The sequence below is a fragment of the Acinetobacter sp. A3 genome (genome assembly GCF_012371415.1).
Classification (GTDB): Bacteria; Pseudomonadota; Gammaproteobacteria; order Pseudomonadales; family Moraxellaceae; genus Acinetobacter.
The window spans coordinates 34,022-91,692 of the sequence record NZ_JAAZQW010000006.1; the positions used below are offsets into that span (position 1 = coordinate 34,022).

General features: G+C 40.7%; 50 protein-coding genes and 1 tRNA gene (1 of these 51 cut by a window edge). 30 read left to right on the top strand and 21 right to left on the bottom strand.

Annotation, left to right across the window (positions count from 1 at the left end; genetic code table 11):
* Nucleotide 1 precedes the first annotated feature (1 nt).
* A tRNA-Val gene (locus tag HHA42_RS03615) sits at nucleotides 2–77 on the top strand.
* Between the two features lie 94 nt (nucleotides 78–171).
* Nucleotides 172–633 (top strand): DUF2750 domain-containing protein, encoded by a 462-nt coding sequence (locus HHA42_RS03620; protein WP_168417854.1) that lies wholly within the window; start codon nucleotides 172–174, stop codon nucleotides 631–633.
* A gap of 21 nt (nucleotides 634–654) precedes the next feature.
* Here HHA42_RS03620 and HHA42_RS03625 read toward each other — a convergent pair whose 3' ends face one another.
* The 4 genes from HHA42_RS03625 to yccS all read right to left on the bottom strand — a co-directional run bounded on the left by HHA42_RS03625 (nucleotide 655) and on the right by yccS (nucleotide 7,251).
* On the bottom strand, nucleotides 655–1,473 hold the full coding sequence (locus tag HHA42_RS03625) for a YdcF family protein (RefSeq protein ID WP_168417853.1): 819 nt from the start codon (nucleotides 1,471–1,473) through the stop codon (nucleotides 655–657).
* 129 nt (nucleotides 1,474–1,602) lie between these two features.
* Entirely contained in the window at nucleotides 1,603–4,212 is a 2,610-nt protein-coding gene (locus HHA42_RS03630; RefSeq protein ID WP_168417852.1) for a sulfite reductase flavoprotein subunit alpha, read from the bottom strand.
* Between the two features lie 157 nt (nucleotides 4,213–4,369).
* The gene (locus tag HHA42_RS03635; protein ID WP_168417851.1) at nucleotides 4,370–4,930 is read right to left on the bottom strand and encodes a YcxB family protein; all 561 of its coding nucleotides are present in this window, start codon (nucleotides 4,928–4,930) and stop codon (nucleotides 4,370–4,372) included.
* 146 nt (nucleotides 4,931–5,076) lie between these two features.
* Nucleotides 5,077–7,251, bottom strand: coding sequence for a YccS family putative transporter (gene yccS, locus HHA42_RS03640; protein ID WP_168417850.1), 2,175 nt, complete (start codon nucleotides 7,249–7,251; stop codon nucleotides 5,077–5,079).
* Nucleotides 7,252–7,395: 144 nt separating this feature from the next.
* Here yccS and HHA42_RS03645 point away from each other — a divergent pair, with 144 nt between their 5' ends.
* The 3 genes from HHA42_RS03645 to gltS all read left to right on the top strand — a co-directional run bounded on the left by HHA42_RS03645 (nucleotide 7,396) and on the right by gltS (nucleotide 12,164).
* Nucleotides 7,396–8,628, top strand: a complete 1,233-nt coding sequence (locus HHA42_RS03645) for a multidrug effflux MFS transporter (protein ID WP_168417849.1) — start codon at nucleotides 7,396–7,398, stop codon at nucleotides 8,626–8,628.
* Nucleotides 8,629–9,041: 413 nt separating this feature from the next.
* Nucleotides 9,042–10,307: a DcaP family trimeric outer membrane transporter gene (locus HHA42_RS03650; RefSeq protein WP_168417848.1), complete on the top strand. Its 1,266-nt coding sequence runs from the start codon at nucleotides 9,042–9,044 to the stop codon at nucleotides 10,305–10,307.
* 615 nt (nucleotides 10,308–10,922) lie between these two features.
* Nucleotides 10,923–12,164 carry a sodium/glutamate symporter gene (gltS, locus tag HHA42_RS03655; protein WP_168417847.1) on the top strand — a complete coding sequence of 414 codons (1,242 nt, stop codon included), beginning with the start codon at nucleotides 10,923–10,925 and terminating at the stop codon, nucleotides 12,162–12,164.
* A gap of 143 nt (nucleotides 12,165–12,307) precedes the next feature.
* On the opposite strand, the gene chrA is transcribed toward gltS, so the two are convergent.
* Nucleotides 12,308–13,522, bottom strand: a complete 1,215-nt coding sequence (chrA, locus tag HHA42_RS03660; protein WP_168417846.1) for a chromate efflux transporter — start codon at nucleotides 13,520–13,522, stop codon at nucleotides 12,308–12,310.
* Between the two features lie 248 nt (nucleotides 13,523–13,770).
* Here chrA and HHA42_RS03665 point away from each other — a divergent pair, with 248 nt between their 5' ends.
* The 5 genes from HHA42_RS03665 (at nucleotide 13,771) to HHA42_RS03685 (ending at nucleotide 18,260) form a co-directional block, all read left to right on the top strand.
* Nucleotides 13,771–14,778: a patatin-like phospholipase family protein gene (locus HHA42_RS03665; protein WP_168417845.1), complete on the top strand. Its 1,008-nt coding sequence runs from the start codon at nucleotides 13,771–13,773 to the stop codon at nucleotides 14,776–14,778.
* Between the two features lie 366 nt (nucleotides 14,779–15,144).
* The gene (locus HHA42_RS03670; RefSeq protein ID WP_168417844.1) at nucleotides 15,145–15,321 is read left to right on the top strand and encodes a hypothetical protein; all 177 of its coding nucleotides are present in this window, start codon (nucleotides 15,145–15,147) and stop codon (nucleotides 15,319–15,321) included.
* Between the two features lie 354 nt (nucleotides 15,322–15,675).
* Nucleotides 15,676–16,197, top strand: coding sequence for an acyl-CoA thioesterase (locus HHA42_RS03675; protein ID WP_168417843.1), 522 nt, complete (start codon nucleotides 15,676–15,678; stop codon nucleotides 16,195–16,197).
* A gap of 237 nt (nucleotides 16,198–16,434) precedes the next feature.
* On the top strand, nucleotides 16,435–17,013 hold the full coding sequence (locus tag HHA42_RS03680) for a TetR/AcrR family transcriptional regulator (RefSeq protein ID WP_168417842.1): 579 nt from the start codon (nucleotides 16,435–16,437) through the stop codon (nucleotides 17,011–17,013).
* A gap of 29 nt (nucleotides 17,014–17,042) precedes the next feature.
* On the top strand, nucleotides 17,043–18,260 hold the full coding sequence (locus HHA42_RS03685) for an MFS transporter (protein ID WP_171525567.1): 1,218 nt from the start codon (nucleotides 17,043–17,045) through the stop codon (nucleotides 18,258–18,260).
* 225 nt (nucleotides 18,261–18,485) lie between these two features.
* Here HHA42_RS03685 and HHA42_RS03690 read toward each other — a convergent pair whose 3' ends face one another.
* Nucleotides 18,486–18,698: a hypothetical protein gene (locus tag HHA42_RS03690; RefSeq protein ID WP_168417840.1), complete on the bottom strand. Its 213-nt coding sequence runs from the start codon at nucleotides 18,696–18,698 to the stop codon at nucleotides 18,486–18,488.
* Nucleotides 18,699–19,188: 490 nt separating this feature from the next.
* Between HHA42_RS03690 and HHA42_RS03695 the strand changes: the two genes are divergently transcribed.
* The 4 genes from HHA42_RS03695 to HHA42_RS03710 all read left to right on the top strand — a co-directional run bounded on the left by HHA42_RS03695 (nucleotide 19,189) and on the right by HHA42_RS03710 (nucleotide 23,295).
* The gene (locus HHA42_RS03695) at nucleotides 19,189–20,211 is read left to right on the top strand and encodes a cobalamin biosynthesis protein CobW (RefSeq protein WP_168417839.1); all 1,023 of its coding nucleotides are present in this window, start codon (nucleotides 19,189–19,191) and stop codon (nucleotides 20,209–20,211) included.
* Between the two features lie 94 nt (nucleotides 20,212–20,305).
* Nucleotides 20,306–20,836, top strand: coding sequence for a YaeQ family protein (locus tag HHA42_RS03700; RefSeq protein ID WP_168417838.1), 531 nt, complete (start codon nucleotides 20,306–20,308; stop codon nucleotides 20,834–20,836).
* 114 nt (nucleotides 20,837–20,950) lie between these two features.
* The gene (locus HHA42_RS03705) at nucleotides 20,951–21,292 is read left to right on the top strand and encodes an FKBP-type peptidyl-prolyl cis-trans isomerase (RefSeq protein WP_168417837.1); all 342 of its coding nucleotides are present in this window, start codon (nucleotides 20,951–20,953) and stop codon (nucleotides 21,290–21,292) included.
* 161 nt (nucleotides 21,293–21,453) lie between these two features.
* Nucleotides 21,454–23,295, top strand: a complete 1,842-nt coding sequence (locus tag HHA42_RS03710; RefSeq protein WP_168417879.1) for a GGDEF domain-containing protein — start codon at nucleotides 21,454–21,456, stop codon at nucleotides 23,293–23,295.
* 41 nt (nucleotides 23,296–23,336) lie between these two features.
* Here HHA42_RS03710 and HHA42_RS03715 read toward each other — a convergent pair whose 3' ends face one another.
* A complete protein-coding gene (locus HHA42_RS03715) occupies nucleotides 23,337–23,663 on the bottom strand; it encodes a thioredoxin family protein (RefSeq protein ID WP_168417878.1) in 327 nt (108 codons plus the stop codon).
* A 135-nt stretch (nucleotides 23,664–23,798) separates the two neighbouring features.
* Between HHA42_RS03715 and HHA42_RS03720 the strand changes: the two genes are divergently transcribed.
* From HHA42_RS03720 to HHA42_RS03735, 4 genes are all read left to right on the top strand, one after another.
* A complete protein-coding gene (locus HHA42_RS03720; RefSeq protein ID WP_168417836.1) occupies nucleotides 23,799–24,791 on the top strand; it encodes an NAD(P)H-quinone oxidoreductase in 993 nt (330 codons plus the stop codon).
* A gap of 258 nt (nucleotides 24,792–25,049) precedes the next feature.
* Nucleotides 25,050–25,232 (top strand): hypothetical protein, encoded by a 183-nt coding sequence (locus HHA42_RS03725; RefSeq protein ID WP_168417835.1) that lies wholly within the window; start codon nucleotides 25,050–25,052, stop codon nucleotides 25,230–25,232.
* Nucleotides 25,233–25,398: 166 nt separating this feature from the next.
* Nucleotides 25,399–26,295, top strand: coding sequence for a WYL domain-containing protein (locus HHA42_RS03730; protein WP_168417834.1), 897 nt, complete (start codon nucleotides 25,399–25,401; stop codon nucleotides 26,293–26,295).
* A 171-nt stretch (nucleotides 26,296–26,466) separates the two neighbouring features.
* Nucleotides 26,467–26,973 (top strand): hypothetical protein, encoded by a 507-nt coding sequence (locus HHA42_RS03735; protein WP_168417833.1) that lies wholly within the window; start codon nucleotides 26,467–26,469, stop codon nucleotides 26,971–26,973.
* Between the two features lie 78 nt (nucleotides 26,974–27,051).
* Here the strand turns inward: HHA42_RS03735 and HHA42_RS03740 are convergent, their stop codons facing one another.
* Nucleotides 27,052–28,380 (bottom strand): hemolysin family protein, encoded by a 1,329-nt coding sequence (locus HHA42_RS03740; protein ID WP_168417832.1) that lies wholly within the window; start codon nucleotides 28,378–28,380, stop codon nucleotides 27,052–27,054.
* A 128-nt stretch (nucleotides 28,381–28,508) separates the two neighbouring features.
* The gene (locus HHA42_RS03745; protein ID WP_168417831.1) at nucleotides 28,509–29,498 is read right to left on the bottom strand and encodes a LysR family transcriptional regulator; all 990 of its coding nucleotides are present in this window, start codon (nucleotides 29,496–29,498) and stop codon (nucleotides 28,509–28,511) included.
* Nucleotides 29,499–30,146: 648 nt separating this feature from the next.
* On the opposite strand from HHA42_RS03745, the gene HHA42_RS03750 reads away from it, so the two are divergent.
* Nucleotides 30,147–31,748, top strand: a complete 1,602-nt coding sequence (locus tag HHA42_RS03750) for an isocitrate lyase (protein ID WP_168417830.1) — start codon at nucleotides 30,147–30,149, stop codon at nucleotides 31,746–31,748.
* A 107-nt stretch (nucleotides 31,749–31,855) separates the two neighbouring features.
* Here the strand turns inward: HHA42_RS03750 and HHA42_RS03755 are convergent, their stop codons facing one another.
* Nucleotides 31,856–32,683, bottom strand: coding sequence for a copper resistance protein NlpE N-terminal domain-containing protein (locus HHA42_RS03755; RefSeq protein WP_168417829.1), 828 nt, complete (start codon nucleotides 32,681–32,683; stop codon nucleotides 31,856–31,858).
* A 384-nt stretch (nucleotides 32,684–33,067) separates the two neighbouring features.
* Between HHA42_RS03755 and HHA42_RS03760 the strand changes: the two genes are divergently transcribed.
* Nucleotides 33,068–33,652: a 1-acyl-sn-glycerol-3-phosphate acyltransferase gene (locus HHA42_RS03760; RefSeq protein WP_171525564.1), complete on the top strand. Its 585-nt coding sequence runs from the start codon at nucleotides 33,068–33,070 to the stop codon at nucleotides 33,650–33,652.
* A 50-nt stretch (nucleotides 33,653–33,702) separates the two neighbouring features.
* Here HHA42_RS03760 and ykgO read toward each other — a convergent pair whose 3' ends face one another.
* The 4 genes from ykgO to mrdA all read right to left on the bottom strand — a co-directional run bounded on the left by ykgO (nucleotide 33,703) and on the right by mrdA (nucleotide 37,407).
* Nucleotides 33,703–33,825: a type B 50S ribosomal protein L36 gene (gene ykgO / locus HHA42_RS03765; protein WP_084792804.1), complete on the bottom strand. Its 123-nt coding sequence runs from the start codon at nucleotides 33,823–33,825 to the stop codon at nucleotides 33,703–33,705.
* Nucleotides 33,826–33,917: 92 nt separating this feature from the next.
* Nucleotides 33,918–34,646: a sulfite exporter TauE/SafE family protein gene (locus HHA42_RS03770; protein WP_168417827.1), complete on the bottom strand. Its 729-nt coding sequence runs from the start codon at nucleotides 34,644–34,646 to the stop codon at nucleotides 33,918–33,920.
* Nucleotides 34,647–34,755: 109 nt separating this feature from the next.
* A complete protein-coding gene (rsmD, locus tag HHA42_RS03775; protein WP_168417826.1) occupies nucleotides 34,756–35,313 on the bottom strand; it encodes a 16S rRNA (guanine(966)-N(2))-methyltransferase RsmD in 558 nt (185 codons plus the stop codon).
* A 3-nt stretch (nucleotides 35,314–35,316) separates the two neighbouring features.
* On the bottom strand, nucleotides 35,317–37,407 hold the full coding sequence (gene mrdA, locus HHA42_RS03780; RefSeq protein WP_168525437.1) for a penicillin-binding protein 2: 2,091 nt from the start codon (nucleotides 37,405–37,407) through the stop codon (nucleotides 35,317–35,319).
* A gap of 256 nt (nucleotides 37,408–37,663) precedes the next feature.
* Here mrdA and HHA42_RS03785 point away from each other — a divergent pair, with 256 nt between their 5' ends.
* From HHA42_RS03785 to HHA42_RS03800, 4 genes are all read left to right on the top strand, one after another.
* Nucleotides 37,664–38,182 (top strand): hypothetical protein, encoded by a 519-nt coding sequence (locus tag HHA42_RS03785; protein WP_168525438.1) that lies wholly within the window; start codon nucleotides 37,664–37,666, stop codon nucleotides 38,180–38,182.
* A gap of 63 nt (nucleotides 38,183–38,245) precedes the next feature.
* The gene (locus tag HHA42_RS03790) at nucleotides 38,246–39,562 is read left to right on the top strand and encodes a hypothetical protein (RefSeq protein ID WP_168525439.1); all 1,317 of its coding nucleotides are present in this window, start codon (nucleotides 38,246–38,248) and stop codon (nucleotides 39,560–39,562) included.
* Nucleotides 39,563–39,642: 80 nt separating this feature from the next.
* Nucleotides 39,643–40,302, top strand: a complete 660-nt coding sequence (gene adk / locus HHA42_RS03795; RefSeq protein ID WP_168525440.1) for an adenylate kinase — start codon at nucleotides 39,643–39,645, stop codon at nucleotides 40,300–40,302.
* A 93-nt stretch (nucleotides 40,303–40,395) separates the two neighbouring features.
* The gene (locus HHA42_RS03800) at nucleotides 40,396–40,623 is read left to right on the top strand and encodes a hypothetical protein (protein ID WP_354667083.1); all 228 of its coding nucleotides are present in this window, start codon (nucleotides 40,396–40,398) and stop codon (nucleotides 40,621–40,623) included.
* 104 nt (nucleotides 40,624–40,727) lie between these two features.
* Here HHA42_RS03800 and nth read toward each other — a convergent pair whose 3' ends face one another.
* Together nth and HHA42_RS03810 are read right to left on the bottom strand one after the other, a co-directional pair.
* The gene (gene nth / locus HHA42_RS03805) at nucleotides 40,728–41,396 is read right to left on the bottom strand and encodes an endonuclease III (protein WP_168525458.1); all 669 of its coding nucleotides are present in this window, start codon (nucleotides 41,394–41,396) and stop codon (nucleotides 40,728–40,730) included.
* A 92-nt stretch (nucleotides 41,397–41,488) separates the two neighbouring features.
* Nucleotides 41,489–42,283 (bottom strand): RnfABCDGE type electron transport complex subunit B, encoded by a 795-nt coding sequence (locus HHA42_RS03810; RefSeq protein ID WP_168525442.1) that lies wholly within the window; start codon nucleotides 42,281–42,283, stop codon nucleotides 41,489–41,491.
* Nucleotides 42,284–42,639: 356 nt separating this feature from the next.
* Here HHA42_RS03810 and gdhA point away from each other — a divergent pair, with 356 nt between their 5' ends.
* The gene (gene gdhA, locus HHA42_RS03815; protein ID WP_168417822.1) at nucleotides 42,640–43,983 is read left to right on the top strand and encodes an NADP-specific glutamate dehydrogenase; all 1,344 of its coding nucleotides are present in this window, start codon (nucleotides 42,640–42,642) and stop codon (nucleotides 43,981–43,983) included.
* A 160-nt stretch (nucleotides 43,984–44,143) separates the two neighbouring features.
* Here gdhA and HHA42_RS03820 read toward each other — a convergent pair whose 3' ends face one another.
* Complete coding sequence (locus HHA42_RS03820; protein WP_168417821.1) at nucleotides 44,144–44,920, bottom strand: class III extradiol ring-cleavage dioxygenase; 777 nt, start codon at nucleotides 44,918–44,920, stop codon at nucleotides 44,144–44,146.
* A gap of 149 nt (nucleotides 44,921–45,069) precedes the next feature.
* Complete coding sequence (gene rlmH / locus HHA42_RS03825) at nucleotides 45,070–45,552, bottom strand: 23S rRNA (pseudouridine(1915)-N(3))-methyltransferase RlmH (protein ID WP_168417820.1); 483 nt, start codon at nucleotides 45,550–45,552, stop codon at nucleotides 45,070–45,072.
* A gap of 158 nt (nucleotides 45,553–45,710) precedes the next feature.
* Between rlmH and HHA42_RS03830 the strand changes: the two genes are divergently transcribed.
* Nucleotides 45,711–46,676, top strand: a complete 966-nt coding sequence (locus HHA42_RS03830; protein ID WP_168525444.1) for a M28 family peptidase — start codon at nucleotides 45,711–45,713, stop codon at nucleotides 46,674–46,676.
* A 357-nt stretch (nucleotides 46,677–47,033) separates the two neighbouring features.
* Here HHA42_RS03830 and lon read toward each other — a convergent pair whose 3' ends face one another.
* The 3 genes from lon to HHA42_RS03845 form a co-directional block, all read right to left on the bottom strand.
* Nucleotides 47,034–49,460, bottom strand: coding sequence for an endopeptidase La (gene lon / locus HHA42_RS03835; RefSeq protein WP_168417818.1), 2,427 nt, complete (start codon nucleotides 49,458–49,460; stop codon nucleotides 47,034–47,036).
* A gap of 213 nt (nucleotides 49,461–49,673) precedes the next feature.
* Entirely contained in the window at nucleotides 49,674–50,264 is a 591-nt protein-coding gene (locus HHA42_RS03840; protein ID WP_168417817.1) for a 5-formyltetrahydrofolate cyclo-ligase, read from the bottom strand.
* A gap of 68 nt (nucleotides 50,265–50,332) precedes the next feature.
* On the bottom strand, nucleotides 50,333–50,713 hold the full coding sequence (locus HHA42_RS03845) for a MerR family transcriptional regulator (RefSeq protein WP_168417816.1): 381 nt from the start codon (nucleotides 50,711–50,713) through the stop codon (nucleotides 50,333–50,335).
* 84 nt (nucleotides 50,714–50,797) lie between these two features.
* Between HHA42_RS03845 and HHA42_RS03850 the strand changes: the two genes are divergently transcribed.
* From HHA42_RS03850 to lldP, 4 genes are all read left to right on the top strand, one after another.
* The gene (locus HHA42_RS03850) at nucleotides 50,798–53,785 is read left to right on the top strand and encodes a heavy metal translocating P-type ATPase (protein WP_168525446.1); all 2,988 of its coding nucleotides are present in this window, start codon (nucleotides 50,798–50,800) and stop codon (nucleotides 53,783–53,785) included.
* A gap of 449 nt (nucleotides 53,786–54,234) precedes the next feature.
* Nucleotides 54,235–55,485, top strand: coding sequence for a YncE family protein (locus HHA42_RS03855; protein ID WP_168525448.1), 1,251 nt, complete (start codon nucleotides 54,235–54,237; stop codon nucleotides 55,483–55,485).
* Nucleotides 55,486–55,630: 145 nt separating this feature from the next.
* Complete coding sequence (locus tag HHA42_RS03860; RefSeq protein WP_168525450.1) at nucleotides 55,631–56,119, top strand: hypothetical protein; 489 nt, start codon at nucleotides 55,631–55,633, stop codon at nucleotides 56,117–56,119.
* A gap of 578 nt (nucleotides 56,120–56,697) precedes the next feature.
* Nucleotides 56,698–57,671, top strand: partial view of an L-lactate permease gene (lldP, locus tag HHA42_RS03865; protein ID WP_171293315.1) — the 5' portion only. 697 nt of this gene lie beyond the right edge of the window; the window shows 974 of its 1,671 coding nt (coding positions 1–974); it begins with the start codon at nucleotides 56,698–56,700; its stop codon lies off the right edge, out of view.

Consider the following 57,671-nt stretch of genomic DNA (forward strand, 5'->3'; position numbering starts at 1 on the left):
AGGGCGCTTAGCTCAGTTGGTAGAGCGTCTGCCTTACAAGCAGAATGTCGGCGGTTCGATCCCGTCAGCGCCCACCATATATTCTTCTCCTTCTTTATCTTATATTTCTTGCGTATTGCTATAAATTCGCCTAGAATTTTTTATCTATAATAATATTAATATCCGTGACTTATGCGAAATCCTTATCAACGTAAAGCGGCGTCTAAGCAAGTAACGCAAACTTATAACGCGCAAGATATTTATAAGCAATTTATTGAGACGATGGTGTCTCAGGGGCATGTGTTTGCTTTATATGAAGATGGTTGGGCATTGTGTGCAACACCCACAGGCCAGCGTGCTTTTGCAATTTGGCAAAATAAAAGTTTGGCTAAATTGCTAATCAAAGACAATTGGGCCAACTATCAAGTACAAGAAATTTCACTAAAAGATTTTATTGAAAAAGTGATTCCTTTTTTACGTCAAGAAAGCACCAATATTTCTATGAATTTAAGTCCAGAAGGGCAGAATGTATTGGTTGCCCCTGAGAAATTATTACTGGATTTGAAAAATTATTTGTATCAGGTTTATATGCAAAAACCGGAATTTTTTAAAGATATGCAAATTCCATTACCACGTTCGATTCGTATCAATTAAGCAAGCTGTATTGCTTGAATTTTAATATTCATTGAGCAACCAACCACTGATATATGCAAAATATTCGCGTAACCATGCGTTATAGCGCGTATAGAGTGGTGTAGGTGCACTGAGCATGCTGAATTGAGTATAACCCTGCCGTTGAGCAATTGCAGCTGCACGCAGGGTGTGAAAATCACTGGTGACCACTATAATCGGTTGAGTTTTATCTGTACCTAAGTGGTGAAGTAGTGGTTGGCTATTCTGTAAATTCAGTGCCGTACTGGTACTTTTGGTTTCTAAAATAATTCTGGATGCAGTAATGGCATAATGCTGTTGTAAATAATTTGACATGACTTGTGCTTCGGTCAGTTGCTCTGTAAAGGCGGGCCCTCCACTCACGATCAAATAACTTTGTGGATGCTGAAGTGCGTAAGATGCTGCAGTGTCTAGCCGTTTGGCTAATGTTGGTGAGGGAAGTCCATTTTCAATCCCGCTACCCAATACGATGACCACTTTGGCATTGGGTTGAGCAGATGTTTGAGATTGTGTGCCCAAATGAATATAAGCAAAAAAACAGAATAAGCTGATGCACCACAACCAAAATACGCCCCAGCCTAATCTCCAGTATATTTTTAGATTTGAGTGCTGTGTGAGCTTGCGTTGAATCCATCTGTAAAATAAGGCATAACCCAATAAAATTATACCAATGACCACGGGCAGTACTGTGCCAAAATGAATTTTCTTTAAACTGATTAAATACAGACCATCGAACACTAAAATCAGTGCAACCATGCTACTCAGCACACGTTTAAACCAATTCAGTTGAGTGTGGGTTTGGCTTGATAGAGCGGGTGGCATAAGCTTCAATTCAATACATTGGTGCAAATCAGTATATCTAAATCTTATTCCAATTGGTCACTCAGCCAAATCATGTTTGGCTGAGTGTTTTTGATCTCAGTAGAATGACATTAAGGTTCTCATACCGAGTTAATATACATCGCGACGATAACGACCTTGTAGGCGTAATTGTTCGAGTTGGTCATCGCCTAAAATATCTTGTAAGGCGTGATCGACATCACTGGCCATGCCCTGAATACTGCCACATACATAAATTACAGCACCGTTTGTAATCCACTGTTTTAGTTCAGCAGCGTGTTCACGTAATTTATGATGAACATAAATTTTTTCATCTTGATCACGCGAGAAGGCTAAATCAAGTCGTTGCAACATGCCTGTATTAACCCAAGCTTCAATGGTACGTTGATAGAAGAAATCATGTGCTTGTTGGCGCTCACCAAAAATTAACCAATTTTGGCTGTAATTAAGACGCGTACGTGCGTGTAATAGGCTCATCAAACCTGCAAGTCCAGTACCGTTACCAATACAAATAATTGGGCGATTATCTGCAATTAAATGGAAGCTAGGATTATTCCGAATGCGAAGGGCAATGTTTTGTCCCAATTCTGCATGTTGAGTCAGCCACCCCGAGCCTAAGCCAAGTTTTCCTTGCGCATCAGCTTGTTGGCGTACCACCAAGCGCAAAACTTGTTGAGTTGGGATGCTGGCAATTGAATATTCACGGCTTGGTAGTACAGGCAGTTGTACCAATAAATCTTCAAGGCTTTGAAACGGCTGAATGTGAACAGTTAAGTCTTTATCCCAAAGCCATTGTTGCAGCGTTTGCTGCTGTTTCGGCACAAGTGTTTGTGCATCTAGTTGATGTTGCGCTAAAAAGGATTGAATACGTGCCGTGCTATTGCCAGGTTGAATTTCGGCAATATCACCTGCAGCCCAATGCGCTTCGTGCTGCGGTACAAGTTCAATATTAAATGCAGGTGCACCTAAACTATCTGGATTGAGTAAATCACGTTGTTGCAAACGCCATGTATCAAAGGTTTTATCAATTTGCATACTTTGCAATTCAAGCTGTGTCACCTGTGCTAACGCTTGATTCCAGCGTTGTACATCGGCAGGATTGGCATTGTCTACCTCTATGGTGTCAAATAAAGCTTGAGCCTGATTGCGTTGCAGCCATGCAGCAAGACGATGACCAAAATCGCAATAACTGTCAGGATATTCTTTAGAGCCTAGAGCTAAAACTGCATAACGTAAATGAGAGAGGTTTAAGCTTTGTGACATGATTTTTTTCACAAAGTTAGAGGCTAAATCGGGTGCATCTCCTGTGCCGTAGGTGCTGGCAACAAACAATATTTGGGTATTGTCTTTGAGGTCAGCTGTCTGCAATTCTTGAATAGCTTTGACAGTGACAGGTTGATGCGCTTCTTGCAAACTCGTTGCTGTGCGCCATGCCAATTGCTCTGCTACACCTGTTTGCGTGGCATAAACAATTAACCATTGCTCAGCATTTGGGTCAATACTGAATTGCTGCTGCGATTGACGTGCTGCTACAGTTAAGCGTTTTTGTTTACGACGTTTCAGATATAGCATCCAGCCTGTAATGAAGAATAATGGCATCATTAATGAAGCCAGCATGACCATAAACTGATAAATCGGGCCGAAGAAACTACCACGATGCACAGGCAACATGCTGCTCATGATTTTTTCATTAAGTTTTTTGTCTGCATAGAGCTGTAATGTAGTGATCTTGGTATTTTGATAATTAAAGGTCGCCGTGTTGCGTGCACGTTCATGCTGAGGAATGGCATCCACAAAATTGATGTCAATTTCCGCATTGGCTTGTTTGGGCACATTGAAGGTAATGTTGGAATAATCACGTCCTAATTGTTGCGGGAAGTGATGCCACGCCTGATTTAAGGCAAGTTGGATTTGAGCAGCATCTATATTATTTTTCGGTTTTTTATTTTCTGATGATTTCTGCTCTATAGAAGGAGTACTCGATGCTGCATTAAGCTGAGTTGGATTCGAGGCATTCGCTCGAGGTTGAGCTTGTTGCTGAGGCTGTGGTCGTTCCACCCCCAGTACTTTGTACATGCCACCACGCCACCAATCATAAGACCAAAACAGTCCAGTACAGGCTAAAATCAGATAAAAAATGATGACCCATGTGCCTACAACAGCATGTAAGTCCCAAATAAAATTGCGCCCTTTAAGTTGGGGTTTAATTGCGAACCATTGTTTGAATGAATGACGTTTTGGCCAGCGCAAATAAATACCACTTAACACAAAGAAAATCAGAATAAGCGTACATGCGCCTGTGATTTGTTTGCCGACTGGCCCAACGGTTAAATTGCGGTGTAATTGCTGAATAAACTGAAAAAACTCGCGTCCTTTAACTTTTGGAAGTTCTTCTGCTGAATAGGGATTAATGAGAATGTTTTGCCCACGTTTTGAACCTTCTTTGGCAATATTAATGCTTGAGGAGGCCGCAGGGTCTTTGGCAATGCTAATGCTATTGATTTTATAATCGGGTTGTACTTGCTGAAAATGCGCATAAATTTCAGCAGGTGTCAATTTGGCCGTTTGCCCAACTTGTACCTGATAACTTTCAGGATTCATCCATTTTAGAATTTCTTGTTCATAAGAATAAATTGCACCTGTCACGCCCATGAGTGACAAAATAAGCCCAGCGGTAATACCAAGGAACCAGTGAATTTGGAAGAATGTTTTTTTCAACATAAGGCGTGGGTGTTGAGAATGAATTGTGATGAAGAATAATACAGGTGTAATGCGTATTGCAAATAATATTTATTCTCATTATCGTTTATTGTTTTAATTTTAATCAAAAAAAACCTCCATCACGGGGGACAGAGGCTTGCTATTCAGTAGAGGATATTTAGATTTGCTTTGCTTCGCCAGCAGATTCAGTTAAGTGCTTACGAATAGTATTAAAGGAGAAGTTTCGGCTATCCATACGCTTTGGTAAAATATAAGCACCTTGCTGACCTTTTACTTTAAAGTTCATTAAAATAAATTCAGGGGTGTTGTACCATTCGTACACATCTTTCCAGCCAATAGCACCTACACCTTCTTGAGCGCCCATTTGCTGACGCATGACGATGCCATGCGGTTGTACGCCTAAACGAATGCCCTTAATTTCTTGTACAGGAAATTCATTCATTTTACGTTTGACGTACCATTCCAAGCCGTATTTGCGTACTAATAAGTAAAGCACCACACAGACAATGGCAACCCAACAGAAAATAGTAGAATAATTTTTTAACAGCAGAATGCCTAAAACAGATAGGGCAACAATGACGCCCATAATGATCCATGCTTTCATGCCAATTTTATTGGTGCTGCGCCAAATGACCAATTGCGCATGACGCTGTTCTTCTTCAGAAACTTCATAGGTCACAGGCTGTAAGGTATAGGCGTATAAATTTTTCGCGGTCATAGTGAAACTAACAAATTTAAAACTGCAAAAAGTTTAGCATTAATTACAGCAATTCAGTGAGTATATTGTCGCAAAATCATGCTAAGGTCGGTGAATAATCATTTATGCGGCAAAAGTTATGTCGCACACTCTACTTGCAACAAGCTTTACAAAGAGGCTAGCTCTGTTGCGTCCTGATCGTGTTCATGGCTCAAACTTTGTTTTAAGCGGCTCATTTGCTGCAAAATACTCATCATCAAGGATAATTGCTGCAAAATAATCAAGGATTTTTGATCTTCTTCCTTGTTTTGGCTTAAACGCTGACGAATGGTTTGTATCATGTTGTGCGCACTTAAATCTGGCATTTCATCGTTGAGTAATGCACCCCGAATATTATCAAGTGCTTGGTCGAGCAATTGCAGGACTTCCTGATCTTCAACTTTGTCACGATGTGCCCCTAAGGCAGCAATATAGCTAATAAAGGTATGATTTAGACACAGAAATTCAAAGGCTTGCGCTTTTTGTGTGGGGTCAAAGTCAGGCTCGGTGGCTAAGGTGGAAATAAGTGATGCAACTTCGGCATCGGTGTTGTGCGCTGCACGACGCACCACACGATAATTTAACCCGTTGTTACGTCCATGTTTGTATTGTTCAATGACTTCTGCCAAATAGTCACATTGAGCTGTCAGTGAGCGACGAATGGTACGGGGCAGGCGGCGGAATTTCCAGTCAGGGAAAATAAAGCTCACGCCAAACCATGCCAATGCACAGCCAATTAAAGTATCTAGCATACGTGGAATGGCGGCAGCATAACCCAAACCTTCCAAGTTAAAATTCATGAGTGCCAAAATGGTCATAAAGGCTGTGGCTTGTGCATATTGTTTACTGCGTAGTTCAAAGAACAGCATGCCGCTAATGATCAGAATCAATAATTGACCTTCTACAGAAGGCACAAAATATAAAATCGCATAGCCGACCACAATGCCTGCCAATGTTCCAATAATACGCAAACGTAAACGCCGTTTAGTGGTGTTAAAGTTTGGCTGCATCACGAATAGAGCAGTCAGTAAAATCCAATAGCCATATTCAATATTGGTCACTTGCACAAATACATAGCCAATTAATAAGACAATGGATAAACGAATAGCATGACGAAACAGCACCGATTCAGGCGTTAAATGCTGTTTGATGCGGATGACTATATCATCCCAGTTTTTCAAATCATCATCTTTGAGTTGCTGTTCGATATATTTGGCTTTATCCAGTTTGATATTACGTTCGGTTTCAAGGTTGCGTAACTGTGCATCAATTGATTTTAGGTTCTGATACAAGGCAAACAGGGCATTGATCCAGACTTGATCGTATTGCTGTTCACTTCGCAGTTTTTCCAAAGACTGTTTTAAGTTTTCAAAAGCATGTTTAAAGCGTGTGTTATGCAGATACGGCTGACGATGCAAAATACTTTCGCTTAAGTCTTTACAGGCTTTGCCTTGAATAGACAAAATGCGTTGGAAACGGAACAGAATGTCGCTGTGCTGAAAGATTTTAGCCAGTTTTTGATAGTCAATATGCGCAGAGTCGGCACGTTCGTGAATATCCTGTGCAACAAAATAATATTGCAAACTGCGACGGGTATCTTTTTGCCCACGGTCTCCCTTTAAGCGGGTTAGCAATGCGGTTTTTAAGTCGTTAAAAATTCCAATTAATTTACCATTTTCGAGCGATAGGTCGATGATGCTTTGCTGATAACTTGCTGCTGTCATATCGACATCAAATAAATTGGATTTGGCAAATAAAAAGTCACCTAAAGATGCATAGCTATGCGACAGCTTGTCTTGTACTGCACGCACAGGGAACAGTAAAAAGCTAATGGTTGAAATTAAACCATACCAAATAGCACCTGCAACCAAGAGCAGTGGTTGCATATACCATTCTTCAAATAAATCTACCCCAAGCATGGAATAGACCGACACCACTAAACAGCCATAAGAAATAGTGGCGTAGCGTCGACCGAGTGAACCCAGCAGAATTAAAACAATGCAGGAAAGAATTAAACCTGTGGCAAATAAAACCGGATGTGGAAATAAAAACTGAATAGAGGTGGCGGTAATAAAAAAGCCGATATAGGTATATAGCTGATTGACAATCCGCACTGAAAAGCGGTCATCAATATCACTTAAGCCTGCTGCCACAACACCTAGCGTGAGAGGAATTGTGGCTAGTTGCATGCCCATAAAATAGGGGACAAATGCCGTTCCCGCAAATGCAATGAGCATGCGGATGTTATACATAAACGTGGTGTTATAAGTCGCTTGTTTCAGCCGTGTCAGCCAAGATTTCAACTGTATTCCTTTAAGCAAATGCTCTGTTTAGACTGAGGTTTTATGGGAGTCAGGTAAATTATGTGAAAATTCATCTTTGATGCCAACAAATCATACTATGGAGCGTGTAAGCTTGTCTGCAAGTATGCCATTTCATCATAAAATATGACCATAGCAAAAACGATACCAAGTTCTAACGGTACGCCACAACCATCTTCACAGCAATATTCAACAGCATGGATCTTGTTGTTGGCGTTATTGACCTCGCTTGGGCCATTGTCGATTGATATGTATTTGCCCGCTTTGCCTGTCATGGCAAATGCGTTTGGTGTACCTACCCAAATGGTGGCTAATAGTTTGCCTGCCTATTTTTTAGGTTTGGCATTGGGGCAATTAATTTATGGCCCACTCAGTGACCGTATAGGACGTAAACCACCATTGTATTTTGGCTTGGCGTTGTTTTCTGTTGCTAGTGTATTGTGCGTTTTTGCTCAAAATGAATGGAGTTTAATTGCGTCACGTATTTTACAGGCACTTGGCGGTTGTGTGGGGGTGGTGATCGCCCGGGCTGCAATTCGTGATCGTTTGGATTTACAAACTTCAGCACAGGCCTTTTCAAGCATGATGATTGTGATGACCATTGCCCCGATTATTGCGCCAACTTTAGGGGCGTGGGTTTTGCAATGGATGAATTGGCAAGCCATTTTTGCGGTGCTGGCCTGTGTTGGCATGGTTTGTTTGATATGCGTGCATTTCTTTTTTCAGGAAACTTTAGCTAAGCAACACCGTTTAAACCTGAATTTTCAGCAGGTGCTGACTTTGTATGGTTCTATTCTAAAAGATTCAAATTTCCGCATGCCGATGTTAGCAGGTTGCTTAACTGGTGGTGCTTTATTTTGTTATATCAGCGGTTCGAGTGCAGTCATGATGGATCAATACGGACTGAGTGAAACTGCATTTGCCTACTTGTTCGGTGCAAATGCCGTTGGCATTATGCTGTTTTCAACCATCAATAAAAAAATCATTGGAAAATTGGGTGTATTACAACGCTTAAAGCTGGGCAGCACCATTCAACTAACAGGCGCATTATTGTTGGTAATTGCGGGGAGTTTGCCACAAGCTGATTTAATATGGGTCATGCTTGGGTTGTTTTTAGCAGTGTCAGGTATTGGTTTTACAGGCCCGAATGCGATGGCACTGGCCATGGCGGGTCAAGGTGCACGAGCAGGAACTGCCAGCGCGGTAATGGGCAGTGTACAATTCTTTTGTGGTCTGATTGGTGGAGTATTACTGAATTTTATGTTCTGGAGTGCCTTGCTGAATATGGCGCTGTTGATGCTGCTGTTTATAGGAGCAGGTATGTTAGCCACGTTTAAAATTAAGCCTGACCTAGATTAAGAATTGAACAAAAAATTATATTTTTTGTTCTGTAACGCTGATTTTTTAGCTGGAATATTACACTTTTAACTACACCTAAATATATACAATAGTCTAATGAATGATCAATTAGTTGAATAATCCACCTGTTTAACTAATTGAAAAATATGTTTATTTTGTTTTTTGATCTGAAATTTTGATCGTTTATTTATATTTGTGCGGGAAAACTGATTTTAATAAAGACAATAACTTGATAGATTGATGGCTGTAATATATGACACAAATTGTAATATTTTTAATATTGATGTGTCTTTGTCTATTGGGGCAAAAGTGTGGTGATTTTTAAGCCATTTTTATAATTCGATGTGAAATCGATAGATGACTCAAAAAATCATCATGCACGGATGCAGCGTTGTTTTATTTTGGAGAAATGAATGAGTCAATTATTCAACGGTCAGTTTATGATCAAAGGTTTGGCGATTGCCGTTACAACATTAATGGTGGGTACTGCTCACGCAGCAAAAACTGAGCAACAACAAATTCAAGAACTTCGTCAAGAAGTTGAAGCGTTGAAATCGTTAATTCAGCAACAACAGCAAGTACAACAACAGCAGCAAACTCAAATTGCCCAAGTACAACAGGCGAAACCTGCTGCACCTGCAAGTGCATTAAGCAGCTTAAAGTCTAAATCTGGTGCAGACGTATCTATTTATGGTTCGATCCGTGGGGACGCAAACTATATTATTGATGGTGCGGATAATGATTTTAACGTTACTCACAAAACAGGTGAAAATAACGTAAAAGATAAATTACGCGCTACACCAAAAGTTACGCGTTTAGGTTTAGATTTTAGTACGCCAATGGGTGACAACAAACTTGGTGGTAAAATCGAAGTTGATTTTGCAAGTGCTGATAATGACAAATCAGAAAACTTACGTATCCGTCATGCTTATTTGACTTTAAATAACTGGTTATTCGGTCAAACTACATCGAATTTCTTGTCTAATCATGCACCAGAAATGATTGACTTTGCCACGAATATTGGTGGTGGTACAGCACGTGTGCCGCAAGTACGCTACAACTATAAATTAGCGCCTGCGACACAATTATTCGTTTCTGCTGAAGAGGGTAATAGTTCTGGTACTGATATTACTTATCGTGTACCAAATTTAACGGCAAAAGTGACTCAAGCTTATGCAGAAGGTAAAGGTTCTGCTTCTGCACGTGCATTGGTAGAACATTATAAAGCTACTTCTGGTGATGATAAAACAGGTTGGGGTGTGGCTGCAGGTACCAACTACCAAGTTTCAGAACCATTAAAAGTGTCTGCTGATGTATCTTATGTACAAGGTAACAGCAACTACTTATATGGCAATAACTCGGCGTATGAACTTGATGCTAATAAGAACATTGAGCAGAATGAAACGATTGGTGTACAAGTGGGTGCTACTTATAAGTTCTCACCACAACTGCGTTCAACTTTAGCTTATGGTGCTTTATTTGCAGATGATGGTACAGACTATGCGCGTTTAAATGATGGTGCTAACGAGAAAGTACAACAAGCGTGGATTAACTTTATCTATTCACCTGTAAAACCAGTTGATTTAGGTATCGAATACATTAATGGTGAACGTAAAACATTTGCTGGTGAAAAATTCAGTGATGACCGCGTAGGCTTTATGGCGCGTTATAGCTTCTAAGTCGCTACTTTTGAGCAAAATCCAAAACAGAGCTTAATTTTAAGCTCTGTTTTTTATGTCTGAAATTTATGATATTAATTCAGTAACTTAAATTTTATTCACTTTTATAAAATGCTGTAACTTGCACTTATAGTTGAAAACAATCAATAAAATTTATAGAAATAACGCAGAAAATAGCAGCTTTTTGTCAAAAAAAATGCATAATGTTCGACCTTTAATCTTGCTGTTTTTTATCAAGTGATTGAATATCTTTATCGCAAGGTATTTATCCACCTCAGATATCTTGGAGCTTATATGAGATTACCTCTCAGTCTTAAGCCGATTCAGTTGTTTGCACTCGAAGTCACCCCGAAAGTGAAATTGCTGTCTTTTGTCTTTCTTTTCTTCTGTTCTAGGCAAACGCAGATCATAATGCTTGAGTGAAACCTAAGGATTGGGTTGGCTCAGTGAAACGCATACATCTTAAACATCGGTCAAATACGATACTGCTTACATACTTTATATTGCGGCATTTTTTAGTTGATTTAGAGTTATGCTGATGCAAATGCTTTGGTTTGCATAGACAGCTCTTCATCATATTAAAAAATAATCTGCAATCACTATATGGATATTGCCATGGAATTTACTTTTAATGCGTTTTATACGCTGATTGCTGCGGTCATCGTCCTGCTCTTAGGACGGTTTTTGGTTAATAAAATTGATTTTTTAAAACGCTATAACATTCCTGAACCTGTTGCAGGTGGTTTGGTTGCCGCAATTGTTTCATTGTTGGTGCATCAATTTTGGGGTTATAGCATTACCATCAGTAGCGCATTACAAACTAGTTTTATGCTGATTTTCTTCGCCTCGATTGGTTTAAGCGCGAACTTTACAAAATTGCGTCAGGGCGGAATTGGTTTAATTATTTTCTTGATTGCAATTTCCACATTTATTGTGCTGCAAAACTTTGTCGGCATTAGTCTTGCAACATTATTAGGTATTGATCCACTAATTGGTTTAATTGCAGGTTCAGTTACCTTAACGGGTGGTCATGGTACTGCGGGTGCGTGGGGCGAAATTTTTGAAACCCAGTATGGTATTCAAGGGGCGTTGGCATTAGGTATGGCCAGTGCAACCTTTGGTTTGATCATTGGTGGTTTGATTGGTGGCCCTTTAGCCAAAACCTTAATCAACCGTCATCAATTGGCCGTACCACGTACTGAAGAACAAATTGAAAAACGTGACAATACGCCTGCAGATCAAGACTCTAATGAGTTTATTCCATTTGAATATCCGCATCAGGTGCGTTTAATCACAGCAGATAATGCCATTACCACTTTGGGTTTATTTGCAGCGTGTTTGGCATTTGCCGAGTTTATGACGGGCGCTGCCAAAGGTACTATGTTTGAATTGCCAACTTTCGTTTGGGCATTGGCGGGCGGTGTGATTCTGCGTAATGTCTTGGAAAGTATTTTTAAAGTCAATATTTTTGACCGTGCGATTGATGTGTTTGGAAATGCGTCGTTGTCTTTATATTTGGCGATGGCTTTGTTGTCGCTTAAATTGTGGCAATTGGCAGATTTAGCAGGTCCGTTGATGGTGATTTTAGGTGCGCAAACCATCACCATGGCGTTATATGCGGCTTTTATCACGTTCCGCATTATGGGTAAAAACTACGATGCAGCGGTATTGGCCGCAGGGCACTGTGGTTTTGGGATGGGAGCAACACCTACCGCGGTTGCTAATATGCAAGCCATTACCAATATGTATGGCCCCTCTTATAAAGCATTCTTGATTGTGCCGTTGTGTGGCGCTTTCTTTGTCGACTTGATTAACGTCGCTGTGATTCAGTCTATTTTGAAATTCTTTGCAGGTTAAGCTGTTCAGTTGTAGATAGATTGCAAAATAAAATGCCAGTTCACATGAGCTGGCATTTTTTATGGCGATATATAACGGTGAGAGTGCCTTTACACTCGAACGCTATGCTACAGGCATTGGTTTAAGTGAATCTTAAAAATAGCCTAAGCAATAAAATTCAATAACACAGTATAGAGCAGGAAGCTTCCCATCAGACTCAGCCAAACGGGTAATTTTGACTTTAACAGCACAATCACGAGGGCAACAAAAATAAGGTCATAGAAATTCAGTACATAGCGTTGTGCCATTTCCACCACCATGTAGAGCAATAGCCCAACCACCGCGGCATTAATACCTGTAACGGCATGACGAATATAAACTTGCTGCATTAACCAAGACCAATACGGCAAGGTAGCAAAAACCAAAAAGAAAGAAGGCAGGAAAATGGCCAAAGTCGCTAAAACAGCATTGAGCCACATCATGTCCGTCATGGGAACTAAACTGCCCAAATAAGTAGCAAAACTAAATAATGGGCCTGGAACTAATTGTGCCATGGCATAACCCAAATCAAATTGTTCTGCGCTTACTAAACCAGTACTGACAAAATCTTGATGTAACAAGGGTAAAATAACGTGGCCACCACCAAACACCAAAGAGGCTGCTTGATAGAAACTTAAGTTGGCGGCATAAAGCAAATTTGGCGTGAACCAGTTGAGTCCTGTTAATATGATAAACGGTGCAACAAACAGCCCACCCCAAAATATGGCGTATTTACGATGCTGAATGATGTGATTTGCAGTAAAGCTCGTTTGAGTTGCATCTGTATTTTGAACATTCGTTGGCGTCTGTTTTGCCATCCATATACCCAAAACTGCTGCAAGCAAAATCACCAAGACTTGATTCAAACTAAAAGGCACAAAATAAATAAAAACAGCTGCAGCCAGCATTAAGGCGTATTGCCAAATAGTTTTACAAAAACTGCCTAACATTTGCCAAAATGCCCAAGCCACGACGGCTAAAACAATCAGTTGAATCGTGTGGAAACTATCTGAAGAAAGCACTTCTAAATATTGATGTCCGAGTACTGCAACTAAAGCCATGAACACAGCAGAAGGTAAAGTAAAACCAAGCCATGCAAGTACTGCCCCCCAATAGCCTTTTTGTAAATAACCAATCGCTAAACCCACCTGACTACTGGTTGGGCCTGGTAAAAGTTGAGCCAGTGCCACAACTTGGGCATATTGTGCTTCATCTAACCATTTGAGCTGTTGCACAAAGCGTTGATGGAAAAATACCAAGTGTGCTGCAGGCCCCCCAAAAGACAAGCAGCCCAATTGTAGAAAGACCCAAAATAGCGAAGAAGAAGTGAGCGTGTGCATATATGTGTAGACAGATTCAACTTGTGCGCCAATGTAGTGGCTAGACGTGACAGTTTAACGAATTACTACAAGGATCAGTTAAAATAATAGATAGACTATGTGCACTTATATGAGTGATTTGCTGAAGTGCCCATGGCCTGTGCATACTGAAATAGTCACTATGTTTCAAATGTAATGGAAGCATGAGCCTGCTATTTTTAAATTGCAAACAAGTATCGACTGAAAGCTATGGATTCAAGAAGGTCTATATGAAAATTTGGTGTGTATCGCTAACCGCATTATGGATGTTGGGTTGTCAAACTGTCCCACAACAGCCGCAAAATTTGACACAAAATCTTGTGGCTACGCAGCCTGCTGTGGCTGAAGCTGAGTCACGCCTGAATCAAATTGACTTTCAGCAACTTAAGCAAAAAAACAAGCGACCTGTGGTGGCTTTGGTATTAGGCAGCGGTGGTGCACGTGGCTATGCACACATTGGAGTAATTGAAGTATTAGAGCAATACGGTATTCAGCCTGATTTGATTGTGGGCAGTAGTGCGGGCAGCATTGTTGGCTCAATTTATGCCAGTGGAAAAAATGCGCAACAATTACGTGACATTGCCTTAAACATGAAAGCCAATGATGTGCGCGATGTTACTTTCGATTTAAAAGGCTTTTTTGATGGTAAAAAAGTTGAAAATTATGTCAATACACAAGTCGATCAACTGCGTTTAGAACAATTTAAAATACCTATGTATGTAGTGGCGACCGAATTGAAAGAAGGTAAAAAAGTCGTCTTTAATTATGGAAATACGGGGCAGGCAGTACGCGCTTCGGTGTCTATTCCAAGTATGTTTGTCCCTACAAAAATTGCTGAGCATGAATATGTAGATGGCGGTTTGGTTAGCCCTGTACCCGTAAAAGTCGCGCGTGAATTAGGTGCAGATATTGTGATTGCCGTGAATATTTTAGCTCAGCCAATCCATACCGAAACCAGTAATGTTTGGGGGCTGTTTAACCAGAACATTAATATCATGCAAAAGCACTTGGCCAATGAAGAGTTGAAGCAGGCGGATGTCGTGATTGAACCTGATTTACGTGAAAAGGCGCATATTTTTGATGTGAAAGGCCGTGAAACGACCATGCAGGCAGGCGCAGATGCGACTACACAACAATTATATAAAATTGATCAGGTTTATCGCCGTCATCATTTTAGTCATGGGCATCGGATTGTCGGGTACAACGCCAGTAACACACAGGCTTTCTATGGGCAGTGAATAAAACTGCCTATAAACTTTATATGACTCAAATAAGATGATTTAAAGGGTGAGTCTAATTGAACTTATGTATGAGTGCGAGCGAATAAAAATGATTATTCATGGAAAAATTCACTTTTAATTATTGTAATTCATTTATATCTATAATTAAAAAATAGAATACTTAAAAAGTATCTCATCAAGATGACTTGGATATTTAGATTTAAAACAGATTAAAAATAAATTCTCATTTGATATATTTCAATTTATGCTATGTAGCAAATTACTTTTTTGTTTTGATGATGCTTGTCAGAAAAAATAAAGAAAATTCATTCACTTTAAGATAAATACTTTAGAACACAGCACAAAATTGAAGGGGGCAGCATTATGTTGCATTTTCAAGTGGGACAGCAGGTAAAACTGGCGACCATGGCAGAAGTTGTTTTTACCATTACCATGATTAATCCAGATGGGACTTATGTTATTGAAGCTGTATTAAGCCAAGATCAGACTTTAACTTATAGCAATGTGTCGCAGGAAATGCTGCGTCTGGCTGCTAATTAGTGTATCTGTAAGTCAATTTTTAAGCCTTTTTTTTGTCATCTAGCGTTAAAATTGGGTGGTAAATCACTTGAATTATCTATAAAAAATAAAAAATATGATGGTTTTTTGAACACTTGAATCAATGAGATTAACCGAATATCAAATTTGAACAAGTGTTTTAAAAAAACAGAAATGGATTAAAAAATAACAGCTTGGGAGCATTGGCCTTTAGTCTTATAATTTTAAATAAATGTTGTCATAAACAATATAAATAATAATGATGCAGTTGTTGCCGAAATGAACATTCAAACTTTTCTAAACACGATATAATAATGGTTCTTATCTTACTGTCTTGAAAAGAGTCTAGAGAACGCGATGTCACCATTAGATCAAATTGCCCCAGTGTTAGATGACCAGTCAGAATTAACCATGACCGTGTTAATGACACCCGATATGGCAAATTTCTCGGGGAATGTACATGGTGGAACAATTTTAAAACTATTAGACCAAGTGGCGTATGCGTGTGCGAGTCGCTACTCGGGTAGTTATGTCGTGACCCTTTCGGTAGATAAAGTGAATTTTAAAGAGCCAATTCATGTAGGTGAATTGGTGACGTTCCTTGCCAGTGTCAACCATGTTGGCCGTACTTCAATGGAAATTGGGATTCGTGTAGAAGCACAAAACATTCAAAAACGTACTGTACGCCATACCAACAGCTGTTATTTCACGATGGTGGCTGTAGATGAACACGGTAAACCAAAACAAATTCCAGCACTGAAGTTAGATAATGACTGGAAACGTTGTCGTTTTGAAGCTGCAGAACAGCGTAAAGTGGCGCGTTTGCAGGAAAATCATCATCCATCTTGCAGCATTTACAAGAAAACTGAACACAGCTAAGTTGATGTTGACTCGCTGATCGGAACCTGCTTTTAAAATAAGCAGGTTTTTTTTATGCCTGCATTTTATTCCGTAAAAATTAATGATTGCTCAGGTACTTCGCTTGTAAAGCCAGATGGATCATCAATTGAAACGTCTTAGCACTAGTATCTACTGTAATCTTACTTTATTATATTAAAACGAAACGTATCGTATCGTTTTGTGGAGCAAATCACATCCACAAATTTGGGATAGCACATGACAGAGCATACACCAGAAAAAAGTTCCAAGCGTAAACAGTGCATTTTAAATGCAGTGGTGGCTGCGCTTGCAGAGCAGGACTATCGTCAATTGACCATTGAAGATATTGCTGCACGTGCAGGGGTAGGGAAGTCCACAATTTACCGTTGGTGGAAGCATAAGTCTGATTTGGTATTTGAGGCGTTTAAACAACAAACTGAGTCAGTGTTTGAGTTGGATTTTGAACAGTCCTTACAATTCAATTTGATGCAGCAACTTTCAAGACTGAGTCTGGCTTTAAATCATGGCGTGGGGCGGGCTTTATTGGTGGTTATGGCAGAGCAGCGTGAAACTGCGGGGCAGTTTTTTAAAGATTATTTATTGCCGCGTCGTGAGCAAACACGAAAGCTAATACAAGTCGCAATTCAGCGTGGTGAAATTCGTGAGGATTATCCTTTTGAGATGATGCTCGACACGTTATATGGGCCTATTCATTATCAAATTATTTTTTTCAACCGTATGCCTGATGCACAGTATATCCACGATTTAGTGCAGTTGGTGATTCAACCTGCATTGATGCCTACAGCACAATCGTAAAGTAAAATTTTATGTCTTCTTCATCTTCTATTGCAGACGGTTCACAACGATTATGGAATCGTTCCTTTATTTTGTGCGTATGCAATAACCTGTTTTTATTTATTTATTATTTTGCTTTGCTGACGATTTTACCCATATACATTATGAAAGATTTGGATGGTACGGTAAAAGAAGCAGGTTTGGCACTGACATTATTTTTAATTTCTTCCATCGCTATTCGACCATTTTCAGGTTTGATTGTAGAAAGACTGGGCAAGAAATTCTCTTTTCGTGGTTCAGAATTATTTTTTGTACTGTTTGCTTTTAGCTATTTGTGGATAGACAGCATGTGGAGTTTGCTGTTGGTGCGCTTTTTACATGGTATTTGGTTCAGTATTTTGACTACGGTTGCAGTACCTGTGGCCAATGATTTTATTCCAGAACAGCGTAAAGGTGAGGGCATGGGCTACTTTGTCATGTCCACCAATTTGGGTGTGGTATTCGGGCCATTGTTAGCTTTAACTGTAGTGCAATTCAGTAGCTTTCAGGTGTTATTCGGCATTTTATGCATCATTATGTGCATAGGCTTTGTCTTTTGTTGGCTGTTAGATGTGAAAGATAGCACAGCAACAGAACAACCACTTGCATCGATAGAGCAAGCGAATCGAAGTACATCCAAAAGTTTAGGCTTAAGTTGGCATGACCTGATTGAAACAAAAGTTATTCCTGTCAGTTTAGTGGCATTACTCACGGCACTGGCTTATTCAAGCATCATGAGTTTTATCACGGCGTATAGCGAATCCAAAAACTTACTGGCTTATACCAGTGTGTTTTTTGTGGTGTTTGCAGTGTCGATGATTGCGGTACGTCCGTGGGTTGGACGCTTATATGATCGGCGTGGGCCAAGTTCTGTGATTTATCCCTCACTGTTATTTTTTGCGATTGGCTTGGCCATCGTCAGCTTTTTATCTAATCAATGGGTCTTATGGCTCTCTGCTGTGTTCATTGGTATTGGTTATGGTTCTGTGTTCCCATGTTTACAAACCGTAGCGATTCAGTCTGTGTCTAAACAGCGGATGGGGCATGCAATTTCTACTTTTTTCACTTTGTTTGATTTAGGCATGGCAATTGGTTCAGTGTTGATGGGTGTTCTCATTGCATGGTATGGCTACTCGCTGACTTATATGTTGTGTGCGCTGATCACCTTGTTGACTTTAGTGCTCTATAAATTGATGGTGGTACCTACATTGGTGAAGAAAAAAGCGTAATTTTATAATGCAGTTGAGTAGTGTGGAGAAAGGGATAGTGCTGTTGATTACGCTATTAGGATTGGCTGCGATCTAAAGAGATTGTTTCCGAGTTAATCATCATTATTTTCTATGGTGGATTTAGGCTTTGAGTTACAAGACAACCGCTGTGTTCGCCCAGAGAGTGGAGTCAAACGCAACGGTTGTGGTATTTACAACTTAGCGTTGTGTCACTGTGTGAAGGACTTAAGGTTGTGGCGTTGCAGCAGCAGGTTGCTCAGTTGCAGTTTCAGAAGCTGGTTGTGCAGCAGTTTGTTCTGAAGCATGTTCAGCCACAGCTTCCTGAGTTGAAACAATCACTTTTTCTCGTTCGGTATTGCTGGTCTCAGCCTTGGCAGCAAAGCTGTTGGCTGTAGCAAATGCGAAGGCAGAAGCGAATAGAATATGAGTTAATTTCATAGTTTGGCATCCTTATTTAAAATTTATAAACCTAAATATTCAGCAGAAGCGAATCTTGCTTCTCAAATATTCAAATTAGTCATCACCTGACTTGAACATGCTGAACAGGGACTCATGCTAAGCAGTGCAGAATGTAGGATCAATGCTTGCAACAAAGCAAAACAGATGCGGTTACTTGAACATCACAATGATGATGAGCAGGTAAGAATTTGGTAAATTTTGTTTTAAAATTGCAGCTAAATTTCGTCAAAGTAAGCGTCTTTTCCCAAAGGAAATTGCTGGTGCAGCAATAAAACATTACATCGATCAGTGGAAAGCTGGAAATTTCGTGCAATTTATTGCGTAATTCAGGCTGGCTAAATGTAAGAGAATCTTTCAATAAACTTATTTTATAGCCCAAATTTTCACGTATTCAGATTCAGATTGAACTTAAAACTAAACTTGCTTAGCATGCTTGCTGTTGTTTGTACTTTAATACAGTGAGTTTGTTTTGAAATTAATTGCACCACAAAAAGCAGTTCCGACCCATATTATTTCTGGATTTTTGGGTGCAGGCAAAACCACCTTATTAAAACAATTGCTCAGTCAAAAGCCAGAACATGAGGTCTGGGCTGTGCTGATGAATGAATTTGGTCAAATTGGAGTAGATCAGCAATTGTTGCCGCAACAGCAAGGCTATCAAGTGAAAGAATTACTGGGTGGTTGTTTATGTTGTAGCAGTCAACTACCTATGCAAATTGCTTTATCGCGTTTATTGTCTGAAACCCAACCTGACCGTTTATTTATAGAGCCAACAGGCTTGGGCCATCCTGCACAATTGTTGGAGCAACTAACTGAACCGCATTGGCATACACATTTATCTATGCGTGCTTTGGTGACTGTGGTCGATGGATCACGTTTGCACGATCATGCATGGTCACAGCAAAACCTATATGCAGATCAACTGAAAGCTGCGCAAATTATAGTGGTGTCACATGCAGATCAAATGCAGGCTGTAGACGAACAGGCGCTGGTGCAATTGCAACACGAGTATCAAGCCTATGCTCAAAGGTGGCTGAAAGCAGCACAAGGCAATATTACTTTGGCAGAAATTGATCAACTGTATGTAGGCACACAACGCAAAATTCAGCCCTTATTAAAATTACAAAAAACGCTGATCCCAGCTGCAAATACATCTGAAGCAGAAATTAAACAGTTGCCATATCATTATGTAGAAAGTGCTCAGGGCTATTCGGTGGCGGGCTGGAAATTTCCAAAACGTTGGCAATTCGACTTTTATCCACTGTTAGATTTGCTGTGTGAGCAACAAGACTGGTTACGCATTAAAGGAATTTTTAACACCAATCAAGGTTGGCAAAGTTTTAACTTCAATCCTGAGCAATTCAACTATCAATCTACCGAAGAGGGAATTGATAACCGCATCGAAATTATTTATCAAACAGCACGTGACTGGCAGGCATTTGAAGCAGAATTATTGGCCTGTCAGCTTGCAAATGACACATTAAATGAATGATTAAGGTGCAGATTGAACTGCAATCAATGCAGCAAAAAAAACTAAAATCTATTATGCTTAGCGGCAAATTTGACTTGGTTTTGGGAACAGCACAATGGCGCTAAAAGCGACAATTTATAAAGCAGATTTGAACATTGCCAATATGGATGTGCATCAATATGGTGACTATCAACTAACAATGGCATTGCATCCTTCTGAAACCATTGAACGCCTGATGGTGCGCATTTTGGCTTTTGCCCGTTATGCAGACGAAGTTTTGGAATTTACCAAAGATTTGTTTGAAACCGATGAGCCTGCCTTGTGGGAAAAAGACTTAACAGGTCAATTGATAAAATGGATTGAAGTAGGCTGCCCAGACGAAGACAAAGTCAAAAAAGCCAGTGCACGTTGTAAGCAGGTGGCTATTATTGCTTATGGCTCATCGGTAGATGAGTGGTACAAACGCAACAGTAAAATCAAAAGTTTAAATAATGTAGAAGTTTGGCAATTGTCTGCAGCGAGCACTGAAGCCATTCAAGCGCTGTGCGAACGCACCATGCAATTACAGCTGAATGTAATGGATGGTGAATGGACGTTGATAGGTGATCAGGCGCAGGCTCAGATTGAGTGGACACAGTTGCAATAATCTTTTGCAATAGTCTGCTGTAATTTGGTTGGAAATCAGTCAGACATTTGATTTTAAAATTTAATCCTTTGTGGTCTATGTTAATTACATGACCATTTATATTTGGAGATCCGCATGAGTGCAGAATTAGAAATTATTGATTTAGTGGTGGGTGAAGGTAAAGAAGCGGTTAAAGGTGCTTTAATTACCACACATTATACGGGTTGGTTGGAAGACGGAACCAAGTTTGACTCATCACTTGACCGTGGAAATTTTTTTGAAACGGTGATTGGCACAGGTCGTGTCATCAAAGGCTGGGATCAAGGCATTATGGGCATGAAAGTTGGCGGTAAACGTAAGTTAATCGTACCTGCACATTTGGCTTATGGTGAGCGCAAAATGGGCAATATTATTCCAGCTAACTCGAATTTAATTTTTGAAATTGAACTTTACGATGTGAAAACACGCGATCAATAATTTTATTTGATCTTGGTTGAACATCGTTGGTCATAAGTCATTCATCTGATGCATGTAAAGTATTGTATGAATGACTTATTTTTTACTTCAAATTTAGCTCAAGACCGATTAGATTAAAAAACAGGTATATTTAGGATCTATATTTTTTGGCCTTAATTCAGATGTGGCGCACTTGTGCGTTTATATGTTTGCTGTTGCTATGTAGTACGCTTACAACACATCATGTTTGGGCGCAGTATGAATCCGCACCTGAATCTTACTATTTACATCAAAAACTACTCAATCATATTCAGTTCACAGAAGACCATCCCAGCTTTTTAGAAGGTAAATGGCTGTTCTATCCACAACAACTCCTTCAAGAACCTAGCGCAGTCTTGTCTGCACAGACGGTGGAATTGCCAGCATCATTTGAAGATTTGACGGGCAATAGCAATACCTATGGCACTTTCATTGGGCATTTTCAAATTCCTAAAGAATTTTTAGGTAAACGGATTGCAATTTGGATTCCTAACCAATATGGCGCGTATCGAGTATTTTTAAATGGTGATGGTTTGGTGCGGGTTGGCACGGTGGGGGCAGATGCTGCCACCCACCAAACAGAAAATGCACCACGAATTGCTTATTTTGTGCCTGAAAGTGAATATTTTACGTTAACCATCCAAGCCTCCAGTTTTCAGGGCTTACAAGGTGGCTTAAAAAACCCAATGAAAATTGGTGTTAGTCGTGTCATCAACCAGCAATTTCAGCGTTTGATGATGAGTATTGCCATGATTTGTGGCGCAGTACTTGGTATCGGTGTGTTTACTTTAATGTTCTCAGCCTTTAGCCAAGCACAGGGAGGAAAGAACAAACATATCTTTATTCTTGGTCTGTTTATCGTTTTTCTGGCACTCCATAACTTATTTTCTGCCCCTTATGCTTATACCACTTTCCTGAATTTAAGCTGGTCATGGGGGCTAAGACTCGAATACTTATTTAGCTTTTTTGCGATTTTATTCTTTCTGAGTTATATGTTTTTACTCAGCACGCATTATTTAAACCGCTGGATTTATAGTGCGGCAATGTTGCTGCTCAGTTTTAATATTGGTGTGACGGTATGGGCTGAGCCTAGCATTTTTCAGCAACTTGCGTTTTATAGCGCCTTTTTCTTTATCGTCGTCTTGGCCAATTTTGCGTATGGGTTTTATCAAACTATTCGTTTGGGAGAGAGCTATTCTGCAATCAACTTTTGGGCGGTCATTATACTGTGTGCCACGTTTATTCATGACTTTTTATTGGTATTGAATCTTGTCGATTCCATACACTTATCTTTTATTTCCACCAGTGTGTATGCGTTGTTGATTATGTTTCAGCAGGCACGTAACTATGCCTATCACAATTTACATATTGAGCGACTTAACCAGAAGTTGATTAATCTCAACAGTTCTTTGGATTCTAAAGTGCAGGAACGTACCCAGCAATTAAGCAACTTAAATGAAAAGCTAGAGATGCAGGTTAAAATTGATGCACTTACAGGCGCTTATAACCGCCGTGCATTAAATGAAGAAATCCAGCGTTTGTATGTAGAAACGCTACAGGGCAAACGGCATATTTTGGTGTTTGCCATGTTGGATGTCGATTATTTTAAAAAATACAATGACCATTATGGGCACTTAAAAGGTGATCAAATTTTGCAAAATTTGGTCAAGGTGTTACATGCGACCTTACCTAAAAGCGCTTATGTCGCCCGTTATGGTGGCGAGGAATTTGCCATTTTGCTGCATGATATTCCGCAGCATGTGATTGGGCAGTTGATGCAAAACGTGTTGCAGGCGGTAAGAGATGCACAGTTTGAGCATGTCGCAAGAGAAGATCACAAACAATACGTGACTTTAAGTATAGGCGTTGCATGGATGACGCGTGAGTATAGCTACAGTCATGTGGATGATTTAATGAAAACTGCAGATGTGCATTTGTATCAGGCCAAACATGCAGGGCGTGATCAAGTGGTGGTTCAATCTTAATTTAAGCGTGACCTTAACGGATGTTGTCGCTGGTCACTTTTTTAGGCAGATAGATAAGCCTGAATTTTTTGTTGTAATTGTGCATTGGAAATATTGCCAGACAATCGCTCTACAATTTGACCATCTTGAAATATAAGCGTAGTAGGCAAACCAAGGACTTGATAGCGTAAGGTCAGAATGGAAGATAAATCTACATTCACTTTGCCAAATTTTACTGAGGCATCGAACTGCTGAGCAAGCTGTATAAAAAACGGTGCATTCTGCACGCAGGGCGTACACCAAGGTGCATAAAAACGAATCACCGCTAAGCCAATTTCGTATTCAAATTCACGGTAATTATTTTCGTTATATTCTACAATTTCTGACATTGCATACCCTTTATTCATGAGTGAAAACACCATGTGATTTGAATTATACCTAAGTTGATCTGGGTTTTAATGCATTACTGTTTTATGTTCAAATAGTCAGAATTCATTTAACAATTAATCAAGCAGGGATTTGTCATGACCGCAAGCACAATGCAGCAAATTATTATTACAGAACCAGGTGGGCCAGAAAAACTGGCCTATGAAACCGTGGCAATTCCAGCAGCGCAAGCCAATGAAGTTTTAGTGAAAGTTCATGCTTTTGGTTTGAATCGACCAGATATTTTACAGCGTCAGGGGTTGTACCCAATGCCGAAAGGAGTAACTCCTGTTCCAGGTTTGGAAGTTGCAGGTGAAGTAGTTGCTGTAGGGGCAGAGGTCAGCCAGTTTAAAGTGGGTGATCGTGTTTGTGGCTTAACCAATGGTGGCGGCTATGCAGAATATTGTGTAGTACCAGAAAGCCAAACTTTGACTATTCCTGCAGGCGTGAGTTTTGTGCAGGCTGCAGCGATTCCTGAAACATTTTTTACTGTGTGGGCAAATGTATTCCAAATGGGCAAAGCCAAAGCTGGCGAAACAGCACTTATTCATGGTGGCACCAGTGGCATTGGTACAACAGCATTAATGCTGTGTAATGCTCTCGGTTTGAAAACCTTTGCGACAGTGGGTTCAGATGAAAAAGTACAGGCAATTTCACACCTCACTACAGCAATTAACTATAAAACTCAGGACTTTGAGCAAGAAATTCAGGCTGCTACAGACAATGCTGGGGTTGATATTATTTTAGATATTGTCGGTGCGCCGTATTTAGAGCGTAATTTAAACTTATTACGTCGTGATGGCCGCTTGGTCTATATCGCATTTTTAGGTGGTGCAAAAGCCAAAGAGGTTAAGCTGGGTCAAATTATGATGAAACGTTTGACCATTACAGGCTCAACCATGCGTGCGCGCAACACGGCAGAAAAAGCAGAAATCACCAAAGGCTTACAAGAGACGGTATGGCCTTTATTGGAAAAAGGTGAATGCTTACCAATGATCTACAAAACATTTAAGTTTGATCAAATTCAGCAAGCCCATGCAGAAATGGACACAGGTGACCATGTGGGTAAGGTTGTTGTAGAAGTACTTTAAGGCTTTTCGTACATCATTCAAAAAAACTGACCATGGGTCAGTTTTTTTATGCGTACAAATTTAGATACGATTTTTCAATAAAAATTACATTATGATTCTTCTAAATTTAATACTATTTTTCTAAGATTTACCAAAAAGTAAAATAATGGTGAACCATCCGACACAACCTGTCGAAAATGCGATGTATATTAATTCCAACCAAACAAATAAAGATTAAAAACATACCATCCTAACATTGCACAACAGAGGGCCAACATCATGAAAATTCTACCTTCTTTTTACAGTACTCAGCATAGTTTTGCTGCTTTGAAACGGTTGCACAAAAGCATTATTCGCAAGAAAATCAATTTAGGAGATTTACATCGCGTGTATAGTGCAATGCTACATTTAGAGCGTTATAACGCACGTTTAGATGCTGATAAGCGTGATAATTCATATTAAATTTTCACAGAAATTGGCAGTCTTTATTCATTGGTGCTAAAAATACGAGGTCGTTTTAATCTATATATTTAGTTGAATTTTCATTTTAAATTAAAGTCTTTATTATTTTTAATACGGTTATAGTGATAAAAAACAGTGCTATAGAAAAAAGCACAAAGAGGGTGTTATGAAATGTGTGAGTTCAACACATGAGCGTTTGGCAGATCGACTTGCCAATATTTTAACCAAATTAAATGTAGGACATCAATTAAGTGTCAAGGAGTTGGCAGAAGAGTTTCAGGTCAGTACCCGAACCATCGAGCGTGATTTTGACCGTTTGAATGCATATTTGCCTCTGCTGCAAGACCAGCGCAGCAAGCGTTATTATTTAGATTCATCTTATTTAGGCCGTTTTAAATTACAGGATATTCAGAACTTTGCTCAGTTGTCGGGCATCAGTGATTTATATCCTTCTTTGGACATCTCGTTTTTAAGGGAGTTAATGGATCATCGGGCAAACTTGGTGTTTTCAGCCAAAGGTTATCATTATGAAGACACCACTCAATACGCAGAACATTTTAAGGTTTTGACGCAAGCTATCCAGCAAAAGAAATCGGTTGCATTTGCCTATAAAGGTAGCTTAAGAGAAGTGTTGCCATATCGTTTAATCCATCATCACGGCAATTGGTATTTGGCTGCAGTTGATCAAGACACTTTAAGGGTCTACCGTTTAAGCCGTATTGAACAGGTTGATCATACGCATATCGCCCAAGACTTTGAGCATCAGACTGAAATTTTGCAGCAGTTGGAAGATGAAGAGGGCATTTGGTTTGGGCATGACAAACAGGAAATCCGTTTATCGGTAGATGCAGAAGTTGCTTTGTATTTTAAACAGCGGCGACTGTTTCCAGAACAACAAATTCTTCAAGAGAAACCGTGTGGTGAGCTGCTCATTTCATGCCAAATCCGCCATGAAATGCAGCTATATCCTTTGGTGAGGTATTGGATTCCACATCTAAAAATTGTTGAACCGGCACATTTACAAGAGAATTTGCTCAAAGGCTTGAGTCATTATATTTGTTGATCTCAGGTTTTTTAGATGAGCAATGACTGTAAGGCGTTAAGATTACTGCTGATCTGTTCGATGTACTTTTACTTTACTGTTATCGCAGTAAAATTATTACAGCGGAATCTGTCGAGCTTTCGCTGAAATTGTGCGAAAATAGCGTTTTGCTCTTTTGTCTAAGGACAGTACATGATTGACCAATCTCCTGAATCATTAAGTGATATCGAAATACTCGACATTTTACAATCCATGAAAAGTGATGAATTGGATACAGAGGCAAAAGAGATTATCCGTAATGGTGGGAAAGCAGGTCGTCAGGAAGCGCATAAAGCTGCGTTGGTGGCACTGAATCAGTCTTTCGAAAGCAAGTTTGTTGAAGCGGTTAGTTTGGCTTTACAACTGAACGATGCACAAGCCAAAAAAATTCGTTATAAAAAAGACCGTGTACGTATTTTGAAAGTACGTGGCATAGATTATTTAGCCATTGATGGTGCTGAAACAGCACAAGTCTTGGCACAGATCGCACAGGCAATTGTGCGTGAAGATGCAACGGTTACCCATGATTTGCACAATATTTTCCCATTCTGGAAAGAAGGCTGGCCGATGGTGCAATTTGATAATGTTTATAAAATCTTAGCTGAAGATATTGCAATTCATTATCATGCGGTATTGGATGAATTGATTAAGCAATACTAATATTTAGATCGTTCCCAATAAAAAAGCACTATATCATTTACGATGTGGTGCTTTTTTATTGTCGTGTTTAGCACATAGTTATTCTTCTGTTGCTACAGCATTTGCGTTGTCCAAAGGTTCTACAATGCGCGTTACCAAGAGTTGGTCAATTTTAAAATGATCGACATCGACCACTTCAAATTTATAACCATCAAATAATACAGAATCTGCAGGTCGTGGAATTTTTCGCAATTTATACATCATAAAACCTGCAATAGTTTCATAATTTTCATCATCGGGCATTTCATCAATTTGCAGCGCATGTTTAATGTCTTCAATTGGGGTGCTGCCATCAATCAACCATGAGTTATTGTCACGTTTAATAATTTGCTGGTCTTCTTCAATGGGTGTCACCCAATCGCCCATTACGGTAATCATAATATCCGACAGGGTAATCACACCGACAACCAAGGCATACTCGTTAATCACCACCGCAAATTTTTCTTTGGTAGAGCGGAAACGATCGAGTAATTCAGAAAGCGTGAGGGTATCTGGAATGGTCAAAACATTACGGATGGTGCTTTCATTCAGTTGTAGTAAAGATTGATTGTTTAGAATTCTGACTAAAATGTCTTTGGCATCCACATAACCAATCACGTCATCAATATTTTCACTGCACACCAAAAATTTGGAATAGGGGTACTCTGCAAGTTTTTGTCGAATACTGGCTTCCGATTCCTTTAAGGTAAAAAACACCACATTTTCACGTGTGGTCATACTTGAAGGCACGTTACGCTCTTCTAGTTCAAACACGTTTTCAATAAAGTGATGCTCTTGCTTCTGCAAAACACCAGCCTGCGCACCTGCATCCATCACCGCAGAAATATCATCAAAAGTAATGTTATCTTCACGGGTGGTGTTGACTTTAAATAAACGGAACAGCACATTGGCAATGGCATTGATCATCCATGCCAAAGGTTTACAGACCCGAATAAAAATCTGAATGGGGTTAATAACCGCCACTGCAATTTTTTCAGGGGCAATCATGGCCAAGCGTTTAGGCATCAGGTCGGCAAATAAAATAAACAGTGACGTGACCAAGGTAAAAGAAAGTGCAAAACTGATGGTTTCTGCCCAAGGCCCTTGATAAAAGCGCATGACTAGGTTGTAGAAATAAGGACGAAATGCACCTTCACCTAAAATACCACCTAAAATTGCAACAGCATTTAAGCCAATTTGAGAGGCCGCAAAAAAGTCAGCCGAGTTTTCTTGTAGGTCTAATACTTTTTGGGCACGTTCATCGCCAGATTCGGCTAAAATTTTTAATTTAACTTTACGCGCACCTGCCAGTGCAATTTCGGTCAGGGATAAAAAACCAGCTCCGACAATGAGTATTAAGATAATAACGATATTCTGGAAGAGGCTCACGAATCCACCTGTGGATTATATTATTGTATCTATTACAAATTTGAATCTTTTTAAAATGCTGAGGAATACCGAAATATTCCTCATTTGAGTATAAGCTTTTACAAATAATAAGTTCAGTGAATTTTTAATTAATAGGCTGAAAATTGAGAGTTATTCATTAAAAACTCACGATTTTCTTCCTCAATCATCTGACGTGCCACATATAAAATCAGTTGACGTAACCAGCGGTGCGCAGGGTGATGATGTAGCAATGGACACCATGCCATCTTCAATTCAAATTCTGGAATATAAAATGGTGGGTCTTTAATGAGTAAATTTTGGCTTTTGGCTTGTAAGCGTGCGATTCGGGTTGGCAGGGTAGCAACTAAATCGACATTAGAGGCAAGTAAAGCAGGCATTTGATAATGACGGGTAAATACCGAAATTTTACGTTTTTGGCCAATACGCTCTAATGCTTGGTCAATCCAACCTAAACCAGCCTGTTTTTCAGGATTTACGCCAAAGCCAACGCCCATACCAGTTTTAGAGACCCAAATATGCTGAGCATCTAAATAACTTTTTAAATTGAGATTATTGGCAGCAGGGTGTTTGTGATTGAGTAAGCAAGAGAAGCTGTCACGCCAGACTAAAACCTGATGAAAACTTTGCGGAATTTCATTAAAACGGTTAATCGCCAAATCAACTTTGCCTTGTTCCATGTCACGGTATGACACATCACTAGGCGTTAGAAAGTCGAGTACAACATTGGGTGCTTCAGAACGTAACGCTTTAACCAAACGCGGTACTAGTGTTGCTTCGGCATAGTCGGATGTCATAATCCGAAAAACACGATTAGAGGTATAAGGGCGGAATTCGGTACGGGGTTCCAGAATCATGGAAAGGTCAGACAAGGCATCACGAATACGCGGTTGTAGTTCTAGCGCGCGTTCGGTAGGGGTCATACCTTCAGAAGAACGAATTAGCAGGGGATCATTAAATAAATTGCGTAAACGACGTAAAATATTACTCATGGCAGGTTGGGTGACCCCTAATTGTTCTGCAGCACGTGTTACATTTTTTTCACGAAGTAAGACATCAAGATAAATTAATAGATTAAGATCAACCCGCTCCAGATTCATAAAATAAATACCGAAAATAAAATCAATAAATTATAGGGATTATGCCATAAGCTGTATGGCTTGTGTAGAAATTATGATGAAAAAAACGACGAGATAAACAGCAAAAAATGGCAATAAAAACAGCCAAAGTCCTGACTATTTCTGAATGAAATATGTGTACAAGCGCATTACTTTTCTAATTGCAGTATTTTAAAAGCGTGTATGCCAATAAGCATTGGCAAAACTGATAATAAAACAAAGCTTTTGAGTGAAATCTATGCAGTTGTATTGAATTGAATATCATCAAATTTTATCTAAAAAATGGCAGAAATGGCCAATGCAAGTATTTTTTTAGAAACGCAAGACTTAAGTCTAATGAATAAATTATCTTCAAAAAGATGAATTTGTAAGCAAAGATATTTATGGTTTTTTAAAATTAATACAATTTAAAACAATGGTTTAGTTTTTTGTGAGCTTGTCAGAGTAAGACTTTGATCTATACATTTTTTTAAAAAATACCGAGAATTACACGAGAATATTGGATTAATTCATTCAGTCAATCTACTCTGTATTCATCGTAACGAAGTGCTCTAAATCTGAGCAATCAAGCATAAGCGCGATTTAGCCTTCGATTGATAAATCCTAAATAATATTACAGGGTAAAATATCATGTCTACATACCAAACAGCGATTGATGCAATCCGCGAATTAAAAGCAAAATTCGGCAACACTTGGGCAGACATCAGTCCTGAAGATGCTGCGCGTATGCAAATGCAAAACCGTTTCAAAACTGGTTTAGACATTGCTAAATATACAGCTGCGATTATGCGTCGTGATATGGCTGCTTATGATGCTGATTCAAGCAAATACACTCAATCTTTAGGTTGCTGGCACGGTTTTGTTGCGCAACAAAAAATGATTGCGAACAAAAAATACTTCGGTACTACTGAGCGCCGTTATATCTACCTTTCTGGTTGGATGGTTGCTGCACTTCGTTCAGAATTCGGTCCTCTTCCTGACCAATCTATGCACGAAAAAACTTCTGTTCCTGCATTGATCGAAGAAATCTACACTTTCTTACGTCAAGCTGACGCAAAAGAATTAAACGATTTGTTCCGTGCACTTAAAAAAGCACAAGACGCTGGTGACACTGCTAAAGCTGCTGAAATCACTGCACAAATCGACAACTTTGAAACTCACGTTGTGCCAATCATTGCGGACATCGACGCTGGTTTCGGTAACGAAGAAGCAACTTACTTACTTGCTAAGAAAATGATCGAAGCGGGTGCTTGTGCACTACAAATCGAAAACCAAGTTTCTGACGCTAAACAATGTGGTCACCAAGCTGGTAAAGTAACTGTTCCACACGAAGACTTCATCGCTAAAATCCACGCTTTACGTTATGCGTTCTTAGAAATGGGTCTTGACGACGGTATCATCGTTGCACGTACTGACTCTGAAGGCGCTGACTTGACTCAAAAAATCCCAGTGGTTAAAGAGCCAGGCGACATCGCTTCTCAATACATCAGCTACTTAGACACTCAAGAAATTGACATCTCTGAAGCGAAAGAAGACGAAATTCTTATCAAGCGTGATGGTAAATTACACCGTCCTAAGCGTTTAGCTTCTGGCTTGTACCAATTCCGTGAAGGCACTCAAATTGACCGCGTTGTACTTGACTGTGTAACTAGCTTACAAAACGGTGCTGACCTTCTTTGGATCGAAACTGCGACTCCAAACGTAGAAGAAATTGCACACATGGTTAACCGTGTGAAAGAAGTTGTTCCAAATGCCAAGCTTGTTTATAACAACTCTCCATCGTTCAACTGGACTTTAAACTTCCGTCAACAAGCTTACGACCGTTGGGTTGCTGAAGGTAAAGACGTTTCTGCTTACGACCGTGCTAAATTAATGAGCGCTGAGTACGACAACACTGAATTAGCTGCTGATGCTGATGAAAAAGTTCGTACATTCCAAGCAGATGCTTCTCGTGAAGCAGGTGTGTTCCACCACTTGATCACACTTCCGACTTACCACACTGCTGCGCTTTCTACTCATGAGCTTGCAGAAGGTTACTTCGGTTCTGAAGGTATGTTGGCTTATGTTGCTGGCGTACAACGTAAAGAAATCCGTGGTGGTATCTCTTGCGTTAAACACCAAGCAATGGCTGGTTCTGACATCGGTGACGATCACAAAGAAATCTTCTCTGGTGACAACGCACTTAAAGCTGCGGACGAAGCTAAAAACACTATGAACCAATTCAACGCGTAATCGCTGAATGGTTTAAAAGAAAACCCTGCGTAAGCAGGGTTTTTTTATGGCTGTTAAAAAGTGATGAAGCTATTTTTGAATAAAATTTTAATGAATCAAAGTTTTGCTTATTTAATTTTGATCACATCTGCCTGTACAGAAGCAGGGTAATGAAAAGATACTTTAATCCACTGTTTTTGCTGTGCTGGAATAGGCGATAAAAACTCAGGTTCAATCACTGCTGCGTATTCATGGTACTGTTGATCTACTAAAATCAAATCACTGGCATTGAGTTTAAGTGTCTGATCGGACTGGTTATGAATTGCTAAAAAATAATCGTGCGCAATCACAGGATCATTCAATTCTTTGATGGCAACACTTTGCACCTGTTCAGCTTGAATATTTACATGCTTTAGAGCATTGCTAACTTGCATATTTTCTACAGGGTGTAGAAGAACTTTTTTTGCAGCGTGTTGTGACTGTTGTTGCTGTAAGTGCAGTTCCAAACCATAAGTAGTCAATTGTATGGTCGCATAAGTGCGACCATTCTGCGTTTGCAGTAACCATTGATCTGCTGTACTAGTGGATGCTTCTTGATTTGATGAAGTCTTGGCAATGACTGCCTGAATATGTCCTGTCACATTATTTTCACGGCTTCGTTGCTTAAAACGTTGTACTTCATTGAGTTCAAAGCTTTGATCTTCATTCAAGCGTAAATGAATCACATGTTGCTCGCAGCGCTCACAAGGTAGCAGGGCTTTAAAATCCCCCGTCCATTGCCCAATCGTTTCTGTGCTAGACGCAGCAGTTTCAGTTTTAGCTAGGACTTGAGCTTTAGGCAAAATTTGGTTTTCAGGTGCAAATGCCGCCTGATTTTCCTGATGTTTTTCTGTTTGACCACAGGCAGATAGCAGCAAGGTGAGGGTGGTCAATGTGAGATGATAACGATTTAGCATACAAGCTAGAGATTCAGAGCTGTCTTGCTGTCACCTTAAACGTTCATGTCTAGTCTGAAAAGCAGATTCACGACATTTTTGCAGCAGATTTGTTGCAACTTATAACAAGTTAGATGCCACAGTGACTTCACGAACCTTGTTATATCTTTCAAAGTGTCTAGGTTTTTCGTGCTGATGATCATGCCTTGATATTTTGACATGGTATTTAATTTTGCAAGGAACAAGTCAATAAATTGAATAACTTTGCGAAGAACTGGTTGTTCATCTCAAATTCATCATTTTTTTGTACATTTATATAGTAATTGTCTATTTATTATTCAAATGCTACTTTTATCTTGGTCAGCAGTTGCTAAAATTCGTCCACTTTATTTGGGGTATGTGGTTGTGTTTGAAAAATTAGCTGAGCGTAGCTTAAATTTAATGGGTTGGGAAATTGATAATCATTGTCCGTTGGAATTAGACCAATATGTCATGATTGCCGCACCGCATACCAGTAATTGGGATGCCCTGTATGCACGTTTGGGGCTTAAGGCTTTAGGTGTTAATGTTCGTCTGACCATTAAAGACAGCTATATGAAATTACCCTTTGGCCCTTTTGTTCGTGCTATGGGTGGAATTGGTATAGATCGTCGTCCTAAAGCGCCTGGTGAAGCGCGTCCAAGTATGGTGCAGCTAATGACGGATTTATTTAAGACCCATCCGAAATTGGTCATGTTGGTCACGCCAGAGGCAACACGTGCGCGTCAGGAACAATGGAAAACAGGGTTTTATCACGTGGCTGTAAATGCAGGTGTACCTATTGCTTTGGCATATATGGACTATGCAAAAAAGAAAACAGGTATAGGTAAAATTATTTTTCCTACGGGTGATTATGAAAAGGACATGGCTGAAATTATGGCATTTTATGCACAAATTGAAGCTAAATTTCCTGAAAACTTTAGTGTGGATACACGTTACTATTCAGAGTAAGCGATGGTATCAACATTCAAATTGAATGTCTCAATTGAAAAGACAGGGCATTAGCCCTGTCTTACTTTAAAGCGTGGGTTAGATTTGCAGATCACAAATAATTTGCCACGACGTTTTACAATTTGGCAATCACCGCGTGACTTTGCACTTTTTAATGAAGATCGAACTTTCATACGTTTTAAAACACCCGATATTGTAATGTTATAATATTGCATATTTAAGCGGATTTGAAAAGCAGAAATTGCTGCGCTTGTGGTATTTGTATCTATACAGTGGTGAGTAAAAGAAAACAGCCTGAAGCAAATAACAAGCTCAGCACAATTTGTTTAAATTGCTTTTCAGAAATTTTATAAAATAATTTTGCACCTAAAATTGCTGGCAGGCTCACACTGATGATAATTACTGCCATGTAGGGCAATTGTGTTGTGTCTAAGTGACCTTGTATAGCATAAGCCAACAGTGTAAAAAGCTGAATGGCAAAGTTAAAGTGTCGCAGAATATAGCGTTGTTGTTCTTTACTAAGATTTTTTAGCATGACCCATGCAGAAGGTACCGAACCGCAAAATCCACCTAAACCGCCTAAAATACCGCCAATAAAACCAATAGTGCTATCGGCAATTTTTCCTGAGCGTTGAATGGCTGGAATTTGAGGGTTAAGCAGCATAATCGGGCACCACAATACTAAAAATAAGCCTAAAATTATTTTAAAGGTTTCGGCATTGAGTACATTCAGCAAATAAGTCCCCAAAGGGACACCAATAAAACCTGCAATGAGATAAGGTAAAATCAGCTGTTTGCTGAGTTGATGTGGTTGTTCATTATACAGTGAAATTAAATGGCTCCACACGGAGGCAAACACCACCAAGGGCGCAGCCAATTGTGGTGCGAGTACCCAAACCCAAAATGACATTGCCACCAAGGCAAATGCAAAGCCAGTCAAGCCTTGAATAAAACCTGCAATGATCGCACCTAAGATAAACAGTAACCAAGTCATAAGGATGCTCATCTAAGTGTTAAAGGCTCGTTAGTGGTATTCATACATTTAAAAATACCAGTAAATCTGCATGGTGAAAGAAAGGTATAAACGATAAATTCAGCCCAATTTAAGCCGTAGTCTTTCTATATAAGCCTGCACGAACTGTACCTGCTTTGGTATCTTTTATTTTTTGCCAGCTATTTGGTAGTTTTAAGATGTTTAAATCCCGATCTGCTTCAACATAAATCAAAGCATTTTCTGCAATGAGCGGATCACTTAAATGTGACAACTCTTCCCATAAATCTAGACTATACGGCGGGTCTAAAAAGACCAAATCAAACTGACCTTTTAGTGAGTTTAAGGCCTGTTGTGCTGTACTTACTTTGAGTTGCGCCTGTGCTTTAGTGACACGTAACAACTCTAAATTCTGTTGTAGAAATTCAGCCTGCGTACGATTTGGCTCAATCATCACTACTTGTGCTGCACCACGTGAAAGTGCTTCAAAGGCCAAAGCACCTGAGCCCGCGCAAAGGTCTAAAACTTTACTATTTTGCACATCCCACATCAGCCAGTTAAATAAGGTTTCTCGCACACGGTCAGGGGTCGGGCGTAGTCCTTCAATAGAGGCAAATGCCAATTGGCGACGTTTCCATTCTCCACCAATAATACGCAGTTGATTTTTCATAATTTAATCACTCTCTACGGGTGTTGCTGGAGATGCTGATGTTGCTGATGGATTTGACACAGCTGGCTGAGATTGAACTACAGCGCTCGGATTTGTGGATGAGCGAGTTGTTGCAGCAGGTGAGGCTGTTGTTGCTGTATTGGTTGGGTTGGCAGATGGTACAACTGTTGATGTCACTTCACCGCTTGGCAATTCGCTCGGTTTTAAACCTGCTGTCATTAAACCACCGCTGACTTGTGCAGCAGAAGGGCGAATAGGCTTTTTATCTTTATTGAGTAACCAGTAATCCAAAATTGGACGCGCCAAGGCTGTTGCGGCAGAACCACCACGGCCATTTTCAAGAATAATTGCAATGGCAATCTCCGGGTTTTCCGCAGGGGCAAAGCCGACAAACAAGCCATGGTCAAGCTGACGATCTGTCAACAATGCTTCATTATAGCGTTTACCCTGTGCAATACTTTTAACCTGTGCTGTGCCTGTTTTGCCTGCAACAGAATATTGCAAACCACTTTTGATTCCTTTACCTGTGCCTGATTGAATCACATCAACCATAGCTTCACGCATTTTAATCCAGTCTTCTTCAGTACCATTAAAGTCAATTTTACCGTTGGTGCCATTGTGAACTTTAAAAGGTTTTGCACCACGGCTTTCACGTAGTACGTGTGGTGTAACTTTAAAGCCTTTGTTGGCGGTGATGGCGGTGGCCATCGCCAATTGTAAAGGGGTAGAAGTGAAGGCGCCTTGTCCAATGCTGACGGAAATGGTTTCACCTTTCATCCACTTGGCTTTACGAGTACGCATTTTCCAATCAGGGTTTGGATACAAGCCTGTGCTTTCACTTGGTAGGTCTACTCCAGTTTTTTCACTAAAGCCAAACTGACGCATCCAATCGTTCATTTTTTCAATGCCCATACGATAGGACAGTACATAGAAATATGTATCGCAGGACACGACTTGGGCTTTATGCATATCGACAATGCCATGTCCAGATTTTTTATGGTCACGGAAACGGTGGCTGTCACCCGGTAAAGTAAAATAGCCATAATCTTGAATGGCAGTTTTCCAGTCGACATAACCATAGTGAATACCACCAAGGCCAAACATGGGCTTAATGGTCGAACCAGGTGGATAAACCCCTTGTACTGCACGGTTATACAATGGCTGATCTAAATTATCACGCAGGGCAGAGTAGTCAGTATGACTGATGCCTGTGACAAATAAATTGGGGTTAAAACTTGGGCTAGAGACTAAGGCCAGAATTTCACCTGTGCGTGGGTCAAGTGCCACAATAGCACCACGACGTTCAGCTAGTTGTTCAGAGGCAACCACCTGTAAGCCATAATCTAAAGATAAATACAGATCATTACCACGCACAGGGTCTTTGCGTCCTAAATTACGAAGTACATTCCCGTGTGCATCGGCTTCTACAGATTCATTGCCCGGAACCCCATGCAGCAAATGCTCATAAGATTTTTCTACCCCAATTTTGCCAATCAGGTTGGTGCCTGCATAAGCATCCTTATCAATTTCTTTCAGTTCTTTATCGTTAATACGTCCGACATAACCAATCACATGCGCAAATAGCTCGCCGTGTGGGTAGTAACGCGTCATTTGAGTTTCAATATTGACCCCAGGGAACTGAAACTTCACTTCACTAAAGCGGGCAATATCGGATTCATTCAAATTGAGCTTAATGGAAACACGTTCAGTCTTGCGTGAAGTTTTAATGCGGCTTTTAAAACGCTCAATATCTTCTTCAGTTAGTTGTAAAACAGGCGTCAGTCGTGCAATGGTATCGTCAATATCCTCAACATCTGCACGGCTTAAAGTGGCAGAGAATACTGGGTAGTTATCTGCCAGTAACACGCCATTACGGTCATAAATATAGCCACGCGCGGGAGCTAAAGGTTGCAGACGAATACGGTTTTTGTCAGAGGCAGTAGAAAACTCATCGTAGCCGCTAATTTGTAAATAGGCATAACGGGAAACCAACAGCAACAGAAAAAAGACCACAACACCCACCGAAAAAAAGATGCGATTACGAAAAATACGCTTCTCTTGCTGAGCATTTTTTAACGGGTAGTGTTGTTTCATAGGTGAATAAACTTACGTGCAGTCTGGGAGAAAAAGGATTGAGGCTATTCTAGCGCATCTCTTGGTCATTTTGCGCAGCCTTGTTTGACTGAATTGACCGTTTCTAAATAAATACCCACTGCAATCTTAAATTTTGACTTTAGCGACATGAAAATTGTAAATTGCTGTATATAAGAATCCTGACAATTCTGCTAGAGTCAAAACATAAGAACAGGACTGTTTTTAAAATTAAAACAAATGGACACTGGTGACAATAATGACAAAAGTCTATTCTTTCGTGGCATTACTTGCCTTTTCAAGTTTTAGCTTTGCTGGAAACACTACATTTTTACCAGAAGCTAAAATTGGCCCAGACAGCGCAAAAACTTGGAATGTCGGGGCGGGAATAACCCAAAAATTACTGCATCTGAATGGTGAATGGGTCAACCCTTATGGTGTTGCTTATCTCAAAGCGGGTGCTTTTTTAAATGGTGACCATGAAGTCGGTGGGCAAATGGGTTTTCGTTACCCATATCACCTCACGGGCAAAGATAAAAATGGCTATTATATTGGTGCCTACGCAGGACATTTAGAGTCTAAATGGGTGGATGGTGAAGAAAAAGCCCGCTTAGGTGCAGGTATAGATTTAGCTTATGTGCTGCTTAGTCCTGAACGGATTAGTAGCTTTAGTGTGGGGATTGGTGCAGGTGAAAAACTTGAAGACCGTCATGGTCGAGTCATTGCAGAAACTGAGCCAAAACTACAATTTTCCTATACTCTCAGTATGGGTTTATAGCCAGAATAGTCGAACGAAAATACTTTAGAATCTTGTAATTAGAACTAAATATGGAAAAAATGCATGCTTGAGTACGTCAATCAGTTGTGGCAAACCTTTTTGAATCGCCCAGATTTTTGGGCCGTGCTCAGTATTATTCCTGTGACTGCTTTTGTGACCTGGGCGCATGTCTGGATGGCACTAAAAATGGTGTTCTATCCAATCAGTTTCTGGGGCTTTCACCTTGGGCCTATTCCTGTGGGATGGCAGGGGATTGTACCGCGTAAGGCGGGTCGTATTTCAGGTATTATTACCGACAACACCTTGTCTAAACTGGGGTCATTGCGGGAATTTTTAAATGCGATGGACCCTGAAGACATGGCACGTATTATTGGTGAACAAGTTGGATTTGAACTTGAGCACTTAATTGATGAGGTCATGTTAGATCGCAATGCCGTGTTGTGGGAAAACTTGCCTTATTCCATTAAACGCCGTATTTACGCACAGGCGCATAAGCAATTACCGGGTGTGCTTAGAGAGTTGGTTACTGAACTGACCCTAAATGTAGAATCCTTGGTAGATATGCGAGAAATGGTGGTTAGCCAAATGGAAGGTGACCGCCGTTTAATGGTGCGCATGTTCCTGAAAGTTGGTCAAAAAGAAATTAACTTTATTTGGCATATCAGCGCATTAATTGGCATGGTGTTTGGTATTTTCCAGATGATTGTATGGTTTATTGTGCCGTGGCACTGGACTGTACCGTTCTGGGCAGCTATTTGGGGCTTTTTAACCAACTGGATTGCCATTTGGATGGTATTTAATCCTGTAGAGCCACACTATGTGAAATACCCGCAATTTTTTAAATTGACTGAAAATCGTCAATTTCCATGGATTAAGCCAGTGATTCCACGCATTGGGACTTATAATATTCAGGGTGCGTTTATGAAACGCCAAGAAGAAGTCTCAGATGTGTTTGCAACGGTAGTCACAGAAGATCTGATTACGTTAAAATCCATTATGACTGAAATGATGTATGGCAGTAAAAAAGACAAAACCCGTCGTATTGTCAAACACCACATCAACGAAATTATGGAAACGCCATTGGTTCGTACCTCTTTACAGCTTTCTTTAGGGCCAAAAGAGTACGCCAAACTCAAGACTGACTTGATTGATCGTTCGATTGAAATTACGATGGTGCCTGTATGCGACCCAGCCTTTAATGCGAGCCGTGCACAGAAAATCTATCAAATGTTCAGAGATCGTATTCGTGAACTGACACCAAAAGAATTCCAGAATCTATTACGACCTGCCTTTCAGGAAGATGAGTGGATTTTAATTGTCTTAGGTGGCGTAACTGGCTTTTTTGCTGGTTTAATACATTTGTTTGTCGCTTTCTTATAATAGATGCTGGCTGCGTGAAGAGCGACTGTTCTGACATGCAACGAGTGTCAAATACATTGTTAAAATGAGGATGTTTTTTTATGCGCATTATCTTACTCGGACCACCTGGAGCAGGTAAAGGTACACAAGCTCAGTTGATCTGTAAGCGCTACAATATCCCACAAATTTCAACCGGTGATATGCTCCGTGCTGCAATTCGTGAAGGTACTGAATTAGGTCTACAAGCTAAAAGCGTCATGGATGGTGGTGGTTTAGTTTCAGATGAGCTGATCATTGGTCTAGTCAAAGAACGTATTGCGCAGCCTGACTGTGTGAACGGTTGTATCTTTGATGGTTTCCCACGTACCATTCCACAAGCTGAAGCATTGGAAAGCGAAGGCATTAATATCGATCACGTGATTGAAATTGATGTTGCAGACGAAGAAATCGTACAGCGCTTGTCTGGCCGTCGTCAGCACCCTGCATCTGGTCGTATCTATCACCTTGTTTACAACCCACCAAAAGTGGAAGGTAAAGACGATGAAACAGGTGAAGACTTAGTACAACGTCCTGATGACCAAGAAGAAACCATTCGTAAGCGTTTAAAAGCCTATCACTCAGAAACTGAGCAATTGGTTGGCTTCTATCAAGGTCGTGCTGCTTCTGGCGAAAATGCACCAAGCTACAACAAATTGAATGGTCTTCGTCCAATTGAAGAAGTTCAAGCAGATTTGTTTGCAATTTTAGATCAATCAAAATAAGCTTTATTTGGCCTTCAAATAAAATCGTGTGAAAACACCGAGCTTATTTTGACTTTAAAAGAGTCCTGATTCATATTAGGGCTCTTTTTATTTGTGTTTACTTTGGAGAGTGCTTTGCAACATGCTGCTGTAATTATCATGCTATTGGCAAGTATTGCTGTTTTAGGCTTTCTTATTTTTGTGAGCTATAAATTGTTGCGCAATACGCAAGCGCAAGATTTAGCAGAGAAGAAAACTGGCAATCACTATCAACTGCATCCGAAATTGAAGCAACAACAAAGCGAGCAGTCATCTCATACATCAGACCCTGAAGATAAATAGATTTATTCATGCTGTGATTGTGTATAGATTGCACAGTTATCCACATTGTCTTCGTTGTTTGGCACAGTCTGTTTATTGAAACGCTTAGTTAGAGATTGCTCAAGCTAGATTTCGTGCATTGTAATACTGCGATGTGCACCAAATGCAAAACGATCAGGCCAATTACAAACATCAGACACCACACATTCCCCACATTTAGGTTTGCGGGCGATACAACAATAACGGCCATGCAAAATCAGCCAATGATGCGAGTCAATTAAAAATTCTTTAGGAATAACTTTAATCAGACGGTGTTCAACTTCTAAAACATTTTTACCCACAGCCAAACCTGTACGGTTACCTAAGCGGAAAATATGCGTATCTACGGCCATAGTCGGTTGTCCAAAAGCGGTATTTAGCACCACATTGGCTGTTTTACGACCCACGCCGGGCAAGGCTTCTAAATCGGCTCGATTATTCGGCACGATACTGCCATGTTTTTCGATCAGAATTTTACAGGTTTTAATGACATTTTCTGCTTTGGAGTTATAAAGTCCAATGGTTTTAATATATTCCTTTAGGCCATCTACACCTAAGGCATAAATTTCCTCAGGCGTGTTGGCAACGGGAAACAATTTGTCAGTGGCTTTATTGACACTGACGTCCGTAGCTTGAGCCGATAAAGTCACGGCAATCAATAATTCAAAAGGATTGGAAAAATTCAGCTCAGTGGTTGGGTTAGGGCGCTGCTCACGCAAGCGTTCAAAAAAAGTCTGAATCTGTTTTTTGGTCATGTTTTTTGAAGATTTTTCTTTGACCGTAACCGCTTTTTTTGACGCTTCTTTAACGGGCTTGGTTTTTAAGGTCGTGCTTTTTAAGGACATATTTATGCTCCTAATTCACGTAATTGTTGTTGTAAATTGGCAAGCATGACACGTTTTTTCTCATCTTCACGCACGCTCAGTTGTTTTTCTAACTTTTTAATTTGAGTGCGTAATTTTGCAAGTTCAATGGTGGTTTGCGCATCGTTTGTGGAAATTTGCTCTGTTTTTTGCACAGGTAATTCAATCACAGGTACAGCCACATTTGCCTGTGCTGTAAATTGAGCAAACAGTTCTGTATCAATTTCTGCACGTACCACAGGGCCTTTACGGTGCAAACGACGTTGTTCTTCACGTTGAATGTGTGCGTAATAGCGTTGACGTAAATCATGCTGTTCTGCCACACGTGCGCTTTCGGACAGCAAGGGTTGAGTATCTTCAACTAAATCGATGCAATCGACTGGACAAGGTGGAATACAGAGTTCACAACCTGTACATAAGTCGGTCAAAATACTATGCATAAGTTTGCCTGAACCTAAAATTGCATCTACAGGACAGGCATTAATACATTTGGTGCAACCAATGCATTCATCTTCACGTATAAGCGCTTTCATACGTTGTGGACGTCCATCTGCCTGCACAGGCCAAACACTGGCTTCTGCGGTCAATACAGGCCGTTGTAATAAAGCTGCCAAGGCATCCGCAACAGGTTGTCCACCAGGTACGCATTTATTGGCCGCTTCACCTTCAGCGATCGCTTTGGCATAAGGTAAACAACCATCACGATGCCCGCATAAACCGCATTGGGTTTGTGGAAGCAGCGCATCAATATTTTGGATCAGGGCAATTTGCGAATTCATGGACAAACCAATACCGCCTAAACAGCAGTAGAAAAACGGAAGATAAAACGAGGTCAAAATTCTAGGTCGATGATTTTAGCACGATTTCTGCTTTTAGGCTTGTGCGCAAATTCAGTACAATTGCTGCTAGCTTTTTGGGCGAAAATGCTCAAAACTATGAATTAATTTGTTACATTAACTTATAGGCTTAACACGCTAAAAAATAAGTTAAATTTATGAAAATACAAATGTTTTAAAGTTTTTTGAAAAAAACTATTGTAGATTGTTAACAAAAGATATTTAATATTTTGCGCCAAAATATATCATTGATTGAAATTTTGACCAATTTTGATCCATTTTCTGCTGAGGATTAAGCGTTGAAATACAACAGCCTTAACGAATTCCTAGATTACGTTAAAACACGTGATGCACATCAACCAGAGTTTCTACAAGCTGTAGAAGAAGTAATGACTAGCCTTTGGCCATTCATTGAAAAGAACCCTCAATATGCAGCACATGGTTTGCTTGAGCGTTTGGTTGAGCCTGAGCGTGCGATTCAATTCCGCGTTTCATGGGTAGATGACCAAGGTCAAACTCATGTAAACCGTGCATTCCGTGTACAGTACAACTCAGCAATTGGTCCATTTAAAGGGGGAATGCGTTTCCACCCTTCAGTGAACTTATCTATTTTAAAATTCTTAGGTTTTGAACAAACCTTTAAAAACGCTTTGACTACATTGCCAATGGGCGGTGGTAAAGGCGGTTCAGACTTTGACCCTAAAGGTAAGTCTGAAGGCGAAATCATGCGTTTCTGCCAAGCGTTGATGATCGAGTTATACCGTCATTTAGGTTCTAACACAGATATCCCTGCGGGTGATATTGGTGTGGGTGGCCGTGAAGTAGGTTACATGGCGGGTATGATGAAGAAGCTCAGCAATGACACTTCATGTGTATTCACAGGTAAAGGTTTGTCTTTCGGTGGTTCTTTGGCGCGTCCAGAAGCAACGGGTTACGGTACTGTGTATTTCGCTGAGGAAATGCTCAAAACACGTGGCGATAGCTTCAAAGATAAAGTCGTTGCAATTTCAGGTTCAGGCAACGTAGCACAATTCGCTGCAGACAAAGCGATGTACTTGGGCGCGAAAGTCGTTTCACTTTCTGACTCAAACGGTACTGTGTACGTAAAAGAAGGTTTCACACCAGAATTACTTTGTGAAGTAATGGAACTTAAAAACGTAAAACGTGGTCGTATTTCTGAATTTGCGTCTAAACACGGTTTTGAATATCTTGAAGGTCAACGTCCTTGGGGGATCAAGTGTGACATCGCATTACCATGTGCAACTCAAAATGAGTTGAATGGTGATGATGCAGCAACTTTACTTGCGAATGGCACAATCTGTGTGGCTGAAGGTGCGAACATGCCTTCAACTTTAGAAGCTGTTGAGAAATTCGTAGAAGCGAAAATCTTATACGCACCAGGTAAAGCATCGAATGCGGGTGGTGTGGCAACTTCTGGTCTTGAAATGTCTCAAAACGCAATCCGTTTAGGTTGGACGTTTGAAGAAGTTGATGAGCGCTTACATGCAATCATGAAAGAAATTCACCGTAACTGCGTGAAATACGGTACTCAAGAAGATGGTACTATTAACTATGTAGACGGTGCGAACATTGCTGGTTTCGTAAAAGTTGCCGATGCAATGCTGTCTCAAGGGGTATTCTAAGCTATTCGCTTAAATAGACTTTCAAAAAACCGATGCAAGATTGCATCGGTTTTTTATGGGACTCAGATTTTCAAATTGCTAAAACTCGCTATAAGTTGTCGTCAAAATCCAAAACATAGCTCATTTAAAATAATACTTTTTCACCTGTTTAGGTTAGGGCTTAATCAAAACGGTAAATGTCCATGCCAAGTGAGCCCATACTAAAACTGCTGTGCACAATACTAAAACGATCTCCCGTACCCATCGCAAAAAATAAAGGGGCAAAATGCTCAAGGGTTGGGTGATTACGCGCAACATAAGGTAAATTCTGCCAGTCGAGCACTGCATCATAATCACTGTGGCCTAAATGCTGTACCACACGGTTGCGGAAGCTAGAGGCCCATTCAGGTACAGTTGCATCAGCCGTGTGCCATGACAATTCACGTAAGTTATGGGTAATACTGCCTGAGCCGATCAGCAAGATTTGTTGCTCACGTAAAGGAGCAAGGCTTTGACCAATCTGATAAATCTGTTCTGCGCTCATATTTATTGGCAGCGAAACCGCAATCACAGGAATATTGGCATCGGGATACATGTGCAACAACGGCATCCACACCCCATGGTCATGCGGTCGGGTGCTGTTGGCATGCGCAGCAAAGCCTGCATCCGCCAGACGTTGTAAAATATCTTCGGCAAGTTCTGGTAAGCCCGGAGCAGGGTAGCGCAGGGCGTATAATTCTTCAGGAAAGCCACGGAAATCGTGCCATGTTTCAGGGCGAATACCTGTATTGACTTCTAAAGCGTTACTTTCCCAGTGTGCAGACATTACGATTATGGCCTGTGGCGTTGGCAAATTAGAACTTAAACGGTGCAGCGCAGGCCCAACCTGTTCAGGATTGAGTGCCAACATGGGCGAACCATGCGAGATAAATAAACCGGGTAATGTCTGTAAGTTCATGCCAAAATCCCTAAAAGCCTGTGCCTTGCTAGCATCTCAAAAAAAGAAGATGAGTGAAATGTACTTTTATTCAACGCTATGTTGCAGCTTTGCAACGTCACTTGAATTGAAGATGTTTCGGTATCTCAAGATGAATTAAATGATCGTATTTAACCTGCACGATGATAAGGATGATTGTGGTTAATGCTCATGGCACGGTATAGCTGTTCAATGAGCATTACACGAACCAGTGGATGTGGTAAGGTCAGTTTAGACAGCGACCAATGCCAAGCTGCGGCTTTTCGTACCGCTTCAGAATGGCCATCTGGACCACCAATTGCCAAGACCACATCATTACCCTCTAGCATCCAGCCTTTCATGGTGTCTGCCAGTTTTTCAGTACTAAATTCTTTGCCACCGACTTCTAACGCAATCAACACTTCATTGGCTTTCATTGCATTTAAAATACTGTCGCCCTCAATTTGACGATATTTCAAAATGTCAGCTTCAGAGTCATTTTTACCTCGCTTTGCCATTGGGAGTTCGACAATTTGGGTCTGAACAAAGGGTTGAATGCGTTTGAAATAGTCTTCAAAACCAGTTAACACCCAAGCTGGCATTTTTTGTCCGATGGTCAGAATTCGAATTTTCATAAGCGAGTGCAGGTGGTCTGTATTAAGAATCTTGCATTATAACCATGATTCAACACAAGCGCTGTGTAACGACACAATTTGCAATTGAATTTGCCAACAGGCTGTTGCTTTAATACTCAGCAATCCTCAGGGCTTTATTTTGGAATGGAATCATCACAATGCGTGCTTTACATGTTCAGCGTTTAAATTTAGGCATGCTTGGCATTGCTATGTTTGGGATGATCTCTCCAGCATTTGCTGGAAAGACACATTCAGAAGCAGAGCCACAGAATATAAGCGTATATCTGCAGCAGGTGATTGGGCAGCAGGGCATTGGCAGTTCCGAGCAGTATCGACATCATAAAAATGTAAACGAACTAAATCGCGTGTCGGCTTGGATTCGTGAACAAATGCGTGTATTTGGCATACCCTGTCAGTTTCAGAATTATACGGTCAATCAACAAACTTACCGCAATGTAGTGTGCAAATTAAACGTAGGTGCGGCTAAAAAAACAATTTTTGGTGCGCATTACGATGTGTATGGACAGCAGCAGGGCGCAAATGATAATGCTTCTGGTGTGGCTGGGGTACTGGAAACAGCCCGAATTTTGGCACAGGAAAAAAATAAACTGAGCCAAAATATTGAGTTTGTATTTTACACTTTGGCGGAGCCACCGTTTTTTAAAACGGAGTTGATGGGCAGTTTTGTACATGCCAAATCGGTACAGGCTGAAAAAGAAAAGATTCGTGCAGTCTTTGTGCTGGATATGATTGGTTATTATGATAGCAATTTGGTGCAGAATTACCCGATTGGTTTAAAGTGGATTTATCCAAGTCATGGCAACTTTATTGCGGCATTCAGCAATATGCAGTCGCGTGATTTAAGCTTGGCTTATTGCGATGCCATGCTGCGTTTGGATCAGTTGCAATGTGAGCGTGTGGTGGCTCCCAGCTTTGTAAAAGGCATGGATGTTTCAGATCAGTTAAATTATTGGAAATATGATATTCCAGCTATTTTAATTACTGATACAGGCAGCTATCGCAATCCGCAACGACATAGCGCTGCGGACACGGTGAAAACGCTGAATGTGGAAAAAATGGCTGCTGTGGTGAATGGCCTGGTTCAGCAGGTATTACAGCCTTGATTGGATCATCTTCGTGCATAAAAAACGCAGCCCTGAATAGTACTAGGACTGCGGTTAAAAGGTCATCCACCTGGAGATATGGATGACCAGACCATAAAGCAAGCTATAATTTAAGGCTGCTAGATCAATTTAAAATGGGTCTATCCATACAGACCCAACAATAAGAAACATACAGCGCGATGTGTCTTACTTAAATATATGTGGATGCTTTGCCTATTTTTCAAGCAAATGGTGTGAAATAAATTTTAAATGTTTAAAAATTAAGAAAAATTTTTGGTTTTAAACCAATAGCACTAACAACAAAAGAGCACCGCAGTGCTCTTTTGTGAAGTTCTTATGTTCAAGCAGGCCGTTGACTTAGTGACGTGCTGCTTTACCTGCTGCCACAGGCTTCACAATTGGAGCCTTAGTCAAAGGTTTTGGCATACTGGTCAGTGCCAAAGGCAAGATTTCATCAATGCTTTTCACAGCTTTAATTTCCAAGCCTTCTTTGACATTGTCTGGAATTTCAGACAAGTCACGCACGTTTTCCTGAGGAATGAAGACCAACTTGATGCCACCACGGTGTGCTGCAAGCAGTTTTTCTTTCAAGCCACCAATGCGCATTGCACGACCACGCAAGCTAGTTTCACCTGTCATGGCAATGTCAGGGCGAATTGGAATACCTGTGAAGGCAGATACCAATGCTGTAGTCAGCGCCAAACCTGCCGATGGGCCATCTTTTGGTGTTGCACCTTCAGGTAAGTGTACGTGAACATCAGTTTCAGCAAATACAGTCGCTTCAATGCCTAGACTGTCAGCACGGGTACGCACGACGGTCATAGCCGCTTTGATTGACTCTTGCATGACATCACCCAATGAACCTGTGGTAATGAAATTGCCTTTGCCTTTCATGGTAGCGACTTCAATGGTGAGTAATTCACCACCCACTGAAGTCCATGCCAAGCCATTTACACGACCGACTTCTGCTTCTTCTTCCGCCATGCCATAGTCAAACTTGTGTGGACCAAGATAGTCTGGCAAGTTTTGAGAAGTGACATCAATCTCTAGGTTTTTAGCTTTTTTGCTGACAGCTTCTTTCACCACTTTACGGGCAATTTTTGACACTTCACGTTCTAGGCTACGCACACCTGCTTCACGCGTATAGCGTTGAACGATGTCACGAATCGCTTCTTCATGAACAGTCAATTCTTTAGCACGTAAGCCATTATTTTTGATGGCCTTCGGTACAAGATAACGTTCTGCAATATTCACTTTTTCATCTTCGGTATAACCCGGCAGACGAATAACTTCCATACGATCCAGTAAAGCTTCAGGAATGTTCATGCTGTTGGCAGTACAAATAAACATCACTTCAGACAAGTCTAAGTCCAGATCTAAATAGTGATCGTTAAACTTGTTGTTTTGTGATGGGTCAAGTACTTCAAGCAAAGCAGAAGCAGGGTCGCCACGGTAGTCTTGTGCCATTTTGTCAATTTCATCGAGCAAGAACAGCGGGTTTTTTACACCTACTTTGGTCAATGACTGCACAATTTTACCTGGCATCGCACCAATATAAGTACGACGGTGACCACGAATTTCAGCTTCATCACGCACACCGCCCAAAGCCATACGCACAAACTCACGTCCTGTTGCTTTGGCAACCGATTCACCCAAAGAAGTTTTACCTACACCTGGAGGGCCAACCAAGCACAGAATAGGGCCTTTGAGCTTTTTCACACGAGATTGCACTGCAAGATATTCCACAATACGGTCTTTGACTTCATCTAGACCGTAATGATCGGCATCTAAAATTTCCTGAGCTTTGTTCAGGTTGATGCTGACTTTGCTGGCTTTGTTCCATGGTGTATCTAAAATGACTTCTAGATAGTTACGCACCACAGCCGCTTCGCTAGACGCAGGCTGCATCGCTTTAAGCTTACGGAACTCAGCTTCTGCTTTTTTACGTACATGCTCCGGCAAGTCTGCTTCGGCCAAACGTTTTTCAATTTCAGCGACATCATCTTCTGCACCGCCATTCATATCTGACAGTTCGCGTTGAATGACTTTCATCTTCTCATTCAAGAAGTATTCACGCTGATTTTTTTCCATCTGGCGTTTCACTGAGTCATGCAACGTTTGCTCAATCTGTTGTTCTTCAGACTGTTGCAAGAGATACGTCATCAATTCAGTTAAGTGTGCTTCAAATTCATCGTGTTCGAGGAATTTTTGCTTCACATCAATATTCAGTGGCACGCGTGTGGCAACAAAGAACAATAACTGTAATAAGTCATCAATTTTATTGGCTGCTGCGATCAGCTCACGTGCATTGCGTAATTTTGCTTCTGCATATTGCGCAAATAGGGCACGGAGTTCTTGCAGGCGAGTGGCTTGAGTGTTTTCATCAATCGCCACAGTCATTGAGCTTAAGCTGTGCTCAGCAGTCAAATACGCGTCTTCATCAATAATTTTTTCGAGTTTGGCGCGGTATAAGCCTTCAATCAGCACTTTGATACAGTTTTCATCATTTTCGTGATTCACAACTTGCACAATCTTCGCGACAGTACCGTATTGATATAAATTGTCGTGATCAATTTCTTCTGTAAGCGAATCTTTTTGCGCAACTACAAATACTAGATTGTCACTGTTACGAGCCACATCAACTGCATTGATCGATTTTTCACGACCTACAAATAGCGCAATTTGCATGTGCGGATAAACCACCACATCACGTAGCGCTAAAAGCGGTAATACACTTGGAACCTGAGGCTCTAAGGTTTCTTGATTCATAATAATTTCAGACATGGGCACTCCTAATGAGTGACAACGGTGTTGCCATGTTTTTAATAGTGATGGGTATTTTTTAAAATACAAGGGCAGGTCAACACAAATTGTTTAAAAAGTAGCTAAATATGTGATTTTAAATTGATCTACTCAGTCAAAATGATCAATTCATGAAAATTTATTCGCTGTTTATCTGCGCAGATGAGCAAAAACAACGCCCAGTTGCTCATTTTTTTAACGCTTAAATCGTAAAAAGCGCTGTGGTGTAAGCAGAGCATCTAAGGGTTGATCCCAACTTTCACGTGGCAAGTTTGCCTGAATAAACTGAAAATCATGTGCCAGACCTAAACGATAGGGATGGCGAGGTGCTGTAGCCAAAGTGCGGTCATAATAACCCCCCCCCATCCCAATGCGTGTGCCATGTATGTCGCAGGCGAGTAATGGCATCAGGACAAGATCTAGGTGGGTGACAGCCATACCACGGCTGCTCATGGGTTCCTGCATACCTAATGGATGGTGTGAAAAGCGTCGATTGCGGTATTGCTGTTGGCTGATGCGTACCCAGCGCAAACGCTGATTCATATTGCAAATGATGGGTAAATACACCTGCTTGCCTTGAGCAAAGCAATATTCAATGATGCTTTGGGTATAAATTTCACCAAAAGCATGTAAATAGAGGCCAATTTTTTGTGCTTGCTGAAATTTTGGGAAGCGTATAAGACTCTGCAAAACGGCCTGTTGGGCTTGCTGCTGTTGTGTGCGTGTCACAGCTCTGCGCTGTTGTCGAAGTTGTTTGCGTAAAGTTTTGAGTTCCGACAACTGCATTCAAACTGATCCTTATGGGTAAAAATTAAAGCGGCGCCTTGAACCAAGACTAAACACTACAAGATTGCCTATTTATTTTTCAGTTCACGTAAAATAGGGCAATTGCTGTCTTGGGTGCTTTTACAATGGTCAATCCAGGTCACTAGACGGTTTTTTAAAGCCTGCAATTCATGAATGCGTTGGTCAATTTTTGCCAAACGCTGTTCAATCACATGCCGCACTTGCTCACGGTCATCTAATTGTAATTGCAATAATTCCTGAATTTCATTCAATTGCAAGCCTGCATCTTTACCTTTTTGAATAAAGTTTAGGGTTTCAATGTCTTGTTCGCTGTAATAACGATAGCTGCCTTGTACTTCAGGAATACGCAATAAACCAATACGTTGATAATAGCGGATGGTTTCCACATTCACATGACAATGTTTGGCAAGTTTTCCAATGGTGAGCATAAAAACCTCATAAAAAGGGTTGACTCCGTACCTAGGTACAGCCTTTATGCTACCACAAATGAATCTGCAGAGTAGGTAAGTAAGATGAGCGAACAACATAAAAAATCTTGCTGCTCAAAACAGCAAACAGCCACTGAGGTATTCAGCATTGACCCCGTGTGTGGCATGCAGGTAAAACCAAGCACCCAATTTTTTGTAGATGATGTCGATGCCGAACATCAGCAGCAACGCTATTTATTTTGCAGTGAACATTGTCAGAAAAAATTTATTGCACAGCCTGAAATGTATCGTCAGCAGGGTACAAGTGTGCAAAATCAAACCAGTATGCAAAACACTGACTCGAATACAGCGCAAAGTACTGATGTAACAGCAGCATCTTCAACTTGTTGCGCAGGTAAAGAAAAAACAGCAACTACAGTAATGCCTGTAAGCAAAGGTTGTGGCTGTAGTAATACGCCAGAAACAGATGTGGTAACACAGCCAAGTTATATTGACCCAGTATGTGGCATGACCGTGACAGATTTAAATAAGCCACACACCACGTATGAAGGGCAGATGTATTATTTTTGTGGTGCGAGCTGCTTGACCAAATTTCAGCAGCAGCCTGAGCAATATCTCAGTACAAAAAGTGGCTGCTGTAATACAGAAAAAGCTGCTCCTATCAAAACAAGTACTTGTTGTGGCGGCTCATCTAGCAAGGTGGAACCTGCTTCGACTGCACAAAGTTCAGCTTGCTGTGCACCTAAAAATGTTGAAACTGCACCTAAAATGGGGTGTTGTGGTTCTACACAAGCGGTGAGTGGTGATACCGAAATTGACCCTATCTGTGGTATGTCGGTAGATGTGAGCACAGACCTAAAAACTGATTATCAAAACCAGACATATTATTTCTGTAACACATCTTGTTTAGATAAATTTACGCATGATCCAGAATTTTATTTAATTCCACCCGATCAGCGTCCTGTGCCTGAAGGTGCGGCAGATATGGACTACACCTGCCCAATGGACCCTGAAATTATTCAAAAAGGGCCGGGTACCTGTCCAATTTGCGGTATGGCTTTAGAGCCAATGCAACCAAGCTTGGACGAAGGCCCGAACCCTGAACTGGTGGATTTTAGTCATCGTTTCTGGATGACTTTACCTCTGACCCTAATAGTCTTTATTTTGGCGATGGGTTCGCATATTCATGCCTTTATTCCACAGCATATTCAACCGTGGATTGAGCTGGTCTTATCTATTCCAGTCGTGCTTTGGGCGGGTAAACCGTTTATTGAACGTTGCTTTAGCTCTTATAAAACCCGCAATTTAAATATGTGGAGTTTGATTGGCGTTGGGGTGTTGGCTGCCTTTATTTACAGTGTGGTGGCTACAGTTTTCCCAAGTGTGATTCCGATGGAAGCTAAAACAGGGCATGGCGTTGCGGTTTACTATGAAGCTGCTTGTATGATTGTGTCTTTAAGTTTGCTCGGGCAAATTTTAGAGTTAAAAGCACGTGCCAAAACTGCAGATTCATTAAAGTCTTTGTTAAAACTTCAAGCCAATACTGCCAAATTGGTACAGGGTGATTTAATCACCGAAGTAGATATTGCCATGGTCAAAAAAGGTGATATTTTGCAAATTGCATCGGGTGAGCAAATTCCATTAGATGGCGTGGTGGTAGAGGGTAAAACCTACGTCGATGAAGCTATGATGACGGGTGAACCTGTACCTGTGAAAAAAGAGCTGAATGATCAGGTTATTGGTGGCACTGTCAATCAGCAGGGAAGTATTCGTATTCAAACCACTGCGGTGGGCAGTAATACCACTTTGGCTAAAATGATTCAGACTGTGGCAGAAGCACAACGCTCTAAAGCACCGTTGCAACGCTTGGCCGATATCTTTGCTAAATACTTTGTGGTGAGTGTGTTAGTAATTAGCTTGCTGACCTTTATCGCATGGATGATTTTTGGCAAGGCACAATTTGATTTAGCACTAATGTGTGCGGTGGCGGTACTGATCATTGCCTGCCCATGTGCTTTAGGTTTGGCTACTCCGATGTCGGTCATGGCAACGACAGGACGTGCAGCACAAAAAGGCGTACTGTTTAAAGATGCCGAAGCAATTGAAGCCTTGAGTAAGGTCACTACCTTGATTATAGATAAAACAGGGACATTGACTGAAGGTAAGCCAAGTTTAAAAGAAATTCAGGTATTGAGCAGTGACTTGACTCAAACGCAGGCAGAACAATGGATTGCCTCGCTGGAGCAATTTTCAACCCATCCGATTGCACAGACTTTAACCCAATTGGTACCACAAACGCAGTTGAGCAAAGTTGAACAGTTTGAAGATGTATCAGGCTTTGGGGTAAAAGGTGAAATTGAAGGACAAACTTATTATGTAGGCAGTCAAAAACTGATTGAACAGTTAGGTCTATCTTTAAGTTCCGAGGTTCAAACCAAAATGGATCAGCAACGCTCTGCAGGAAATGTAATCAGTTTCTTGGTAAGTTCGACACAAGTTCTGGCCTACATTTCCATCCATGACGCATTAAAATACAATGCGCATCAAGTGATTGATCAACTGATTGCAGATGGTATTGAAGTGGTGATGGCAACAGGTGACCACGAGAAAAATGCGCAATTAGTGGCGAATGAATTGGGTATTCAGCATGTACACGGTAACTGCACACCACAGCAAAAACTTGAAATTGTGAAACAGTATCAAGCCCAAGGAAAAATTGTTGCGATGGCGGGAGATGGTATTAATGATGCACCTGCACTGGCACAGGCCAATGTGGGTATTGCCATGGGGAATGGTACCGATATTGCCAAGCAAACTGCACAAGTGACCTTGGTTAAAGGAGATATTCGTGGTGTAGCACATGCAATTCACATGGCCAAACTGGGGGTAAAAAACATGAAACAAAACCTTGCATTTTCCTTTGTTTATAATGGTTTGGGCGTTCCAGTTGCTGCAGGGGTATTCTACCCAATCACGGGTTTATTACTCACCCCAATGTTTGCTGCCGTGGCTATGTCGCTCAGTTCATTGTCAGTTGTGATTAATGCACTGCGCTTGCAAAAGTCAAAATAACTTGGCTTAGTTGCGACACTTTGGCTTGGTGTAATGATTGATGCTTTGCCGAGACTGATCGACCAGAGCTGAGCAAGTTGTCGTGAACTTTTAAAAAAGCCCTGTCATTGTGATAGGGCTTTTTTTTATGGCTTGATGTTGATAGGAAATTGCACAAAGTAAGGTTGTTTGTATGAATAGTCGTTGTAGTCGTGAGTAAGGTTTTGAACATTGCTCACTTTAAGCTAAGTGTTTCAGTTTATCTGAAAGTTGGTCTGCTATCGGATAGTTGGGCTGTAGTGGTAGACGCAAAATATTCAATATGCGTATGCTATGCACATTGAATAAGCTGAAGAAAATGAAGCATAAGCTATTCAAATACAACTGAAGTCAACAATAAAAATGACGTAAAAACACACGTGAAAATAAAAACAACAACATGCATTTTGCCGTTCAGGGAGAACACACGCATGAATTATTCAAACAAGATGCTGCAATATCTTTGCAAAACTGTGCTTGCTTTAGGCGCTGCAGTGAGTGCACAAAGCTATGCCGATTCCAGTAATTTGCCACAGCCGCCAAATACTCAACAGGTGTTTTTTGTGGGGAATAACTGGGATGGAACTGTAACAGTGATTCGTCCATCGCAAGATTTTGGCAAAATTGGGGTGGTCAACATGATTCCCGACCGTAAACAACGGCTACTGGAAATCCATCTGAACCCTATCAAACTAATTGCCTATACCTACATTCAGCAAACCGCAGGCGAGGGCAATGATCAACTGGTGGATGACATGTACTCCACGCCAGATGGTCAGTCTATTGTGGCATCGCGTCCAAGTTTTGCTGATGTCGTCTCTATCAATATTAAAACAGGAAAAATCAACTGGCGTACCCCTGTAAAAGGTTTTCGTGCCGACCACATGGCTGTTTCGCCAGATGGTCAACGTGTAGCAGTATCGGCATCTTCTGGGAATGTGGTGCATGTTCTAGATATTCATACGGGTAAAGAATTGGGGCGTTTCTCCACGGGAGATAAACCGCATGAAAATATTTACTTTGCAGGTGGAAGCAAAATTTTAAACTCTGCAATTGGCAATGTAGAAACCTCGATGGATGCACAATGGCAAGATTTCACCAAAGGTAAGCGATTAATTACCATTGCCGATGCCAACACTTATAAAGTTCTGAAAAAAATTGATTTTAGACCTGCTTTAGATGCTTTTGGACGTAAAGATTTATCCAACTCTGTGCGCCCTATGGTCTTGAGTAAAGATGAAAGCAAATTGTATGCACAGGTATCGTTCTTCAATGGTTTGGTTGAATATGATTTAAAAACCGATAAGGTGACACGTGTTGCACAGTTACCAGGTAGCAGTACGATTCCGAAAGACCGCACCAAATGGGTCAATGATTCACGTCATCATGGTTTATCTATCAGCGCTGATGGTGAAAAACTATGTGTAGCAGGCACGATGGATGATTATGCGACCATCGTAGACCGTCAAAGCTTAAAAGCAGGCAAGTTAATTGCGGCGGGTAAACCGTATTGGGCAACTCGTAGCCCTGATGGAAAAAGCTGTGTGATTTCAGAAAGTGAAACCGATGTAGTGACCGTGATTGACTTCGCTACAGGTGAAAAAGTGCGTAGCGTGCCTGTAGGCAATCATCCACAACGGGTGCGTTTGGGCTACGCTCCTAGCGATTGGTCAACCCCTTAATCTAACCAATCAGGTAGCGTGAAGCATCTTAAAAACTGAGTTTTTGCAGATTTTTAGCACATAGAATGAAGTGTGATTATCCAAAAAATCACTGATATGTCGTTGTCGCTAAAAATTGAAGATGCTTTGCGTTTGGAGCAAGCGCATGAAACATCCACGATGGCTCGGCATTGGTTTTTTTATTATTGCAGTCGCTGTATTGTTTGTGGTGGTCTATGTGTTTCAACCACCCTCAACACCCGTAACAGAAACAGTGTCTGTTCGGTCAAGTGTAACGCCTCCAGCAATGAGCCCAATACTGAGGCTACACGCTGAAGATACAGCACAAACGGCATTCTTTCCTATGCAGACTGAGGGCAAGGAGCAGGAGTCTGCTCAGGCAGCTTTAATACAGCAGCGTGACCAATTGTACTGGGGTTTTGAGCAAATAAGTCTAGGTTTAAGTCAGGGGCAAAAACCTGATTTAAACCAAGTACAGTCCATGCTTTTTCAGCAGGAACAGTTGGTGCAAGCAGGCGTTTTAAAACTGGAAGATGCTTTGGGTTATAGTCAGTTTTTAAAACAGATTTTGCCTGAAATCGCCAATCAAATTGATTTGCATATTGCACGTTTAAAACAACAGGGAAAGCAGTAAAAAAACACATAACTGAGTTAAAAACGCATCACATAATACGCCACTGTTTGAACTTAAACTCTTTGAATGGAAATTAAGATCAAGCATGGCGTTATTTGTTTCATTTATGCTTTTGATTAAGCATGAATATCCGTTCTCTTTTATATATTCATTGAGTCTGTAGCATACTCATCCGAGCCTTCTTTTAGGCTGTATATTGCTCAAGATTAACTCATGTCTAGAGTGAGTTTCATTCATCCAGTCTTTTAATAAGCGCTTAAATACATGAGTTATTCGACTAAAGTCGTAGTCACTTCAAGCCACATGACCAGCCCGCTAAAAATTTAAGAAAAAACAAAGTTTAAATTTTTCTGCTAGGGATTTTTGCGTGCAGGGATATCCATATTTATCATAATAATTGGTATGACCATTAAAATAATAAATCAGACCAATGTTGACATTTGAATGAATAAAATTATTATTTGTGAGCGATATTGAGTGTTTTGGTGTTTTTTTATCTCAATATTGGTCAGACCAAAATTAGAACTTTACCTCTATGCTTAGACCTATGTTTACGTTTGAGTGAGCATTTCAAGGAGATGACAATGCTTCAACATTGGCAACAGATCTATGATCCAATGGCAAATATTTGGATTTCGAGTCTAATTGCATCAATCCCGATTATTTTTTTCTTTTTGGCACTGGCTGTATTTCGCTTAAAGGGAAGTGTTGCGGGAACAATTACGGTGATTTTGGCGTTATTAGTGTCTTTATTTGCCTATGGCATGCCAGCACCAATGGCTTTTGCTTCATTGATCTATGGATTTTTCTACGGTTTGTGGCCAATAGCATGGATTATTATTGGCGCATTATTCTTATATAAAATCTCTGTAAAAACAGGGCAATTTAACATTATTCGCTCATCTATTCTTTCGATTACAGAAGATCAGCGTCTCCAGATGCTATTAGTCGGCTTTGCGTTTGGGACATTTTTAGAAGGTGCAGCAGGCTTTGGGGCACCAGTGGCAATTACTGCGGCGTTATTGGTGGGTTTAGGTTTTAAACCCTTATACGCTGCGGGTTTATGCTTGATTGTGAATACCGCACCTGTTGCGTTTGGCGCAATGGGGATTCCAATTATTGTGGCGGGTCAGGTTTCGGGTGTAGAAACCATGGAAATTAGCCAGATGGTTGGACGTCAGTTGCCATTTATGGTGCCTATTGTGCTGTTCTGGATTATGGCAATTATGGATGGCTGGCGCGGTGTGAAAGAAACTTGGCCTGCAGTGTTGGTGGGTGGTGGTGCTTTTGCGATTGCACAATACTTGACCTCTAACTTTGTTGGACCTGAGTTACCAGACATTACAGCTGCAATTGCCTCTTTGATTAGTTTAACGGTCTTATTTAAATTCTGGCAGCCAAAACACATTTTCCGTTTTAGCGATGCAGACACAAAAGTAGATGCCAACTTGGTTGCAGAACAACAGCAAAAATACAGCATAGGGCAGATTGTCAAAGCATGGTCACCTTTTGCAGTGTTAACGGTGATGGTCACCATTTGGAGCATCAAACC

Coding starts and splice junctions, on each gene's coding strand:
- HHA42_RS03620 (WP_168417854.1), top strand. CDS start 172: ATGCGAAATCCTTATCAACGTAAAGCGGCGTCTAAGCAAGTAACGCAA.
- HHA42_RS03625 (WP_168417853.1), bottom strand. CDS start 1,473: ATGCCACCCGCTCTATCAAGCCAAACCCACACTCAACTGAATTGGTTT.
- HHA42_RS03630 (WP_168417852.1), bottom strand. CDS start 4,212: ATGTTGAAAAAAACATTCTTCCAAATTCACTGGTTCCTTGGTATTACC.
- HHA42_RS03635 (WP_168417851.1), bottom strand. CDS start 4,930: ATGACCGCGAAAAATTTATACGCCTATACCTTACAGCCTGTGACCTAT.
- HHA42_RS03645 (WP_168417849.1), top strand. CDS start 7,396: ATGACCATAGCAAAAACGATACCAAGTTCTAACGGTACGCCACAACCA.
- HHA42_RS03650 (WP_168417848.1), top strand. CDS start 9,042: ATGAGTCAATTATTCAACGGTCAGTTTATGATCAAAGGTTTGGCGATT.
- gltS (WP_168417847.1), top strand. CDS start 10,923: ATGGAATTTACTTTTAATGCGTTTTATACGCTGATTGCTGCGGTCATC.
- chrA (WP_168417846.1), bottom strand. CDS start 13,522: ATGCACACGCTCACTTCTTCTTCGCTATTTTGGGTCTTTCTACAATTG.
- HHA42_RS03665 (WP_168417845.1), top strand. CDS start 13,771: ATGAAAATTTGGTGTGTATCGCTAACCGCATTATGGATGTTGGGTTGT.
- HHA42_RS03670 (WP_168417844.1), top strand. CDS start 15,145: ATGTTGCATTTTCAAGTGGGACAGCAGGTAAAACTGGCGACCATGGCA.
- HHA42_RS03675 (WP_168417843.1), top strand. CDS start 15,676: ATGTCACCATTAGATCAAATTGCCCCAGTGTTAGATGACCAGTCAGAA.
- HHA42_RS03680 (WP_168417842.1), top strand. CDS start 16,435: ATGACAGAGCATACACCAGAAAAAAGTTCCAAGCGTAAACAGTGCATT.
- HHA42_RS03690 (WP_168417840.1), bottom strand. CDS start 18,698: ATGAAATTAACTCATATTCTATTCGCTTCTGCCTTCGCATTTGCTACA.
- HHA42_RS03700 (WP_168417838.1), top strand. CDS start 20,306: ATGGCGCTAAAAGCGACAATTTATAAAGCAGATTTGAACATTGCCAAT.
- HHA42_RS03705 (WP_168417837.1), top strand. CDS start 20,951: ATGAGTGCAGAATTAGAAATTATTGATTTAGTGGTGGGTGAAGGTAAA.
- HHA42_RS03710 (WP_168417879.1), top strand. CDS start 21,454: ATGTGGCGCACTTGTGCGTTTATATGTTTGCTGTTGCTATGTAGTACG.
- HHA42_RS03715 (WP_168417878.1), bottom strand. CDS start 23,663: ATGTCAGAAATTGTAGAATATAACGAAAATAATTACCGTGAATTTGAA.
- HHA42_RS03720 (WP_168417836.1), top strand. CDS start 23,799: ATGACCGCAAGCACAATGCAGCAAATTATTATTACAGAACCAGGTGGG.
- HHA42_RS03725 (WP_168417835.1), top strand. CDS start 25,050: ATGAAAATTCTACCTTCTTTTTACAGTACTCAGCATAGTTTTGCTGCT.
- HHA42_RS03730 (WP_168417834.1), top strand. CDS start 25,399: ATGAAATGTGTGAGTTCAACACATGAGCGTTTGGCAGATCGACTTGCC.
- HHA42_RS03735 (WP_168417833.1), top strand. CDS start 26,467: ATGATTGACCAATCTCCTGAATCATTAAGTGATATCGAAATACTCGAC.
- HHA42_RS03745 (WP_168417831.1), bottom strand. CDS start 29,498: ATGAATCTGGAGCGGGTTGATCTTAATCTATTAATTTATCTTGATGTC.
- HHA42_RS03750 (WP_168417830.1), top strand. CDS start 30,147: ATGTCTACATACCAAACAGCGATTGATGCAATCCGCGAATTAAAAGCA.
- HHA42_RS03755 (WP_168417829.1), bottom strand. CDS start 32,683: ATGCTAAATCGTTATCATCTCACATTGACCACCCTCACCTTGCTGCTA.
- ykgO (WP_084792804.1), bottom strand. CDS start 33,825: ATGAAAGTTCGATCTTCATTAAAAAGTGCAAAGTCACGCGGTGATTGC.
- HHA42_RS03770 (WP_168417827.1), bottom strand. CDS start 34,646: ATGACTTGGTTACTGTTTATCTTAGGTGCGATCATTGCAGGTTTTATT.
- rsmD (WP_168417826.1), bottom strand. CDS start 35,313: ATGAAAAATCAACTGCGTATTATTGGTGGAGAATGGAAACGTCGCCAA.
- mrdA (WP_168525437.1), bottom strand. CDS start 37,407: ATGAAACAACACTACCCGTTAAAAAATGCTCAGCAAGAGAAGCGTATT.
- HHA42_RS03785 (WP_168525438.1), top strand. CDS start 37,664: ATGACAAAAGTCTATTCTTTCGTGGCATTACTTGCCTTTTCAAGTTTT.
- HHA42_RS03790 (WP_168525439.1), top strand. CDS start 38,246: ATGCTTGAGTACGTCAATCAGTTGTGGCAAACCTTTTTGAATCGCCCA.
- adk (WP_168525440.1), top strand. CDS start 39,643: ATGCGCATTATCTTACTCGGACCACCTGGAGCAGGTAAAGGTACACAA.
- nth (WP_168525458.1), bottom strand. CDS start 41,396: ATGACCAAAAAACAGATTCAGACTTTTTTTGAACGCTTGCGTGAGCAG.
- HHA42_RS03810 (WP_168525442.1), bottom strand. CDS start 42,283: ATGAATTCGCAAATTGCCCTGATCCAAAATATTGATGCGCTGCTTCCA.
- HHA42_RS03820 (WP_168417821.1), bottom strand. CDS start 44,920: ATGAACTTACAGACATTACCCGGTTTATTTATCTCGCATGGTTCGCCC.
- rlmH (WP_168417820.1), bottom strand. CDS start 45,552: ATGAAAATTCGAATTCTGACCATCGGACAAAAAATGCCAGCTTGGGTG.
- HHA42_RS03830 (WP_168525444.1), top strand. CDS start 45,711: ATGCGTGCTTTACATGTTCAGCGTTTAAATTTAGGCATGCTTGGCATT.
- lon (WP_168417818.1), bottom strand. CDS start 49,460: ATGTCTGAAATTATTATGAATCAAGAAACCTTAGAGCCTCAGGTTCCA.
- HHA42_RS03840 (WP_168417817.1), bottom strand. CDS start 50,264: ATGCAGTTGTCGGAACTCAAAACTTTACGCAAACAACTTCGACAACAG.
- HHA42_RS03845 (WP_168417816.1), bottom strand. CDS start 50,713: ATGCTCACCATTGGAAAACTTGCCAAACATTGTCATGTGAATGTGGAA.
- HHA42_RS03850 (WP_168525446.1), top strand. CDS start 50,798: ATGAGCGAACAACATAAAAAATCTTGCTGCTCAAAACAGCAAACAGCC.
- HHA42_RS03855 (WP_168525448.1), top strand. CDS start 54,235: ATGAATTATTCAAACAAGATGCTGCAATATCTTTGCAAAACTGTGCTT.
- HHA42_RS03860 (WP_168525450.1), top strand. CDS start 55,631: ATGAAACATCCACGATGGCTCGGCATTGGTTTTTTTATTATTGCAGTC.